Annotated in this window: 58 protein-coding genes, 1 tRNA gene, 2 pseudogenes and 1 riboswitch (2 of these 62 only partly in view); of the genes and pseudogenes, 28 read left to right on the forward strand and 33 right to left on the reverse strand. The window is 55.7% G+C overall.

From position 1 onward, the window contains the following. The 5 genes in view from parE to nudF are tightly spaced (at most 28 nt apart) and all read right to left on the reverse strand, a layout consistent with a single transcriptional unit that may run on beyond the window. Nucleotides 1–1,748: the 5' portion of a DNA topoisomerase IV subunit B gene (parE, locus tag AAER43_RS19425; RefSeq protein WP_050861931.1), read on the reverse strand. Its footprint begins 145 nt before the window's first position; the window shows 1,748 of its 1,893 coding nt (coding positions 1–1,748); its start codon is at nt 1,746–1,748; the stop codon falls past the left edge of the window. A 28-nt stretch (nt 1,749–1,776) separates the two neighbouring features. Further along, nucleotides 1,777–2,358, reverse strand: coding sequence for an esterase YqiA (gene yqiA, locus AAER43_RS19430; RefSeq protein ID WP_023331317.1), 582 nt, complete (start codon nt 2,356–2,358; stop codon nt 1,777–1,779). Next, nucleotides 2,358–3,185, reverse strand: coding sequence for a 3',5'-cyclic-AMP phosphodiesterase (gene cpdA, locus AAER43_RS19435; protein WP_014885258.1), 828 nt, complete (start codon nt 3,183–3,185; stop codon nt 2,358–2,360). The genes yqiA and cpdA overlap by 1 nt, the downstream gene beginning before the upstream one ends. Nucleotides 3,186–3,212: 27 nt before the next feature. Beyond that, the gene (locus AAER43_RS19440; protein WP_003862516.1) at nt 3,213–3,635 is read right to left on the reverse strand and encodes a DUF1249 family protein; all 423 of its coding nucleotides are present in this window, start codon (nt 3,633–3,635) and stop codon (nt 3,213–3,215) included. Then, nucleotides 3,632–4,264, reverse strand: coding sequence for an ADP-ribose diphosphatase (gene nudF, locus AAER43_RS19445; protein ID WP_008502974.1), 633 nt, complete (start codon nt 4,262–4,264; stop codon nt 3,632–3,634). The genes AAER43_RS19440 and nudF overlap by 4 nt, the downstream gene beginning before the upstream one ends. 198 nt (nt 4,265–4,462) lie before the next feature. Between nudF and tolC the strand changes: the two genes are divergently transcribed. The 3 genes from tolC (at nt 4,463) to AAER43_RS19460 (ending at nt 7,970) form a co-directional block, all read left to right on the forward strand. After that, the gene (tolC, locus tag AAER43_RS19450; RefSeq protein WP_086527700.1) at nt 4,463–5,947 is read left to right on the forward strand and encodes an outer membrane channel protein TolC; all 1,485 of its coding nucleotides are present in this window, start codon (nt 4,463–4,465) and stop codon (nt 5,945–5,947) included. Between the two features lie 194 nt (nt 5,948–6,141). After that, nucleotides 6,142–6,807 (forward strand): DUF1190 family protein, encoded by a 666-nt coding sequence (locus AAER43_RS19455; protein ID WP_047027878.1) that lies wholly within the window; start codon nt 6,142–6,144, stop codon nt 6,805–6,807. A 2-nt stretch (nt 6,808–6,809) separates the two neighbouring features. Continuing rightward, a complete protein-coding gene (locus AAER43_RS19460) occupies nt 6,810–7,970 on the forward strand; it encodes a glutathionylspermidine synthase family protein (protein ID WP_023337808.1) in 1,161 nt (386 codons plus the stop codon). A 79-nt stretch (nt 7,971–8,049) separates the two neighbouring features. Here the strand turns inward: AAER43_RS19460 and ygiD are convergent, their stop codons facing one another. Next, a complete protein-coding gene (gene ygiD, locus AAER43_RS19465; RefSeq protein WP_014885262.1) occupies nt 8,050–8,838 on the reverse strand; it encodes a 4,5-DOPA dioxygenase extradiol in 789 nt (262 codons plus the stop codon). A 522-nt stretch (nt 8,839–9,360) separates the two neighbouring features. Here ygiD and AAER43_RS19470 point away from each other — a divergent pair. From AAER43_RS19470 to AAER43_RS19485, 4 genes are all read left to right on the forward strand, one after another. Continuing rightward, complete coding sequence (locus AAER43_RS19470; protein WP_014885263.1) at nt 9,361–9,921, forward strand: fimbrial protein; 561 nt, start codon at nt 9,361–9,363, stop codon at nt 9,919–9,921. 75 nt (nt 9,922–9,996) lie between these two features. After that, on the forward strand, nt 9,997–12,435 hold the full coding sequence (locus AAER43_RS19475; RefSeq protein WP_050861930.1) for a fimbria/pilus outer membrane usher protein: 2,439 nt from the start codon (nt 9,997–9,999) through the stop codon (nt 12,433–12,435). 6 nt (nt 12,436–12,441) lie between these two features. After that, complete coding sequence (locus AAER43_RS19480) at nt 12,442–13,203, forward strand: molecular chaperone (protein ID WP_050861929.1); 762 nt, start codon at nt 12,442–12,444, stop codon at nt 13,201–13,203. Then, nucleotides 13,187–14,248, forward strand: coding sequence for a type 1 fimbrial protein (locus AAER43_RS19485; protein WP_014885266.1), 1,062 nt, complete (start codon nt 13,187–13,189; stop codon nt 14,246–14,248). The genes AAER43_RS19480 and AAER43_RS19485 overlap by 17 nt, the downstream gene beginning before the upstream one ends. 44 nt (nt 14,249–14,292) lie before the next feature. Here the strand turns inward: AAER43_RS19485 and ribB are convergent, their stop codons facing one another. Next, entirely contained in the window at nt 14,293–14,946 is a 654-nt protein-coding gene (gene ribB / locus AAER43_RS19490) for a 3,4-dihydroxy-2-butanone-4-phosphate synthase (RefSeq protein WP_014885267.1), read from the reverse strand. Nucleotides 14,947–15,052: 106 nt separating this feature from the next. Then, nucleotides 15,053–15,203, reverse strand: a riboswitch (FMN riboswitch). A 119-nt stretch (nt 15,204–15,322) separates the two neighbouring features. Here ribB and ubiK point away from each other — a divergent pair. Then, nucleotides 15,323–15,619, forward strand: coding sequence for a ubiquinone biosynthesis accessory factor UbiK (gene ubiK / locus AAER43_RS19495; RefSeq protein WP_014885268.1), 297 nt, complete (start codon nt 15,323–15,325; stop codon nt 15,617–15,619). A gap of 102 nt (nt 15,620–15,721) precedes the next feature. Here ubiK and hldE read toward each other — a convergent pair whose 3' ends face one another. The 3 genes from hldE to AAER43_RS19510 are packed head-to-tail and all read right to left on the reverse strand — an operon-like array spanning nt 15,722 to nt 21,371. Continuing rightward, nucleotides 15,722–17,152 carry a bifunctional D-glycero-beta-D-manno-heptose-7-phosphate kinase/D-glycero-beta-D-manno-heptose 1-phosphate adenylyltransferase HldE gene (gene hldE / locus AAER43_RS19500; RefSeq protein WP_023337812.1) on the reverse strand — a complete coding sequence of 477 codons (1,431 nt, stop codon included), beginning with the start codon at nt 17,150–17,152 and terminating at the stop codon, nt 15,722–15,724. A 40-nt stretch (nt 17,153–17,192) separates the two neighbouring features. Then, nucleotides 17,193–20,048: a bifunctional [glutamate--ammonia ligase]-adenylyl-L-tyrosine phosphorylase/[glutamate--ammonia-ligase] adenylyltransferase gene (glnE, locus tag AAER43_RS19505; RefSeq protein ID WP_047027402.1), complete on the reverse strand. Its 2,856-nt coding sequence runs from the start codon at nt 20,046–20,048 to the stop codon at nt 17,193–17,195. 21 nt (nt 20,049–20,069) lie between these two features. Further along, on the reverse strand, nt 20,070–21,371 hold the full coding sequence (locus AAER43_RS19510) for an inorganic triphosphatase (protein WP_045268646.1): 1,302 nt from the start codon (nt 21,369–21,371) through the stop codon (nt 20,070–20,072). 229 nt (nt 21,372–21,600) lie between these two features. On the opposite strand from AAER43_RS19510, the gene AAER43_RS19515 reads away from it, so the two are divergent. Together AAER43_RS19515 and AAER43_RS19520 are read left to right on the forward strand one after the other, a co-directional pair. Then, nucleotides 21,601–22,221, forward strand: a complete 621-nt coding sequence (locus AAER43_RS19515) for a TIGR04211 family SH3 domain-containing protein (protein WP_014885272.1) — start codon at nt 21,601–21,603, stop codon at nt 22,219–22,221. A 60-nt stretch (nt 22,222–22,281) separates the two neighbouring features. Beyond that, nucleotides 22,282–23,523 carry a multifunctional CCA addition/repair protein gene (locus tag AAER43_RS19520; RefSeq protein ID WP_050861953.1) on the forward strand — a complete coding sequence of 414 codons (1,242 nt, stop codon included), beginning with the start codon at nt 22,282–22,284 and terminating at the stop codon, nt 23,521–23,523. Between the two features lie 13 nt (nt 23,524–23,536). On the opposite strand, the gene bacA is transcribed toward AAER43_RS19520, so the two are convergent. Both bacA and folB read right to left on the reverse strand, forming a co-directional pair. Then, nucleotides 23,537–24,358: an undecaprenyl-diphosphate phosphatase gene (gene bacA, locus AAER43_RS19525; protein WP_014885274.1), complete on the reverse strand. Its 822-nt coding sequence runs from the start codon at nt 24,356–24,358 to the stop codon at nt 23,537–23,539. Between the two features lie 105 nt (nt 24,359–24,463). Continuing rightward, nucleotides 24,464–24,832 (reverse strand): bifunctional dihydroneopterin aldolase/7,8-dihydroneopterin epimerase, encoded by a 369-nt coding sequence (gene folB, locus AAER43_RS19530; RefSeq protein WP_014885275.1) that lies wholly within the window; start codon nt 24,830–24,832, stop codon nt 24,464–24,466. Nucleotides 24,833–24,939: 107 nt separating this feature from the next. Here folB and plsY point away from each other — a divergent pair, with 107 nt between their 5' ends. From plsY to ureG, 9 genes are all read left to right on the forward strand, one after another. Further along, nucleotides 24,940–25,554: a glycerol-3-phosphate 1-O-acyltransferase PlsY gene (gene plsY / locus AAER43_RS19535; protein ID WP_014833311.1), complete on the forward strand. Its 615-nt coding sequence runs from the start codon at nt 24,940–24,942 to the stop codon at nt 25,552–25,554. Nucleotides 25,555–25,665: 111 nt separating this feature from the next. Further along, entirely contained in the window at nt 25,666–26,493 is an 828-nt protein-coding gene (locus AAER43_RS19540) for an urease accessory protein UreD (protein ID WP_023338794.1), read from the forward strand. Nucleotides 26,494–26,503: 10 nt separating this feature from the next. Continuing rightward, nucleotides 26,504–26,806: an urease subunit gamma gene (locus AAER43_RS19545; protein WP_003862556.1), complete on the forward strand. Its 303-nt coding sequence runs from the start codon at nt 26,504–26,506 to the stop codon at nt 26,804–26,806. Nucleotides 26,807–26,816: 10 nt separating this feature from the next. Next, nucleotides 26,817–27,131 carry an urease subunit beta gene (locus tag AAER43_RS19550; protein WP_014885277.1) on the forward strand — a complete coding sequence of 105 codons (315 nt, stop codon included), beginning with the start codon at nt 26,817–26,819 and terminating at the stop codon, nt 27,129–27,131. Continuing rightward, nucleotides 27,124–28,827: an urease subunit alpha gene (ureC, locus tag AAER43_RS19555; protein WP_014885278.1), complete on the forward strand. Its 1,704-nt coding sequence runs from the start codon at nt 27,124–27,126 to the stop codon at nt 28,825–28,827. Before AAER43_RS19550 ends, ureC begins: the two co-directional genes overlap by 8 nt. Before the next feature lie 9 nt (nt 28,828–28,836). Beyond that, nucleotides 28,837–29,301 (forward strand): urease accessory protein UreE, encoded by a 465-nt coding sequence (gene ureE, locus AAER43_RS19560; RefSeq protein WP_014885279.1) that lies wholly within the window; start codon nt 28,837–28,839, stop codon nt 29,299–29,301. A 9-nt stretch (nt 29,302–29,310) separates the two neighbouring features. Further along, nucleotides 29,311–29,850 (forward strand): HupE/UreJ family protein, encoded by a 540-nt coding sequence (locus AAER43_RS19565; RefSeq protein ID WP_014885280.1) that lies wholly within the window; start codon nt 29,311–29,313, stop codon nt 29,848–29,850. Continuing rightward, on the forward strand, nt 29,850–30,524 hold the full coding sequence (locus AAER43_RS19570) for an urease accessory protein UreF (RefSeq protein WP_014885281.1): 675 nt from the start codon (nt 29,850–29,852) through the stop codon (nt 30,522–30,524). The genes AAER43_RS19565 and AAER43_RS19570 overlap by 1 nt, the downstream gene beginning before the upstream one ends. 9 nt (nt 30,525–30,533) lie before the next feature. Continuing rightward, entirely contained in the window at nt 30,534–31,151 is a 618-nt protein-coding gene (gene ureG, locus AAER43_RS19575; RefSeq protein WP_014885282.1) for an urease accessory protein UreG, read from the forward strand. An 87-nt stretch (nt 31,152–31,238) separates the two neighbouring features. Here the strand turns inward: ureG and tsaD are convergent, their stop codons facing one another. Further along, the gene (gene tsaD, locus AAER43_RS19580; protein WP_014885283.1) at nt 31,239–32,252 is read right to left on the reverse strand and encodes a tRNA (adenosine(37)-N6)-threonylcarbamoyltransferase complex transferase subunit TsaD; all 1,014 of its coding nucleotides are present in this window, start codon (nt 32,250–32,252) and stop codon (nt 31,239–31,241) included. A 236-nt stretch (nt 32,253–32,488) separates the two neighbouring features. Between tsaD and rpsU the strand changes: the two genes are divergently transcribed. From rpsU to rpoD, 3 genes and pseudogenes are all read left to right on the forward strand, one after another. Continuing rightward, on the forward strand, nt 32,489–32,704 hold the full coding sequence (gene rpsU, locus AAER43_RS19585) for a 30S ribosomal protein S21 (RefSeq protein ID WP_001144069.1): 216 nt from the start codon (nt 32,489–32,491) through the stop codon (nt 32,702–32,704). A 115-nt stretch (nt 32,705–32,819) separates the two neighbouring features. Then, nucleotides 32,820–34,624, forward strand: a pseudogene (gene dnaG / locus AAER43_RS19590) (DNA primase). Between the two features lie 95 nt (nt 34,625–34,719). After that, nucleotides 34,720–36,564 carry an RNA polymerase sigma factor RpoD gene (gene rpoD / locus AAER43_RS19595; RefSeq protein WP_014885285.1) on the forward strand — a complete coding sequence of 615 codons (1,845 nt, stop codon included), beginning with the start codon at nt 34,720–34,722 and terminating at the stop codon, nt 36,562–36,564. A gap of 526 nt (nt 36,565–37,090) precedes the next feature. Here rpoD and mug read toward each other — a convergent pair. Continuing rightward, nucleotides 37,091–37,597: a G/U mismatch-specific DNA glycosylase gene (gene mug, locus AAER43_RS19600; protein WP_050861928.1), complete on the reverse strand. Its 507-nt coding sequence runs from the start codon at nt 37,595–37,597 to the stop codon at nt 37,091–37,093. A 125-nt stretch (nt 37,598–37,722) separates the two neighbouring features. Here mug and AAER43_RS19605 point away from each other — a divergent pair. Continuing rightward, nucleotides 37,723–37,798: transfer RNA gene (locus AAER43_RS19605), tRNA-Ile, on the forward strand. An 83-nt stretch (nt 37,799–37,881) separates the two neighbouring features. Here the strand turns inward: AAER43_RS19605 and AAER43_RS19610 are convergent. From AAER43_RS19610 to AAER43_RS19700, 19 genes are all read right to left on the reverse strand, one after another. Beyond that, the gene (locus tag AAER43_RS19610) at nt 37,882–38,082 is read right to left on the reverse strand and encodes an ogr/Delta-like zinc finger family protein (protein ID WP_032635529.1); all 201 of its coding nucleotides are present in this window, start codon (nt 38,080–38,082) and stop codon (nt 37,882–37,884) included. Nucleotides 38,083–38,149: 67 nt separating this feature from the next. After that, nucleotides 38,150–39,304: a phage late control D family protein gene (locus tag AAER43_RS19615; RefSeq protein WP_050861927.1), complete on the reverse strand. Its 1,155-nt coding sequence runs from the start codon at nt 39,302–39,304 to the stop codon at nt 38,150–38,152. Beyond that, nucleotides 39,301–39,765, reverse strand: coding sequence for a phage tail protein (locus AAER43_RS19620; RefSeq protein ID WP_050861926.1), 465 nt, complete (start codon nt 39,763–39,765; stop codon nt 39,301–39,303). The genes AAER43_RS19615 and AAER43_RS19620 overlap by 4 nt, the downstream gene beginning before the upstream one ends. An 11-nt stretch (nt 39,766–39,776) precedes the next feature. Beyond that, nucleotides 39,777–42,056 (reverse strand): phage tail tape measure protein, encoded by a 2,280-nt coding sequence (locus tag AAER43_RS19625; protein ID WP_050861925.1) that lies wholly within the window; start codon nt 42,054–42,056, stop codon nt 39,777–39,779. Next, entirely contained in the window at nt 42,049–42,168 is a 120-nt protein-coding gene (locus tag AAER43_RS19630; protein WP_023616176.1) for a GpE family phage tail protein, read from the reverse strand. Before AAER43_RS19630 ends, AAER43_RS19625 begins: the two co-directional genes overlap by 8 nt. 32 nt (nt 42,169–42,200) lie before the next feature. Next, nucleotides 42,201–42,509 carry a phage tail assembly protein gene (locus tag AAER43_RS19635; protein ID WP_032635522.1) on the reverse strand — a complete coding sequence of 103 codons (309 nt, stop codon included), beginning with the start codon at nt 42,507–42,509 and terminating at the stop codon, nt 42,201–42,203. 55 nt (nt 42,510–42,564) lie between these two features. Further along, nucleotides 42,565–43,083, reverse strand: coding sequence for a phage major tail tube protein (locus tag AAER43_RS19640; protein ID WP_050861924.1), 519 nt, complete (start codon nt 43,081–43,083; stop codon nt 42,565–42,567). Nucleotides 43,084–43,094: 11 nt separating this feature from the next. Continuing rightward, nucleotides 43,095–44,282 (reverse strand): phage tail sheath protein, encoded by a 1,188-nt coding sequence (locus AAER43_RS19645; protein WP_047027406.1) that lies wholly within the window; start codon nt 44,280–44,282, stop codon nt 43,095–43,097. A gap of 305 nt (nt 44,283–44,587) precedes the next feature. Continuing rightward, complete coding sequence (locus AAER43_RS19650) at nt 44,588–45,019, reverse strand: tail fiber assembly protein (protein ID WP_050861923.1); 432 nt, start codon at nt 45,017–45,019, stop codon at nt 44,588–44,590. 1 nt (nt 45,020) lies between these two features. After that, complete coding sequence (locus AAER43_RS19655; protein ID WP_050861922.1) at nt 45,021–47,111, reverse strand: phage tail protein; 2,091 nt, start codon at nt 47,109–47,111, stop codon at nt 45,021–45,023. Nucleotides 47,112–47,122: 11 nt separating this feature from the next. Further along, a complete protein-coding gene (locus AAER43_RS19660; RefSeq protein WP_050861921.1) occupies nt 47,123–47,653 on the reverse strand; it encodes a phage tail protein I in 531 nt (176 codons plus the stop codon). Further along, complete coding sequence (locus AAER43_RS19665; RefSeq protein WP_050861920.1) at nt 47,646–48,554, reverse strand: baseplate assembly protein; 909 nt, start codon at nt 48,552–48,554, stop codon at nt 47,646–47,648. The genes AAER43_RS19660 and AAER43_RS19665 overlap by 8 nt, the downstream gene beginning before the upstream one ends. Nucleotides 48,555–48,559: 5 nt before the next feature. Beyond that, the gene (locus tag AAER43_RS19670; RefSeq protein ID WP_032635513.1) at nt 48,560–48,910 is read right to left on the reverse strand and encodes a GPW/gp25 family protein; all 351 of its coding nucleotides are present in this window, start codon (nt 48,908–48,910) and stop codon (nt 48,560–48,562) included. Continuing rightward, entirely contained in the window at nt 48,907–49,548 is a 642-nt protein-coding gene (locus AAER43_RS19675) for a phage baseplate assembly protein V (RefSeq protein ID WP_032635510.1), read from the reverse strand. Before AAER43_RS19675 ends, AAER43_RS19670 begins: the two co-directional genes overlap by 4 nt. Nucleotides 49,549–49,646: 98 nt before the next feature. After that, a complete protein-coding gene (locus AAER43_RS19680; protein ID WP_231069962.1) occupies nt 49,647–50,084 on the reverse strand; it encodes a DinI-like family protein in 438 nt (145 codons plus the stop codon). Nucleotides 50,085–50,193: 109 nt separating this feature from the next. Then, nucleotides 50,194–52,383: a replication endonuclease gene (locus AAER43_RS19685; protein ID WP_071978120.1), complete on the reverse strand. Its 2,190-nt coding sequence runs from the start codon at nt 52,381–52,383 to the stop codon at nt 50,194–50,196. Nucleotide 52,384: 1 nt separating this feature from the next. Continuing rightward, entirely contained in the window at nt 52,385–52,606 is a 222-nt protein-coding gene (locus AAER43_RS19690; protein ID WP_047344543.1) for a TraR/DksA family transcriptional regulator, read from the reverse strand. Beyond that, nucleotides 52,606–52,833, reverse strand: a complete 228-nt coding sequence (locus AAER43_RS19695; protein ID WP_029741400.1) for a DUF2732 family protein — start codon at nt 52,831–52,833, stop codon at nt 52,606–52,608. Before AAER43_RS19695 ends, AAER43_RS19690 begins: the two co-directional genes overlap by 1 nt. Before the next feature lie 68 nt (nt 52,834–52,901). Further along, complete coding sequence (locus AAER43_RS19700; protein ID WP_032635496.1) at nt 52,902–53,240, reverse strand: DUF5347 domain-containing protein; 339 nt, start codon at nt 53,238–53,240, stop codon at nt 52,902–52,904. Nucleotides 53,241–53,467: 227 nt separating this feature from the next. On the opposite strand from AAER43_RS19700, the gene AAER43_RS19705 reads away from it, so the two are divergent. The 5 genes and pseudogenes from AAER43_RS19705 to AAER43_RS19725 form a co-directional block, all read left to right on the forward strand. Beyond that, nucleotides 53,468–54,043 (forward strand): phage repressor protein CI, encoded by a 576-nt coding sequence (locus AAER43_RS19705; protein ID WP_050861449.1) that lies wholly within the window; start codon nt 53,468–53,470, stop codon nt 54,041–54,043. 45 nt (nt 54,044–54,088) lie between these two features. After that, nucleotides 54,089–54,280, forward strand: a pseudogene (locus AAER43_RS19710) (hypothetical protein); the annotation flags it as partial. A 245-nt stretch (nt 54,281–54,525) separates the two neighbouring features. Next, entirely contained in the window at nt 54,526–55,017 is a 492-nt protein-coding gene (locus AAER43_RS19715; protein ID WP_050861452.1) for an Hcp family type VI secretion system effector, read from the forward strand. Nucleotides 55,018–55,028: 11 nt separating this feature from the next. Then, entirely contained in the window at nt 55,029–55,499 is a 471-nt protein-coding gene (locus AAER43_RS19720) for a L,D-transpeptidase family protein (RefSeq protein ID WP_071978121.1), read from the forward strand. After that, nucleotides 55,496–55,625: the beginning of a hypothetical protein gene (locus tag AAER43_RS19725; protein WP_050861453.1), read on the forward strand. It continues 305 nt past the right edge of the window; only the first 130 of its 435 coding nucleotides appear in the window; its start codon is at nt 55,496–55,498; its stop codon lies beyond the right edge, outside the window. Before AAER43_RS19720 ends, AAER43_RS19725 begins: the two co-directional genes overlap by 4 nt.

A 55,625-nucleotide genomic window follows, 5' to 3' on the forward strand; every position in this document is an offset into this window, starting at 1 on the left:
GTATTCGGATCCAGCGTCGTTTCACGCAGCTGCATCGGGTTCATCTCACCCAGCCCTTTAAAGCGCTGGACGTTAGGCTTGCCCTTCTTACGCTTCAGCTGTTCCAGCACGCCCGCCTTCTCTTCTTCCGTCAGTGCGTAATAAACCTCTTTGCCGAGGTCGATACGGTACAGCGGCGGCAGCGCGACGTGGACGTGACCGTTTTTCACCAGCGTGCGGAAGTGCTTCACGAAAAGCGCGCACAGCAGCGTGGCAATGTGCAGACCATCGGAGTCCGCATCCGCGAGGATACAGATCTTGCCGTAACGCAGCTGGCTCAGATCGTCGCTGTCAGGATCGATACCGATCGCTACGGAAATATCATGCACTTCCTGCGAAGCCAGCACTTCATCTGAAGAGACTTCCCAGGTGTTCAGGATCTTACCCTTAAGCGGCATGATCGCCTGATATTCACGATCGCGCGCCTGCTTGGCCGACCCGCCCGCCGAGTCCCCTTCCACGAGGAACAGCTCGGTACGGTTGAGGTCCTGTGCGGTACAGTCCGCCAGCTTGCCCGGCAGCGCAGGGCCGCTGGTCAGCTTTTTACGTACCACTTTCTTCGCCGCACGCAGACGGCGCTGGGCGCTGGAAATCGCCATTTCTGCCAGCATCTCTGCCGCCTGAACGTTCTGGTTCAGCCACAGGGTAAAGGCATCTTTCACCACGCCGGAGACGAATGCCGCACACTGACGTGACGACAGACGCTCTTTGGTCTGGCCGGCAAACTGCGGATCCTGCATCTTCACGGAGAGCACGTAGGCGCAGCGATCCCAGATATCTTCCGCCGACAGCTTCACGCCGCGCGGCAGAATGTTGCGGTATTCGCAGAACTCGCGCATCGCATCCAGCAGGCCCTGACGCAGGCCGTTGACGTGCGTACCGCCGAGCATGGTGGGAATCAGGTTGACGTAGCTTTCCGTCAGCAGCTCGCCGCCTTCCGGCAGCCACAGCAGCGCCCAGTCCACCGCTTCGGTGTCACCGCTAAAGTTACCGACGAACGGTTTTTCCGGCAGCGTCGGCAGGCCGTTTACCGCTTCGCACAGATAGTCATTAAGACCATCGGCGTAGCACCAGCTCTGCTCGGTATTGTTGACGTGATCGGTAAAGGTGATTTCTACGCCGGGACACAGCACCGCTTTCGCTTTCAGCAGGTGCGTCAGGCGAGAAACGGAAAAACGCGGGCTGTCGAAGAAGCTTTCGTCTGGCCAGAAGTGGACGCTGGTACCGGTGTTGCGTTTGCCGCATGTGCCGACAACCTGCAAATCCTGCACCTTTTCGCCGTTTTCAAACGCGATGTTATAGACCTGACCGTCGCGACGGACGTTCACTTCCACCCGTTTGGACAGGGCGTTAACCACGGAGATCCCCACGCCGTGCAAACCGCCGGAGAACTGGTAGTTTTTGTTGGAGAACTTACCGCCCGCGTGCAGACGACACAGGATCAGCTCAACGGCAGGCACGCCCTCTTCCGGGTGGATGTCCACCGGCATGCCGCGCCCGTCGTCGATAACTTCCAGCGACTGATCGGCATGCAGGATGACGTCAACGCGTTTGGCATGACCCGCCAGCGCTTCGTCCACACTGTTATCAATAACTTCCTGGCCCAGGTGGTTTGGGCGCGTTGTATCGGTGTACATCCCCGGGCGGCGGCGAACCGGCTCAAGCCCGGTGAGGACCTCAATGGCATCAGCGTTATAGGTTTGCGTCATGATTTAAACTAGCAATTCGCATTGATTGTCAGTGGCTGTGCAGTCCAAGAAAATCGACAATCTGGGTGAAATGATTCTCAAAGCCCGTGAAAGCATGGTTTCCGCCTTCTTCTATAGTCTGGCGGCAGGATGCGTAATACGCCACTGCCTGGCGGTAATCCAGCACTTCATCACCCGTCTGTTGCAGCAGCCAGATGAGATCCGGCGCTTCAAGCGGGTCGACCTGCATAACTTTGAGATCGTAAATATGGCGTGACTCTAGCACATATTGCTGCCCGGTGTAGGGGTTCTCGTTTTCACCAAGAAAGTCCCTCAGCAGCTCAAATGGCCGTACCGCCGGATTCACCACAACGGCCGGCAGCATAAAGCATTGCGAGAGCCAGGTGGCGTAGTACCCGCCCAGCGATGAGCCGACCACACCAAACGATTCACCGCCGTGTTCAAGCACGATGGATTCGAGCATTTCCGCCGCCTCCGCCGGATAAGGCGGCAGCTGCGGGATAATCATCTCAACATGGGGGTGATGCTCGCTCAGCCACTGGCGAAACTGTGTCGCTTTTGCGGAGCGCGGCGAGCTGTTGAATCCGTGCAGATAAAGGAGCGTAGACATCAATAGCCTTCTGAAGCGGTATCTGGTCGGAATTGTGCGCCTGCCAGACGGCAGACTTCCGTGGTCAGCGTGCCGTCGGCATGCAGTTCCAGCCAGCGCCAGCCTGGCGCGATAGTATCCAGCGTAAAGTTGGCACAGTGCGGTTTAAACTGCACGCAGGTCGACGGCGTCGCCAGCATGCGGCGCCCGTTCCAGTCGAGATCCTGTTCCTGATGAATGTGTCCGCACAGCAGATGTTTCACGCGGGGGAACTTCGTCAGCACGCGATCCAGCGCGGCGGAGTTACGCAGGCTGTGTTGATCGAGCCAGCTGCAGCCCGCCGGGAGCGGATGATGATGCAGCAACAGCAGGGTATGACGTTCAGGTTCGGCAGCCAGTTTGGTCTCCAGCCAGTCGAGTTGAAACTCGCTTAACTCACCGTGCGGGACGCCAAATACCTGGCTGTCCAGCAGCAGGATCTGCCACTTTTCACCCGCAAAAACACACTTCGCCGGAGAAATCCCCGCGTCCTGGAGCGAGCTGTACATCGCGGGCTGGAAATCGTGGTTTCCCGGCAGCCAGACGCAAGGCACGCTAAAGCTCGCGATGCCTTCAGCAAAATGCTGGTAGGCCGCGGAGGATTGGTCCTGCGCCAGATCGCCTGTTGCAACTATCAGATCGCAGTCGCGATGTTCAGCGTGAATGGCGCTAAGTACTGCCTGATAGCTCTCCCAGGTATTCACCCCGAGCAGCGTCTCATGCTTTTCGGCAAAAAGGTGGGTATCGGTGATTTGTAATATCCTGACTGGCGCCCCACCAGCAACAGTCAGGTTCAACAGGCTTTCCAAATGGTGTCCTTAGGTAGGTTTATGACGCTAACAAACCGGAATCGCCATTGCTCCATGTGCTAAACAATATCTTAGCCAGTCGGCTAAAAACTGGTTAATTTGATGCTTTTCGTCGCGTTGATGCAACTTTTTATTCGGGTAATCATACCGCGCCTTGAAGCGAAAGATCTGCTGACTCGAACACACTTCAGCGACCATCGCATCATGATAGAGGCGCACCGTCATTGACGGCAGGCTCCAGTAGCTAATGCTGGGCGCCGTTTGTTCAATTTCGACCAGCGTAGTGTAGCGCGTTGATTCTGTTATCGTTAACCGATACTGCGCATTGCTCACCTGATAGCTTACCGTTTCGCCGGGTGCGTCATTTCTCGGCAGCAGGCGGCGCAATTGTGCGAAATTGGTTTCGCACAGGCGCATCATTTCTGGGAAGTCAGGTGTATAGCGCTTCATTTTTTCCACTCGTTTCGTAATGTCTGATAATGCAGTTGCAGCCATTGCAGGGCAATGACAGACGCTGCGTTGTCGATTTTCCCCTCTTCTACCCACTGATAAGCCTGTTCCCGGCTCACCACATGAACCCGAATATCTTCGTTTTCATCAGCCAGACCGTGGATCCCTTCCGCCGTCGTGGCGTCCACTTCGCCCACCATGATGGACAAGCGCTCGCTGGTGCCCCCCGGGCTCGCCAGATAACTCAACACCGGTTTTGTACGACCAACCACCAGTCCGGCCTCTTCCAGCGCCTCGCGGCGGGCGACGTCTTCAACCGTCTCGCCCTCTTCGATCATCCCGGCCACCATCTCCAGCAGCCACGGGCTCTCACTGACGTCATACGCGGCGATGCGGATCTGCTCCACCAGCACAACTTCGTCACGCACTGGGTCAAAGGGTAGCAAGACAGCCGCATGCCCGCGCTCAAAAATTTCGCGTCTGATTTCGCCGCTCATTTCACCGTTAAACAGGCGATGCCTGAAACGGTAAAGATCCATTGAAAAAAAACCGCTATAAAGCGTTTCTCGTGCAATAATTTCTACATCGTTTTTGGCGAATGTCACGGGCAACTTTTCTGGTTTTTGCATGAGTCGAGTCCTGGTAGCAATGGTGATGAAATTGTGAATTTCAAGGCTGTTTGGCTGCCGTTTGTAAGGCTATATGGTAGATTGGTGCAAATTACCGCCAGATGGCACGTAACGCCAACCTTTTGGTGTGGATGATTCTGTTAGAATCGGCAATTATTTTTTAATTAGATCAGCGCTAATACTGCTTCACAACAAGGAATGCAAATGAAGAAATTGCTCCCCATCCTTATCGGCCTGAGCCTGACGGGCTTCAGTGCAATGAGCCAGGCGGAAAACCTGTTACAGGTCTACCAGCAGGCACGTCTGGGCAACCCTGATTTACGTAAATCAGCGGCCGATCGTGATGCTGCGTTTGAAAAGATTAACGAAGCGCGTAGCCCACTGCTGCCGCAGTTAGGTTTAGGTGCAGATTATACCTACAGCAACGGTTTCCGCGACGCTAACGGCGTTAACTCCAATGCTACCAGCGCCTCACTGCAATTAACACAGACGCTGTTTGATATGTCCAAATGGCGTGCCCTGACCCTGCAGGAAAAGAGCGCGGGTATTCAGGACGTCACCTATCAGACCGATCAGCAGACGCTGATCCTGAACACGGCCACCGCGTATTTCAACGTGCTGAGCGCCATCGACGCGCTCTCCTACACTGAAGCGCAGAAACAGGCGATTTACCGTCAGTTGGATCAAACCACCCAGCGCTTCAACGTGGGTCTGGTGGCGATCACCGACGTACAGAACGCCCGTTCACAGTACGACACCGTGCTGGCTAACGAAGTGACCGCGCGTAACAACCTCGACAACGCGCTGGAAGCGCTGCGTCAGGTCACCGGCAATTACTATCCTGAGCTGGCCTCTCTGAACGTGGACAGCTTTAAGACGGATAAACCGCAGGCGGTTAACGCGCTGCTGAAAGAGGCGGAAAACCGCAACCTGAGCTTGCTGCAGGCGCGTCTGAGCCAGGATCTGGCCCGCGAGCAAATTCGTCAGGCGCAGGACGGTCACCTGCCAACCCTGAGCCTGAGCGCGTCTACCGGCGTCTCTGATACCAGCTACAGCGGCTCTAAAACCAATACGTCACAGTATGACGACAGCAATATGGGCCAGAACAAAGTGGGCCTGAGCTTCTCCCTGCCGCTGTACCAGGGTGGTCAGGTTAACTCGCAGGTGAAACAGGCGCAGTACAACTTTGTTGGCGCGAGCGAGCAGCTGGAAAGCGCGCACCGCAACGTGGTGCAGACCGTTCGCTCTTCCTTCAACAACGTGAACGCCTCTATCAGCAGCATCAATGCCTATAAACAGGCCGTGGTGTCTGCACAGAGCTCCCTGGACGCGATGGAAGCCGGTTACTCCGTGGGTACACGTACGATTGTTGACGTGCTCGACGCGACCACCACGTTGTACAACGCGAAACAGCAGCTCTCCAGCGCACGTTACCAGTACCTGATTAACCAGCTGAACATCAAACAGGCTCTGGGTACGCTGAACGAGCAGGATCTGCAGATGCTGAACAGCACGTTGGGCAAACCGGTTTCAACGTCGCCAGAAAGCGTCGCGCCTGAGAACCCGGATCAGGTTGCCGCCGTTGATAACTTCAACGCTAACGGTAGCACCCCTGCGGCACAGCCAGCCGCCGCGCGTAGCACGGCCCCCGCAAGCAGCGGTTCTAACCCGTTCCGTCATTAAGCATTGCCAGATGGCGCTTCGCTTATCGGGCCTACTTAATCGTAGGCCGGGTAAGCGAAGCGCCACCCGGCGCAAAATCACACCCGAACGTAAGCCAACGTAAAGATCCCCCTGATTCCGCCCCTCTTCGCTTCATTTTCAACCACTCATCCTCTATCCTGAGCGTTATTACCACTGGGTCCTGGAAGACAAATATGAAACGGACAAAAACGATTAATCACGCGTCGTTCCGCAAAAGCTGGAATGCGCGCCACCTCACGCCCGTTGCGCTGGCGGTTACGGCTGTCTTTATGCTGGCAGGCTGTGAGAAAAACGACGAAACGGTTTCGCTGTATCAAAACGCAGATGACTGTTCCGCTGCAACCGGTCAGGCCGCAGAATGTAAGACGGCGTACACCAACGCGCTGAAAGAAGCGGAACGCACTGCGCCGAAGTATGCCTCACGTGAAGACTGTGTGGCGGAGTTTGGTGAAGGCCAGTGCCAGCAGACGCCAGCTCAGGCAGGTATGGCGCCGGAAAATCAGGCGCAGGCGCAGTCCAGCGGCAGCTTCTGGATGCCATTAATGGCAGGTTACATGATGGGCCGCCTGATGGGTGGCGGCGCGGGTTACCAGCAGCAGCCGCTGTTTAGCTCGAAAAACCCGTCCAGCCCGGCCTATGGTCAATATACCGATGCCAGCGGCAAAGGCTACGGCGCAGCAACCCCGGGCCGTACCGTGACCGTTCCGAAAACCGCAATGGCGCCGAAACCTGCGACCACCAACACCATCACTCGCGGTGGGTTTGGTGAGTCTGTGGCGAAACAGACCAGCATGCAGCGCAGTGCGTCAGGCACCTCTAGTCGCTCAATGGGCGGCTGATCATGGAACGAGTCAGTATTACCGAACGCCCGGACTGGCGCGAAAAAGCGACCGAGTACGGGTTTAACTTCCACACCATGTACGGGGAACCGTACTGGTGTGAAGATGCTTACTACAAGCTCACGCTCGCTCAGGTGGAAAAGCTTGAAGACGTGACCGCAGAACTGCACCAGATGTGCCTGAAAGTGGTGGAGAAAGTCATCGACAGCGACGAGCTGATGACCAAATTCCGCATTCCAAAGCACACCTGGAGCTTTGTTCGTCAGTCATGGAAAACAAATCAGCCTTCGCTCTACTCTCGCCTCGATCTGGCATGGGACGGCGTGGGCGAGCCTAAGCTTCTGGAAAACAACGCGGATACGCCAACCTCTCTGTACGAGGCGGCATTCTTCCAGTGGATTTGGCTGGAAGATCAGATGAACGCCGGAAACCTGCCGGCAGGCAGCGACCAGTTCAACAGCCTGCAGGAGAAGCTTATCGCGCGTTTCGCCGAGCTGCGCGAGCAGTTTGGCTTCAACCTGCTGCACCTCGCCTGCTGCCGCGACACGGAAGAAGACCGTGGAACGGTGCAGTATCTGCAGGACTGTGCCGCCGAAGCCGACGTGGCGACTGAATTCCTTTATATCGAAGATATCGGTTTGGGAGAAAAAGGTCAGTTTACGGATATGCAGGATCAGGTGATCAGCAACCTCTTCAAGCTCTATCCGTGGGAATACATGCTGCGCGAAATGTTCTCCACCAAGCTGGAAGATGCGGGCGTGCGCTGGCTGGAGCCGGCATGGAAAAGCATTATCTCTAACAAAGCTCTGCTGCCGATGCTGTGGGAAATGTTCCCGAACCACCCAAACCTGCTGCCAGCGTATTTTGCAGAAGATGATTTCCCGCCGATGGAGAAATACGTCGTTAAGCCGATTTTCTCCCGCGAAGGCGCGAACGTGTCGATTATCGAAAACGGCAAAACGGTGGAAGCGGTTGAAGGACCGTACGGCGAAGAAGGGATGATCGTCCAGGCATTCTATCAACTGCCGAAGTTTGGCGACAGCTATACGCTGATTGGCAGCTGGCTGATTAACGACCAGCCCGCCGGGATTGGCATTCGCGAAGATCGCGCGCTGATCACGCAGGATCTGTCACGGTTCTATCCGCATATTTTTGTGGAGTAAGATCTGCCGGGTGGCGGCTTCGCCTGACCCGGCCTACGGTTTTGTAGGCCCGGTAAGCGTAGCGCCACCGGGCATGTTTTCACCCTACCTGCACCGACAGCATACTCAAACTACCCATCTCAATACCATCGACCGGGAGTGTCACCGGCTCCTGACCATCCCACGCGCCAAGAACGTACAGCAGCGGCAGGAAGTGTTCCGGCGTCGGGTTAGAGAGCGAACCGCCTTCGTGATCCAGATAGTTCACTAACGGGTGCTCTTCACCCGGTCCCTGCCAGGTCAGATTGGCTTTCACGTAATCGTTGAAAGCAGTAGCCCACGGGTACGGCGTATTTTCACCGTGCCAGCGTGCCGTGCGCAGGTTATGCACCACGTTGCCGCTCGCCACCAGCATGATGCCTTCGTCACGCAGCGTCGCCAGCTTACGCCCCATTTCCAGATGCCAGGCTGCCGGTTTGGTGCTGTCGATGCTGAGCTGCACCATCGGGATATCCGCATCAGGATACATTTTAATCAGCACGCCCCACGAGCCGTGGTCAAAACCCCAGGCCTCTTTATCCAGCGCTACAGGAACAGGCGCCAGCAGTTCGACCAGACGTTCTGCCAGTGCAGGCGAGCCCGGTGCCGGATAGTGCGTGTCATAAAGGGCCTGCGGGAAGCCGCCAAAATCATGTATGGTTTTTGGCGTTTCCATGGCGGTCACGCCCGTTCCCCGGGTGAACCAGTGTGCAGATACCACCACAATCGCTTTCGGCCGCGGCAACGTCTCCCCCAGCTGACGCCAGGCGCGGGTATAGACGTTGTCTTCGAGAACATTCATTGGGCTTCCGTGGCCTATAAACAGGGCGGGCATACGGGAAGAAGTCATGATGATATCCTTACAGAAGGTGTTAATTTAATGGTGCTACATTACGCGCAATCTGGCGCAGATGAACGCAGATAAGCATGAAGATCATCATCAGGAAATTTGAACATCCGGAACAACATCAGAAAAAATGAATGTCAGTGATGAGATTGAACCTGATTCAGCGCCAGGCAGCAGGCATCGGCGGTGGCAAACATACTAAAAATTAATAAATTCAATGAAAAAATAGTACTCACTGATAGTCTCTTTTTTTTACACGTATTTTTACATTTATTTATTTCCTGAAAGTCAAATTTTAAATAAGACATTATTATCGCTAATATGACCATTGTTTCACGCGACTGAAAATCCATTTTTCGCTGTTAATCCGATACTAAAGATCACTTCAGATTATATTTTAATGTTGACTACATTTATTTTTAAGAGCAATTAATCGCACTCACTCTTTTTTCACAGGTATAATCTCATGGTAATTTTCTGAAAATTAATATTCAGAGTATGAATTCATTGGAAAAGGATATTTTCATGCATGCAGGTAAAAAAGCACTGTTAGCCGTTGCGATGGCAACAATTGTCTCTGGTTCAGCATTTGCCGCCGATCAGGGCTCCGGGAAAATTAAATTTAAAGGCGTTGTTATTGACGCGCCTTGCAGCATTGCACCAGACAGCGTTGATAAAGAGGTGGATCTCGGTGAAGTGACCACCGCCGTCATCAATGCAAACAAGAAGTCCACCCCCGTTGCGGTAGATATTAACCTGCAGAACTGCGTTCTGTCAGATCCCGACGATGAGACGGCGACGCCAATAACCAAAGTGGAAGTGACGTTCAGCAGCACCGCCACCTACGCATCAGATACCAGCCTTCTGAGCAACACCTATGCAAGCGGTGCTGAAAACGTCGGTGTCCGTCTGCTGGACAACGACGAAGCAAACATCACCCTTGGCTCGGCAAAAACGGTGGATCTGCTGCCTAATTCAGACACCCAGACGCTGCACTTTAAAGCGCGCATGGAAGTGCCAACAGGTACCACTGCCACCGCGGGCCAGGTTGAAGCTAACGCCAACTATGTGCTGATGTATAAATAACGATTAAACATGATCCGTTATACCGACTGGTGATGTTTACCAGTCGGATTTTTTATTTATTCGAGTAACAGAATGATGAAAAATAAATCACAATCGATAATCATCATTACTGCCATCTTGCTTGCGCACGCCGCCTCTGCCACTGAATTTAATATTAATGCTATCGATAGAGATTTACGGTCGGGCATTGATCTTTCTCGCTTTAAAGAAGAGACGTCCGTTACGCCAGGACGTTATTTTGTCACCGTCGCGATCAACGATATTCCACTGGCAAACGGCTGGGAACTGACCTGGAAAGAGGTTGATAACAAAGCCGAAGTCTGTATTCCCGCAGAACTGGCAGACACCTTTGGCCTTCAGGACACTGTTCGTCAGACCCTAACGCTTAAACAGGGCTGCGTGGATTTTACCCCGCAGGCGGATATTAAATTCCGCTTCGAGCAATCAACCCAAACGCTGCACGTCACCGTACCTCAGGCCATGATGCAATTTCGTCCGAACGACTGGATGCCCCCCTCCACCTGGGACAACGGCGTGGCCGGCGTGCTGCTGGACTATAACCTCTTTGCCAGCCATTATCAGCCGCAGGAAGGTAGCAGCACGGATAACGCGAACGCCTACGGAACCGCAGGTGCCAACCTGGGTGCATGGCGTCTACGTAGCGATTATCAGTACAATCAAACGCATGCCGAGAGAGGGTCAACCCATAACGGCCGCTTCTCACGCGTCTATATGTTCCGTCCTTTGCCGACGCTTGGCGCGAAACTGACGCTGGGTGAGACAGACTTTCAGTCCGCTATCTTTGATGCCTTTACCTATACCGGGGCGTCGCTGATCAGCGATGAACGCATGCTACCCTGGTCTCTTCGCGGCTATGCACCGCAAATCGCCGGGATTGCGCAAACTAATGCTACCGTCACGGTGAGTCTCGCTGACCGCGTGATTTATCAAACTAAGGTGCCACCCGGCCCGTTTGTCATTCAGGATTTGAACCAATCCGTCCAGGGCACGCTGGACGTTAAAATTACCGAAGACGACGGCCGCGTGAGCACGTTTCAGGTGTCCGCCGCCTCCGTGCCCTTCCTGACGCGCAAGGGCCAGGTTCGCTACAAATTTGCCGTGGGCAAACCCCGCGAAGATGCATCGCATGCCCTTGAAGACAGTGCCTTTATGAGCGGCGAGTACTCGTGGGGCCTGTTCTCCAACACCTCACTGTACGGCGGCACGCTCGCCGATGGCGATAACTATCGCTCCATCGCAGCGGGCATCGGGCAAAACCTCGCGCTGATCGGGGCCCTCTCCTTCGATGTGACCCAGGCGACCAGCCAGCTCCCGAACAAGCCCTCTCAGACGGGTTACAGCTATCGCTTCAACTACAGCAAACGCTTTGATACCACGGGAAGCCAGCTTACCCTGGCCAGCTACCGCTACTCCGACCCGCAGTTCCTCAGCTACGCACGCTTCCTGGACAGCGAAAATAATGACAGCCAGTCGGAAAAACAGACGTTTAGCATCACGGCCAGCCAGTACATTCCCGCGCTGTCACTCAATCTCTACCTTAGCCTGCTCCGGCAAACCTGGTGGGACGAAGCGCCATCAAATACGGGCAGCCTGACCGCGGGGTATAACTTCGATCTGGGCCGCTGGAAAAACCTTGGCGTTTCGGCATCGTTCAGCAAAACCCACTATCAAGATCGCGAGGACGACAATCAGTTCTACCTGTCTCTCAGCGTGCCGCTGGATCCTGACCATCGCCTCAGCTATGACCTGCGCAACAGCGACAACCTGAGCCAGACCGTCTCGTGGTACGACACCTCTGACAAGAACAACACCTGGGGCGTTTCTGCCGGTACCGAAAGTCAGCAGACCGATGCAGGCGCGCAGTTCAGCGGAAACTACCAGCACTACTCCCCGCTCGGCGATCTCAACGTTTCCGGAAGTTATAAGGCGAATGACTACAGCTCCCTCAGCGCCAGCTGGAATGGGTCCTTCACCGGTACGGCAAAAGGCATGGCCCTGCACCGCCGCAGCTACGGCAACGAACCGCGTGTCATGGTGAGCACGGACGGCATCAGCAATATTCCGCTCAACATGTCGCGGGACCAGACCAACGCCTTCGGGATCGGGGTGCTTCCTTCGTTCTCCAGCTACTCACCGTCGAGCGTGCAGGTCAACCTGAACGATCTCCCCGAAGGCGTAGACGTGGATAACCGCGTCATGACCTCGACCTGGACAGAAGGGGCCATCGGCTATCGCCAGATCGCCACCCGGGCGGGAAATGATGTTCTGGGCATCCTGCGAACCGCATCAGGCATGCCGCCGCTGGGCGCGCGCGTCCAGATGGCGGATAGCGGTAAAGACGTGGGTATCGTCGCCGACGAGGGCCATGTCTGGCTGGGTGCCGTACAGCCCGAGCAGCAATTCCTGGTAACCTGGGGCGACGCCAGCCAGTGTCGCTTCACGCTACCTTCACACCTCACTAACCTTTCGCAGCTTATGCTGCCGTGTCAGTAAATTATGATGAAACTCACTCCACTGAAAAGCCTGTGCCTGATGTTGATCGGTACAGCATTCGCCAGCCAGGCGGCCATTAATCTGGATCGTACCCGCATCGTCTTTCCCGAAACCGACAAGGCCAGCAGCCTGAAGGTCGATAACCAGAGCAAAACGCTCCCCTATCTTGCGCTCTCCTGGATCGAAGACGAAAACGGTCGTAAGGAAGACAGCCACTTTATGGCGCTTCCTCCGATCCAGCGCATTGAGCCCGGATCGTCATCCCAGGTCAGGATCGTGAAGCAGGCGGCCACCAGCGCGCTGCCAAAAGATCGGGAATCGCTCTTCTACTTCAACCTGCGCGAAGTGCCACCAAAAAGCGCCAGCCTCGACGATGATCGCAGCGTCATGCAGGTCGCCATGCAGAGCCGTATCAAGCTGTTCTGGCGCCCGAGGGCTATCGTGAAAAAAGCAGGCGATCGTTCTGAAATGCGCATGGAGGTGACGGCAACGGCAAAAGGGCTGACAATTCATAACCCTACACCTTATTACCTCACCCTCGCCTGGCTAAGCAAAAAGGGTAAAGCCATGCTGTCCGGCTTTGACAGCCTGATGCTGGCACCCTTTACTAGCGCCTCTGTCACCACCGGTGGCTATCACGGCAGCTATTACAGCATTGGTTATATCGACGATTACGGCGCACTGCGAAAGCTTGACGCGACCTGTCAGGGGACGTCGACCTGCCAACTTAAGGATGCGAAGGCCACAAGCGATGCGAAAGCTCACTAATGTTTTGATCGCGATGCTGCTGGCGCTGCTGCCCTTAAAAGCCGCGCTGGCGCTCGATTGCTATCTGGGCGCTCAGGGCGGCCCGGTGGAAGAGACAAAAACGATCAGTCCGTTCGCGATCCCCAGCAATGCACAGGTGGGGCAAAAGATCTGGGAATCTGACGACATTAAAATCCCGGTCACCTGTAACCACGATGTGGCCGGCAGCTTCGAAAAAGAGGACGTCTATGCCTGGGTCAACCCCTATCCAGCCGCTTCCGACCCTTACTACGAGCTGGGGGTTACCTATGAAGGCATGGATTATGACGCGACGGGGCAGCCAAACGGCGTAGATACCCGCCAGTGCCTTGATAATAACAACATCACCATGTACACCCCGGAACAAATTAAGCAAATGGGGTGGGAGAACCGGCTATGCTCAGGCAATGCCAATGATATTCACACCACGCGCACGTTCATTGCCCGACTGCGCCTTTACGTTCGTATAAAGGCCGTTCCGCCGCACGGCTACAAAAGTTCGCTGGGGGACTACGTCGTGGTGCAGTTTGACGGAAAAGGCGGGGTTAACCAGATGGCCGATGCAAAAAACCTCAAGTACCACATTAACGGGTTAGAAAACATTACCGTCCTCGACTGCGGCGCAACCTTCAGTATTTATCCTGAGAACCAGGAGATTGATTTCGGTACCTTCAGTGCGCGCGACATCGTGAATCAGCAAACGCGCAACCGCACCTTTACGGTTAAAACCACGAAAGTGCAGGACGCCCAGTGTTCAGATGGCTTTAAAATGGACTCATCGTTTTACACGACGGAGTCGCTCTCCGAAAACGACACTGCCCTGTTGATTGGAAATGGCTTAAAGCTACGTATCCTCAATGGAACCCAGCCTTATACCTTCAACCACTACGAAGAGTATGCGGATTTCACCGGGAGTACGTTGAACTATGAACAAACCTATACCGCGGAGCTCTCCCCCGACGCGGGAAAAGCCATTCAGTCAGGTCCGTTCGAAACGGTGGTGCTGTTTAAAATTAACTACCACTAGCCACAAAAAAGCCGGGTTTCCCCGGCTTTTTCACATCAGCGGTTTCAGCTGGCTTTGCGCTCGTGCGCCTGGCGGTACTCCACCAGATCTTCAATCGTGACTACCGGCATGTTGTGCAGACGCGCAAAGGTAATGCACTCCGGCGCGCGCGCCATGGTGCCATCATCGTTGGTCAATTCACACAGCACGCCAGCAGGTTTAAAGCCTGCCAGGGTCACCAGATCGATAGTTGCTTCGGTATGACCACCACGGGTCAGCACGCCGCCCGGCTGCGCACGCAGCGGGAAGACGTGGCCAGGACGGTGCAGATCGGAGGGTTTCGCCCCATCCGCAATGGCTGCACGCACGGTGGTCAAACGGTCAGCCGCCGACACACCAGTGGTCACGCCATGTGCAGCTTCAATGGTCACGGTAAAACCGGTCCCGAAGGCGCTGGTGTTGTTTTCAACCATCATTGGCAGATCAAGCTGCTGGCGGCGTTCTTCGTTGATACACAGGCATACGATGCCGCTACCGTGACGGATGGTCAGCGCCATCTGCTCAACGGTCATGTTTTCGGCAGCGAAAATCATGTCGCCTTCGTTTTCACGGTTTTCATCGTCAAGCACCATCACACCGCGGCCTTCGCGCAGTGCATCCAGTGCATGTTCAACACGTTGAATTGAAGTGCCAAAAGAGGAAAGTAGCGTCTGATTCATGGTAAAAAAACCTCATTAACATTATGGTTACCAGAATCAGGGCAGTCTTAGGAGCGCCGAACAAGCGGCAAAAAGATAACGTGAGCGGGCCCATGCCCGACTGGATCGTTACTCTCTCCCATCCGGACTCTAACCGTCGGCCCCGGAATTACACCGGATCTGCTGACCTTTGAGTAGTCACCCAAAGCGCTCGCGGGCTTTCAGCGTGAAGCTGATTTACCGCCGGTGGGGAATTTCGCCCCGCCCTGAGAATAAGCGAGATAACTATAACGCTATTGATTATGCTGGGCAATGCATAAGCATCAAACAATTTTGTTTACCCCGGGCATGACGCGCTACAATGGACACTGACACCTTTCCATCAAGGGAAACGACAATGATTGACCCAAAGAAAATTGAGCAAATTGCGCGTCAGGTTCATGAATCCATGCCAAAAGGCATTCGTGAATTTGGTGATGACGTTGAGAAGAAAATCCGCCAGACGCTGCAGGCGCAGTTGGTTCGCCTTGATTTAGTTAGCCGCGAAGAGTTCGACGTGCAGACGCAGGTTCTGCTGCGCACCCGCGAGAAGCTGGCGCTGCTGGAACAGCGTCTGAGCGAGCTGGAAAACCGTCATGCACCGGAAGAAGTGAAGCCGGCACCGGCGATTCCACCGGTGGATGATCAGGCATAAGTGCGGCCTGTTGTGCCCGGTGGCGCTTCGCTTACCGGGCCTACATGATCGCGGCGCAGCCGCCACGCGACAGTAAAAAAACGGGCCAACTGGCCCGTTTTTTTACTGACTGTCTTTCTGGATCTTCCTGATGATGTTGGTGGTTGAACATCCGTCCTCAAAGTTGAGCACCATCACTTCGCCACCGTTGGCCCAGACCTCTTCGCTACCTGCGATTTGCTCCGGCTTGTAATCACCGCCTTTGACCAGCAGGTCCGGCAGAATGCCAGCAATCAGGCGCTGCGGGGTATCTTCTTCAAACGACACCACCCAGTCCACCGCTTCCAGCGCGCCGAGCACAATCATGCGCTGCTCCAGCGGGTTCACCGGACGTGTTTCGCCTTTCAGACGTTTGGTCGACGCATCGCTGTTGACCGCCACAATCAGACGATCGCCCAGCTTGCGCGCATTCGCCAGATAAGAGACGTGACCCGCATGAAGAATGTCGAACACGCCGTTGGTCATCACCACTTTCTCGCCGCGTTTACGCGCAGCGGCAACAGCCACTTTCAGCTCGTCTTCGGTCATGACGCCAAAACCGGTGTCGGCACGCCCGCGCACCGCGTTTTCCAGCTCGATAGGGGAAACGGTTGAGGTCCCGAGTTTGCCGACGACCACACCCGCCGCAGCGTTCGCGAAGTAGCAGGCCTCTTCCAGGGAGTTACCCGCTGCCAGCGTCGCCGCCAGCACGCCGATCACCGTATCACCGGCACCGGTCACGTCGTACACTTCCTGCGCCTGGGTTGGCATATGTAGCGGCGCTTTGCCCGGCTGCAGCAGCGTCATCCCCTGCTCGGAGCGGGTCACCAGCAGCGCAGACAGCTCGAAGTCAGCAATGATCTTCATGCCGCGTTCAACCAGTTCTTCTTCGGTTTTGCACTTGCCCGCCACCGCTTCGAACTCAGAGAGGTTTGGCGTCAGCAGCGTCGCGCCGCGATAGCGCTCAAAATCGGTGCCTTTCGGGTCAATCAGCACCGGCACGTTAGCCTTACGCGCCAGCTGAATCATCGTCTGCACGCTCGCCAGCGCACCTTTAGCGTAGTCGGAAAGCACCAGCGCACCGATATTACCCAGCGCCTGGTTAATGCGCTCGTGCAGCGGCTCAGGATCAACGCCTTCAAACCCTTCTTCAAAGTCGAGGCGGATCAGCTGCTGGTTGCGCGACAGCACGCGCAGCTTGGTAATCGTTGGGTGGGTCGGAACAGAAACGAAGTCGCACTTCACGTTCACGTCCGCCAGCGACTTGCTCAGCGCACGCGCCGCATCGTCGATGCCGGTCAGGCCAACCAGACGCGACTGTGCTCCCAGGGAGGCAATGTTCATCGCCACGTTTGCCGCGCCGCCGGGACGCTCTTCAATGGTATCGACCTTAACCACCGGTACCGGTGCTTCCGGAGAGATACGGCTGGTTGGTCCATACCAGTAGCGATCCAGCATCACATCCCCGACAACCATTACTCCAGCACGTTCAAACTCTGGCAGTGTTACTTTCATTCCTGACTCCAGAAAGATTCACAATTTGCGCGCGATAATATCACACTTGATTTGTTACGCACGGCTCCACCAGCCATTTCTGCCAGCTTGCCGTCACCTGGGCGCGCTCTGCGGCAAAACAGTCCAGCGCGACATGCCCCGGCTGCTCCTGCAACGCCAGGTGATGAAGTTCATCGCGCAGCGTGGTGTAGGCGCGGGTTAAGGCCTGCGCCTCTTGCTCGTCCATAATGTCGTTTTGCGCCAGCAGTTCCAGAATACGCACGTTATCCGACCAGCGCGTCAGCTTCGGCTTATCGTGTGCGTGCAGCAGCACCAGATACTGAGTGATAAATTCAATATCGGTAATACCACCCTCGTCGGCTTTAATATCAAAGCGATCGCGATGCTTATTGCCCAGATGCGCGCGCATTTTCTCGCGCATCTCGCGCACCTCAGTCTGCAACGTACTGCCCTCGCGCGGGGTGGTCATGACCGCCTTGCGAATCGCATCGAACTGCGCGTGCAGCTGCGGATCGCCATAGACCACGCGGGCGCGCACCAGCGCCTGATGCTCCCACGTCCAGGCTTCGTTTTTCTGATAATCGGCGAAGGATTCCGTTGAGGTCACCAGCATGCCCGCCGCGCCGGACGGGCGCAGGCGCGCATCCACTTCATACAGAATGCCGGACGAAGTGCGGGTGCTGAACAGGTGCATAATGCGCTGGGCCAGGCGCAGATAGAACTGACGCCCGTCGATTTCGCGCTCGCCGTCGGTCATCACGTCCACCGGGCAATCATGCAGGAAGATCAAATCCAGATCGGAACTGTATCCCAGCTCCCAGCCGCCGAGCTTGCCGTAACCCACCACCGCGAAGCCGCGCCCTTCTCGATCGGCCAGATGTTTTGGCTGACCGTAGCGGGCTACCATCTGCCCCCACGCCTGATGGACAACCGCGTCAATAATCGCTTCCGCAAGCCAGGTTAAGTGATCGCTCACTTTCATCACCGGCAGCGTTCCGGCAATATCGGCCGCCGCCACGCGCAGCATCTGTGCCTGTTTAAACTGGCGCAGCGCCTCCAGCTGTTGCTCTTCGTCCTCTTCAGGCACGCGCAGCAAATACTGGCGCAGCTCGTCACGATACGCATCCGTCGCCGTCGGCTGATAGAGCGTGTTCGGGTCGAGCAGTTCGTCCAGCAGCAGCGGGTAACGCGCCAGCTTGTTCGCCACCATCGGCGACGCGGCGCAGAGCGTTATCAGGTGCTTCAGCGCGCCCGGAAACTCGCTCAGTAGCTCAAGATAGGTGGTACGCGTGATAATCCCGCTCAGCAGCGGCATCATGCGCGACAGCGGCACCGGCGCGTCTTCTCGCGAGCAGACCTCGCTCAGCAGGTGCGGCATCAGATGATCCAGCACCTGACGACCGCGCGGCCCGATGGCGCGTTTGTTCAGTTCGAGACGGAAATCGGCAATTAAGGCCACCACACGATGGCGGGCATCATCGCTTAAGTGCGTCAGCACCGGCGTGGTGTCATCTTCCTGGAGCGCATCCTGCCACAGCTCGCGCCAGTGCTCGGAGAGCGCATCATCCGGGGATTCACTTTCATCGTCGCCAATCAGATCGTTAAAGATGCGGCGCACGCCTGCCATGTGTGCGTCCAGCGTTTCGGTCAGTGCCGCCCAGTCGTCCGCCCCCATACCCCAGGCCAGACGCGCCCGGTTCAGCTCATCGCCCGGCAATGTCTGCGTCTGCTCGTCATTGATGCTTTGCAGCAAATTTTCCAGACGGCGCAGGAAAAGATAGGCTTCGCGCAGGGTTTGCGCGTCGCCGTCCGGCAGCAGGTGCAGTTGCTCAATGGCGCTCAGCGTCGGCAGAAGCGAGCGCGACTGCAGCGACGGCTCTCGCCCGCCGCGAATGAGCTGGAAGACCTGAACGATAAATTCAATTTCACGAATGCCGCCCGCGCCGAGCTTAATATTGTCCTTCAGCCCACGGCGGCGGACCTCGCGGGCAATCATCCCTTTCATATTACGCAGGGACTGGATCACGCTAAAATCAATGTAGCGGCGGAAAACGAACGGGCGCAGCATGGCGCGAAGTTCGTTAGCATAAGCGTCGTCGCTGTCGCCCATGATCCGCGCTTTGACCATTGCGTAACGCTCCCAGTCGCGCCCCTGTTCCTGGTAATAATCCTCCAGCGCGGCAAAGCTCAGCACCAGTGGACCGCTGTCGCCAAACGGGCGCAGGCGCATGTCCACGCGGTAGACAAAGCCGTCCTGCGTCGGCTGGTCCAGTGCCTTGATCAGACGCTGGCCGAGGCGGGTAAAGAACTGGGCGTTGTCCAGCTCGCGGCGCCCGCCGCGCGTCGAGCCGTTTTCCGGCCAGGCAAAAATCAGGTCGATATCTGAGGAGAAGTTCAGCTCGCAACCGCCCAGCTTCCCCATCCCCAGAATCAACAGCGGCTGCGGAACCCCTTCTTCACTGCACGGCGTGCCCCACTCTTTACAGCAGGCGGCGTAGAGCCAGTCTCGCGCGGCGATGATCAGCGTTTGCGCCAGCTCGCTCAACTGCTGCAACGTACTCTCTTCGCTCACCAGCGCCAGCGACTGCGCCCAGGCAATGCGTACCATCACCCGGCGGCGGAACTGACGCAGAACGCGCATCAGCGTCGCTTCATCAGCCACATCTGCCAGCGCGGCTTGCAGCCAGCTGGCATACTGCCGCCACTCGTTCGCCTGCGGCGGTGCGCTCTCCAGCTCTGCCAGCCAGTCCGGGTTGGCACTCACACTTTCCTGAACAAAATCACTGAACGTGAGCACGCTTTTGGCCTGCTCACTTAACGATGACGCCGGTAAAGACTCGGGCAGACGCTCGCAAACGGTCTGCCAGTGCTGCTGTAACTGCGAAGAAAGCGGCATATCAGGGGTTCCTTGCCAGAATTAACGTTTTCCGCTGTGCAGCCAGTACGGATCCTGCGAAATGGCCTCGTTGCGGAAATGCTCGATCTCAATCTGCTGACGGGTTTCAATGGCATGCTTGAGCCCCTGCCAGTTTTCCAGCCAGGCCTGCGCCTTCACGCCCTCATACGCCCCCGACAGCAGCAACATGCTGTCGATATTACGCGCCAGACGGGGAAGCTGATCGCCGTACTGGTCACCCAGCGGATGTGCGAAGGTCGTTCTCAGTTCGGCAGCGTGACGGGAAAGATGGATATCCGCGAAGCGTTTAAAATTATCCGCGATTTTGGTCTGCGCTTTTGCATCCAGGAAGCTGCGCCAGCCGCGCGTCACCAGAAACTCGGTCAGCGCCAGTTTTGCCGCGGCGTTTTGCGGGCTGTAGATCACCGTTTGCGCGGAGACATCGGAATGCATCAGCGTTTCAGTTTGGGTCAGCAGGTCACGTAAGTGAGCACTTGCTTTACGCGGTACGATACCGCCAAACAGTGCCAGGGCATGACGCACCAGCCCAATGGCGGCCAGCACCTGTTTGCTGGCATTTTTCACGTTACGCGCCCAGAGTTCCTCATGGTACTGCCATTGAGAGAGGGCCAGCTCCAGCGCCGCTTCCATGCCCTGTTCAATGCTGGCCTTCGGAACAACACGCAGAATCGGGGTCTCTTTCAGCAGGCGTGGCGCATTCCCGGCCGCCAAATGGTAACCGCGCGCCGCTTTACTCAGGCTGCCCTGACGTAAACCCGGCTGGCTCACCAGCTTGCGCGCCAGTTTCAGCACGTCGCTGGCATCCCCTTCCAGCAGTTCCAGCTCCAGCTCGCAAATAGGCTCCTGGCACTCACCCGCCTTCACTTCGCCTAAATCCAGCGCGATTTCAATGCGGCTCTTACCTTCCGTCACCAGCCATTTCTCACGGCAAAAATCGGTGCTGAACAGCGGCTGTACCTGCTCTGCCAGCGTGGCAGGCCGTTCACCTTCCGGCCAGACCTCCGCCGGGAAACGATCCAGCTCAAGTTCTGGCTTACTGATGTCGATATTGTATTCCGGGCGCTGGTGCAAACCGCCGACCACGCGGCCGGCGATTTTCATCGTCATCTCGTAGCGCCCGTTTGCGCCGCGGATGCGCAGCCCCATATCGTGGCTACGCAGCCAGTTATCCGGCGTTTCGTAGTAGATGTTGAGCAACTGTACGGGTTCATGGTGCTCGCCGGAGAGCGTATGCAGATGCTGGCGGAGCGCGTCAACGCTGTCTTTTTCGACGATAAATTTTAATTCGATTTCCTGAGCCATAGCCTTGTACTTTTGCGGGCGTCACAGACGCGTCAATGAGGGCGAACTTCCTCGCCATTTGTTTGTCAGTACATAGTATTTTGCGCCAAATTGCCATGCAATGAGCAATTTGACGGGCGTAAATGTGTAGAGTCGTGACACAGATGATTCTGATTGCTGACGAATGCTTTGCGTAGAGACACTGTTGCCACTACTATCGTTCCACTATTTATGAAAATAACGACTAATGATGCTTAAATTACGCCTGATTGGACTTACTTTACTCGCTTTTAGCGCCGCAACCGCAGTGCACGCTGAAGAGAAGCGTTACGTTTCTGACGAACTGAACACCTGGGTACGCAGTGGCCCCGGAGATAATTATCGCCTCGTGGGCACGGTGAATGCCGGCGAGGAAGTCACCCTGTTACAGACCAACGCGGACACCAACTATGGTCAGGTTCGCGACAGTACCGGTCGTACTTCCTGGATCCCGCTGAAAGAGCTGAGCACCGTACCAAGCCTGCGCACGCGCGTTCCGGATCTGGAAAACCAGGTGAAGACCCTGACCGACAAGCTGAACAACATCGACGGTACCTGGAACCAGCGCACCGCAGAGATGCAGCAGAAAGTGGCACAGAGCGACAGCGTGATTAACGGTCTGAAAGAAGAGAATCAAAAACTCAAAAATGAGCTGATCGTCGCGCAAAAAAAGGTAAACGCCGCGAATCTGCAGCTTGATGACAAGCAGCGCACCATCATCATGCAGTGGTTTATGTATGGCGGCGGCGTGCTGGGCGTGGGTCTGGTGCTGGGTCTGGTCCTGCCGCATCTTATCCCAAGCCGCAAGCGTAAAGACCGCTGGATGAACTAATTCGTCTTCTCTGCCAGACTTACGTATCATTCTGGAAAAGAGAAAACGGGAGAGTTGGGCGTGAAGAGTTATCTGGTCGGTGGTGCGGTACGTGATGCGTTGTTAGGTCTGCCGGTCAAAGATAAAGACTGGGTCGTCGTTGGCGCCACCCCGGAAGAGATGCTCGACGCGGGCTACCAGCAGGTAGGCCGCGATTTTCCCGTGTTTCTTCATCCGCAAAGCCGCGAAGAGTACGCTCTGGCGCGTACCGAACGGAAATCCGGCTCCGGCTATACGGGTTTCACCTGCTACGCCGCGCCGGACGTGACGCTGGAGCAGGATTTGCTGCGCCGCGATCTCACCATTAACGCCCTGGCACAGGACGAAAACGGCCAAATCATCGATGCCTACGGCGGGCGGGATGACCTGCGCAACCGTCTTTTACGTCACGTCTCCCCGGCATTTTCTGAAGATCCGCTCCGCGTTCTGCGCGTGGCGCGCTTTGCCGCGCGTTACGCCCATCTGAGCTTCCGCATTGCGGATGAGACGATGGCGCTGATGACGGCCATGACCGAGGCGGGCGAATTAGAACACCTGACGCCGGAGCGCGTCTGGAAAGAGACGGAAAATGCCCTGACCACCCGCAACCCACAGGTCTTTTTCCAGGTCCTGCGTGACTGCGGCGCACTAAAGGTGCTGTTCCCTGAAATCGACGCGCTGTTTGGCGTACCCGCGCCGGCAAAATGGCATCCGGAAATTGATACCGGTGTGCACACGCTGATGACGCTGAGCATGGCGGCCATGCTCAGTCCTGAAGTAGACGTGCGTTTTTCCACCCTCTGCCACGATCTCGGCAAAGGCTTAACGCCGAAAGAATTCTGGCCACGGCATCATGGTCACGGCCCGGCAGGCGTAAAGCTGGTAGAAGGGCTTTGTCAGCGCCTGCGCGTGCCGAATGAGATCCGTGACCTGGCAAAACTGGTCGCTGAATTCCACGACCTGATCCACACCTTCCCGATCCTGAAACCCGCCACTATCGTGAAGCTGTTCGATAATATCGACGCCTGGCGCAAGCCGCAGCGCGTGGAGCAGATCGCACTCACCAGCGAAGCCGACGTTCGCGGCCGCACCGGGTTTGAAGCATCCGATTACCCTCAGGGGCGACTGCTGCGCGAAGCGTGGATTGTGGCAAAAGCGGTGCCGACGAAAGACGTTGTCGAGGCAGGATTTAAAGGCCCGGAAATTCGTGAAGAGCTGACGAAACGGCGAATTGAGGCCGTAACGGCGTGGAAGGAAAAACGTTGCCCTCAGCCGAAAGACTGAGGGCAGTGGGTCATCAGAAGAAGACCACGTAAACGGCAGCCGCGACAATAAAGCGGTAGATCGCGAACGGAATGAACGAGATACGCTTAATCAGCTGCAAGAAGGTTTTGATGGCAATCAGCGCCACGATAAAGGCGGTGACAAAGCCCACGGCAAACATCGGAATGTCACCCGTGGTCAGGAAGCCAATGCTTTTGTAGAGATCCAGCGCGGTGGCGCCCATCATCATTGGCACCGCCAGCAGGAACGAGAACTCCGACGCCGCGTAACGGCTCACGCCCATCAACATCCCGCCGGAAATCGTTGCCCCAGAACGGGAGAAGCCCGGCCACAGCGCCAGACACTGGAAGCAACCAATGATAAATGCCTGACGATACGTCATATCGTCCAGCCCTTCCGCACGCGGGGTTTTAGGCTTCAGCACTTCGGCAGCAATCAGCAGGAAGCCACCGACCACCAGCGCGTACATCACGTTAATAGGGTTAAACAGCGATTTGATGGCATCGTGGAAAACCAGGCCCAGCACCACTGCGGGGATCATCCCGAGCAGAATATGAATGAGCGTCAGGCGCCCCGAGCCTTCGCCTTCACGCTGCGGCAGACGGCCAAAGTGGATGCCGATCAGGCCAAACAGGCGACGCCAGAACATCACGACCACCGCCAGAATAGAACCGAGCTGAATGACGACTTCAAACGTCTTTGCGGTATCGCCTTCAAAGCCCAGCAGATGGCCAACGATAATCATATGGCCCGTACTGGAAACTGGCAAAAACTCCGTCAATCCTTCGACCACACCCAGTATTGCCGCCACCAGCAGCGAGTGCATATCGCTCATCTATAAACCCCTAAAAAGATATAAAAAAACGGTCGCCCCAACGGCTCCCGTGAAAGATACAGCTATAAGACCGATATAACCTAAAATGGTTTAGCAATTATGACGTTAAATCTTACCTTTCAGATTTGTGCCACGCTCGATAATCACGCCCACATTGGCCGCACGCGCTACCGCTCCCGGCTTGCTCAGCTTGATGCGCACCCACGGTGAGTTGAATTTGGTCAGCAGCAGTTCCGCCACCTCTTCCGCCACACGTTCCACCAGCGCAAAACGCTGTCCTTCCACATGGCCGATGACCGTTTCACTGATGTCGGCGTAGCTCAGACAGTCATTCACATCATCGCTTTTTGCTGACTTGCGGTTGTCCCAGCCCATTTCGATATCGAACACTAACTTCTGCTCGATGGTCTGTTCCCAGTCGTAAACACCAATTGTGGTGATTACCGAAAGTTGCTCTATAAATACAATATCCATCACGACCTGCCTGCTTTTTGGCTAAACCGGATACCACTTCCGGCGAATTATGCGTATTATCCACAGATGCTGAGAATACAGATACATTTTCAAAACGGAACAGCGTTATGAGTGCAATCGCGCCTGGAATGATCCTCCTCGCCTATCTTTGCGGCTCAATCTCCAGCGCCATTCTGGTCTGCCGCATTGCCGGGTTACCTGACCCGCGTGAAAGTGGTTCCGGGAATCCGGGAGCGACCAACGTACTTAGAATTGGCGGCAAGGGAGCAGCCGTAGCGGTTTTGATTTTTGATGTTCTGAAAGGGATGCTACCCGTCTGGGGCGCTTATGCGCTGGGCGTCACGCCGTTCTGGCTGGGGCTCATTGCGATTGCGGCCTGCGTCGGCCACATCTGGCCCGTTTTCTTCGGTTTTAAAGGTGGTAAAGGCGTTGCAACCGCCTTTGGCGCTATCGCCCCTATCGGCTGGGATCTTACCGGCGTAATGGCGGGCACCTGGCTGCTCACCATCTTGCTGAGCGGTTATTCCTCGCTCGGCGCCATCGTCAGCGCGCTCATTGCCCCGTTTTACGTCTGGTGGTTCAAACCCCAGTTCACCTTCCCGGTGTCAATGCTCTCCTGCCTGATCCTGCTGCGTCATCACGATAATATTCAGCGTCTGTGGCGTCGTCAGGAGACCAAAATCTGGACGAAGCTCAAGCGAAAGAAAAAAGATCCGGAGTAAAACGCGCAACGCCGGCAGCAGAAAACGTATCCATAAGCGACTCATATGACAGCCTTCATTTCCGCCAGGGCATACTGAAACGTATCCCGATGGTGTGGAAATGGATGCAGCATGTTAGCAGCTCAGGTCACTGATAATACGTATAAAGGCTGGCAGGCATCGCTTGCCCTGCTGTTTTGTCACACCCCTGAGAAAACCCTCCTGCACGCCGCCCACCACGTCGGGCCGCTCACCGTTCAACGCCCGTTTTATCCCGAAGGGGAAACCTGTCACCTCTATTTACTGCATCCGCCCGGCGGCATTGTGGGCGGCGATACGCTGGACATTTCCGTTCGGCTGGACGCCAAAAGCCACGCGCTTATCACCATGCCCGGCGCCAGTAAGTTCTATCGCAGCAGCGGCCCGCAGGCCTGTCTGAATCAACACTTTTATCTCGATGATGGATCCACGCTGGAGTGGCTGCCGCAAGATACCATCCTCTTTCCCGGTGCCAATGCCGCACTGCGCTCCGTCTTCCACCTGAAGGCCTCCAGCACGCTGCTGGCGTGGGAGTTGTATTGCCTGGGTCGCCCGGTAATCGGTGAAACCTTCAGCCACGGCACGCTGGAGAGCCGCCTTGAGGTCTGGGTAGACGATGAACCGCGCCTGATTGAGCGTCAGCACCTGAGCGACGGCGATCTTGCGCCCGTTGCCGGACATCCGTGGCTCGGCACGCTGCTGTTCTATCCGGCCGGGGAAACGCATCTTGATACGGTCCGCGAGCGCCTCGCACCGCTGGGAAATTATGCAGGTGCAACGCTTACCGACGATCTGCTGTCGGTGCGTTTCCTCTCCCACGATAACCTGATTTGCCAGCGGGTGATGCGCGACATCTGGCAGTCGCTTCGCCCGCTTCTCACCCCTAAAAATGCCTGTTCGCCGCGTATCTGGCAGACATAAGAGAAACGTTATGGAACTGACCCCCAGAGAAAAAGACAAGCTGTTGCTGTTCACCGCCGCGCTGGTTGCCGAACGCCGCCTTGCGCGCGGGGTTAAGCTCAATTATCCAGAATCGGTCGCGCTGATCAGCGCCTTTATTATGGAAGGCGCGCGCGATGGCGAAACCGTCGCCTCGCTGATGGAAGCGGGTCGTCACGTTCTGACGCGCGACCAGGTAATGGAGGGCGTACCGGAGATGATCCCGGATATTCAGGTGGAGGCCACCTTCCCGGACGGCTCCAAGCTCGTCACAGTCCACAATCCGATCGTCTAAGGAGCACGTCATGATCCCTGGCGAATACCAGATCCAGCCCGGCACGGTTGCCCTCAACGTCGGGCGTGAAACCCAACAAGTGATTGTTGAAAACCACGGCGACAGGCCGATACAGGTCGGATCGCACTATCACTTTTACGAGGTCAACCCGGCGCTGAAGTTCGACCGGGAAGCCACCAGAGGCTACCGGCTGAATATTCCGGCAGGCACCGCCGTGCGTTTCGAGCCCGGCCAGAAGCGGGAAGTCACGCTGGTACAGGTGACGGGCGCGCAGCGTATTTTCGGGTTTCGCGGCGAGGTGATGGGGGAGGTGAAAAATGGCTGACATTTCACGCCGGGCGTATGCCGATATGTTCGGCCCCACCACCGGCGATAAAGTGCGGCTGGCCGACAGCGAGCTATGGATCGAAGTGGAAGACGATCTCACGGTCTACGGTGAAGAGGTCAAATTCGGCGGCGGAAAGGTGATCCGCGACGGTATGGGCCAGGGGCAGATGACCGCCGACGACTGCGTGGATCTGGTGCTCACCAACGCGTTGATCGTCGATCACTGGGGGATCGTGAAAGCCGATATCGGCGTCAAGAACGGGCGGATCTTTGCCGTCGGTAAAGCCGGTAACCCGGATATTCAGCCCGGCGTGACGATCCCAATCGGCGCCGCAACGGAAGTGATTGCCGCCGAAGGGAAGATCGTGACCGCGGGCGGGATCGACACCCATATTCACTGGATCTGCCCGCAGCAGGCGGAAGAGGCGCTGGTTTCCGGCGTGACCACCATGATCGGCGGCGGCACCGGCCCTGCGGCGGGCACCAACGCCACCACCTGCACGCCAGGGCCGTGGTACATCGCGCGTATGCTGCAGGCAGCCGATACGCTACCAGTGAATATCGGCCTCCTCGGCAAAGGTAATGGCTCTAACCCGGACGCCCTGCGCGAGCAGGTCGCGGCTGGCGCTATTGGGCTGAAGATCCACGAAGACTGGGGCGCAACGCCCGCGGCGATCAACTGCTCGCTGGAGGTTGCCGAAGAGATGGATATTCAGGTGGCGCTGCACAGCGACACGCTGAACGAGTCCGGGTTTGTCGAGGACACGCTGGCCGCGATTGGTGGGCGCACCATCCACACCTTCCATACCGAAGGCGCGGGTGGCGGCCATGCGCCGGATATTATCACCGCCTGCGCGCATCCGAATATTCTGCCCTCCTCCACCAACCCGACGCTGCCCTACACGGTGAACACCATCGACGAGCATCTCGACATGCTGATGGTCTGCCACCACCTCGACCCGGATATTGCCGAGGACGTGGCGTTTGCCGAGTCGCGCATTCGCCGGGAGACCATCGCCGCTGAAGACGTGCTGCACGATATCGGCGCGTTCTCGCTCACTTCGTCAGATTCACAGGCCATGGGCCGCGTGGGAGAAGTGATTATCCGTACCTGGCAGGTTGCGCACCGCATGAAGGTCCAGCGCGGCGCCCTGCCGGAAGAGACCGGCGATAACGACAACTTCCGCGTGAAGCGCTATGTCGCTAAGTACACCATCAACCCGGCGCTGACCCACGGCATCGCCCATGAGGTCGGTTCCATTGAGGCGGGCAAGCTGGCGGATCTGGTGGTCTGGTCACCGGCGTTCTTCGGCGTCAAACCTGCCACCATCGTCAAAGGCGGAATGATCGCCTGCGCGCCGATGGGCGATATTAACGCCTCGATCCCCACGCCGCAGCCGGTGCATTACCGCCCGATGTTTGGCGCGCTGGGTGCCGCGCGCCACGCCACCCGGCTGACGTTTATCTCCCAGGCCGCCAGCGCGAACGGCGTCCCGCAGCAGCTCAATCTGCAAAGCGCCACGGCGGTGGTGAAAGGCTGCCGGACGGTGAAGAAGACCGACATGATCCACAACGGTTTACTGCCCAATATTACCGTCGATTCGCAAACCTACGAGGTGCGCGTCGACGGTGAACTGATAACCAGCGAACCGGCCGACGTTCTGCCGATGGCGCAACGCTATTTCCTGTTCTGAGGAGTGATGATGATCTATTTAACCCAACGCCTGGACCACGCGCACCCGATTACCGCCAGCGTCACGCTGCCGATTGACGTGCGGGTGAAAAGCCGCGCCCGCGTGGCGCTGAACGACGGCCGCGAAGCAGGGCTGATGTTGCCGCGCGGCCTGCTGCTGCGCGGGGGGGACCTGCTGACGACAGACGACGGTAGTGAGGTCATCGAAGTGATCGCAGCGGCAGAGTCGGTCTCCGTGGTGCGCTGCGCCGACCCGTTCCTGCTCGCCCGCGCCTGCTACCACCTGGGCAATCGCCACGTGCCGCTGCAGATCATGCCCGGCGAACTGCGCTATCACCACGATCACGTTCTCGACGACATGCTGCGCCCGTTCGGGCTGGAGGTGACCTTCGACTCCCTGCCGTTTGAACCGGAAGCGGGCGCCTATGCCAGCGATGCCCACAGCCATAGCCACTCTCACGCTCATTCACATTAAGGATTAATTATGCGCAAGCTCCTACCCCTGTTACTGCTGGCCTTTTCCGTTCCGGCGCTCGCCCATCCAGGCCACGGTGCCGACAGCTTCCAGGCCGGTTTTTTCCATCCCCTGACCGGGCTCGATCACCTGCTGATGCTTACCGGCGCGGGCGTGCTCTCGGCGCTGAGTGGCCGCAAACTCCTGCTACCGTTTGCCACTCTCGGGATGATGCTCGTTGGCGCTGTTGCAGGCAGTCTGCTCGGCGGATTTAGCGGCATGGAGATGCTGATTATCGCCTCGCTGGCGGTCTGCGGCGTGATGATGTTTAAAACTGAAAACCGTCTGCTGCTGGCGGTACCTGCTCTGGCGATGTTCCACGGCTGGGCACACGGTGTGGAGATGTCCGGCCACAGCTTCTGGCTCTTCACCAGCGGGTTTATGTTCGCCAGCGCCACGGTGCTGTGCGCCAGCTTCGCGGCAGGTTTACTGCTGCGCCGTCATGACGGCCTGCGTAAAACGTTCGGCGGTGGGTTGATTGTCTCTGCCCTGCTGGCGTTGATGAGCTGATGGAGCACGCCCGCCAGTGGCTGCGCCTGATGCAGCTCTCCAGCAGTAGCCTGCCGGTTGGGTCGTTTACCTGGTCGCAGGGGCTGGAGTGGGCGGTAGAGGCAGGCTGGGTCACGAATGCCGACGCCTTTAAACGCTGGCAAATCCAGCAGATGGAGCAGAGCTTTTACTGCGTCGATCTGCCGCTCTTTACTCGCCTGTATCTCGCCTGCGAACAACAGGATTGGGTGGCGGCAAAACGCTGGACGGCATACCTGCTCGCCTGCCGGGAAACGCGCGAGCTGCGCGATGAGGAGCGCAACCGTGGCGCGGCCTTTACGCGCCTGATTAAAAGCTGGGAGCCTGACTGCCCGACTGAATGGCTGACACTGTGTATGCAGAGCCAGCTCTGCGGCATGGCGTGGCTCGGCGTGCGCTGGGGCATTGGCGCGCGCGAACTGGCGCTCAGTCTCGGCTACAGCTGGATTGAGAGCGCGGTGATGGCGGGCGTTAAGCTGGTGCCGTTTGGGCAGCAGGCGGCGCAGCAGTTGATTATCGACCTGAGCGACCACTTCGCCGCCGGGTTCGAAGAGGCATTTTTACGTGACGACGACGCACTGGGCGCAGCCACGCCGCTGTCTGCCATCGCCTCCGCGCGCCACGAAACACAATATTCACGACTATTCCGTTCCTGAGGAGCCAACATGGCTGATTACAAACATCCCCTGCGCGTCGGCGTCGGCGGCCCGGTAGGGTCGGGTAAAACCGCCCTGCTGGAAGCGCTCTGCAAGGCAATGCGCGATACATATCATCTTGCGGTAGTCACTAACGATATCTACACCAAAGAGGATCAGCGCATCCTGACCGAGGCGGGCGCACTGGAGCCAGAGCGCATTGTTGGCGTGGAGACCGGCGGCTGCCCGCATACCGCCATCCGCGAAGATGCCTCGATGAACCTGGCGGCGGTGGAAGCGTTAAGCGAGAAATTCGGCAATCTGGACCTGATCTTCGTCGAAAGCGGCGGGGATAACCTGAGCGCGACGTTCAGCCCGGAACTGGCGGATCTCACTATCTACGTGATAGACGTGGCCGAAGGGGAAAAAATCCCGCGTAAGGGCGGGCCGGGGATCACCAAATCTGACTTTCTGGTGATCAACAAAACCGATCTCGCGCCCTACGTGGGTGCGTCGCTCGACGTGATGGCGCGCGATACCAACCGCATGCGTGGCGAACGTCCGTGGACGTTTACCAATCTGAAAGCGGGTGACGGTCTGGCGACGATTATCGCGTTTCTGGAAGAAAAAGGGATGTTGCGGGTGTAATGCGGTTTATCGCCGGGTGGCGGCTTCGCCTGACCCGGCCTACGGTTTTTGTAGGCCCAGTAAGCGCAGCGCCACCGGGCAAAAAACTCACGCCTCAGGCAGTTCCGCCAGCGGCCAGCGCGGACGCACGGACACGCTCAGGTCAGACGTTGCCCCCGCGTTAAGACGCACCATCCCGGCGTAAGCGATCATCGCGCCGTTATCGGTACAGAACTCTGGACGGGCATAAAACACTTCCCCGCGACGCTTTTGCATCATCTCAGCCAGCTTCGCGCGCAGCGTGCGGTTGGCGCTGACGCCGCCCGCCATCACCAGACGCTTAAAGCCGGTCTGATCCAGCGCGCGCTTGCACTTGATCATCAGCGTATCGACCACCGCATCTTCGAACGCGCGGGCGATATCGGCACGGGTCTGTTCGCTGTCGTCGTTATTACGAATCGTATTCGCCGCGAAAGTTTTCAGCCCGGAGAAGCTGAAGTCCAGCCCTGGACGGTCGGTCATCGGACGCGGGAAGACAAAGCGCCCTTCCGTTCCCTGCGACGCCATTTTCGAGAGCATCGGGCCGCCAGGATAATCCAGCCCCAGCAGCTTGGCGGTTTTGTCGAACGCTTCACCGGCGGCGTCGTCGATCGACTCGCCCAACAGCGCGTATTTGCCAATGCCCGTTACGCTAATCAGCTGCGTATGACCGCCGGAAACCAGCAGCGCAACAAAGGGGAACTCAGGCGGATTCTCTTCCAGCATCGGCGCCAGAAGGTGACCTTCCATATGGTGAACCGGAATGGCCGGCACGTCCCACGCGAACGCCAGCGAACGGCCTACCGTCGCGCCAACCAGCAGCGCGCCCACCAGACCCGGACCCGCGGTATAGGCCACGGCATCAATATCAGTTGAACGTAACCCGGCCTCTTTCAGCGCCGCCTGAATCAGGGGAACCGTTTTACGCACGTGGTCACGAGAGGCCAGTTCCGGCACGACGCCGCCGTAGTCAGCGTGCAATTTCACCTGACTATACAGTTGGTTGGCCAGAAGGCCTTTTTCGTCGTCGTAAATGGCGATGCCGGTTTCATCGCAGGATGTTTCAATACCCAGTACACGCATGACTTGTTTTACCTCGTTTCACTACCGCGCAGTGTAGAGCCTGGGCGGGGTGATGTAAAACTTTGTTCGCCCCAGGAAGAAGGCTCGTGTATACTCCTCACCCTTATTAAAGTCCCTTTCAAAATCGCATCGGTGCTTTACAAAGCAGCAGCATTTGCAGTAAAATTCCGCACCATTTTGAAATAAGCTGGCGTTGATGCCAGCGGCAAACCGAATTTATTAAAGGTGAGAGTTACATGCCGGTAATTAAAGTACGTGAAAACGAGCCGTTCGACGTAGCACTGCGTCGCTTCAAACGTTCATGCGAGAAAGCAGGTGTTCTGGCTGAAGTTCGTCGTCGTGAGTTTTATGAAAAACCAACGACCGAACGTAAGCGCGCTAAAGCTTCCGCTGTGAAACGTCACGCGAAGAAACTGGCTCGCGAAAACGCACGCCGTACTCGTCTGTACTAATCGCTTGAGGGCTTCAGTCCTCAATTGACAGACAGAGTAGTAGTCGTAAGGCCGTGCTTCCGGAAGGAATGCGCGGCTTGTTTTCGTTTATAAGTCGCTTAAATTTTTGGGGCATATGGCCGGAAGAATCCCACGCGTTTTCATCAACGATCTGCTTGCCAGAACCGACATCGTCGATCTCATCGACGCGCGGGTAAAGCTGAAAAAGCAGGGCAAGAACTACCATGCGTGCTGTCCGTTCCATAACGAAAAAACCCCCTCTTTCACCGTTAACGGTGAAAAGCAGTTCTACCATTGCTTTGGCTGTGGCGCACACGGTAATGCCGTCGATTTTTTGATGAACTACGACAAGCTCGAGTTCGTTGAAACCGTCGAAGAGCTGGCGGCGATGCATAACCTTGAAGTGCCGTATGAAGCAGGCAGTGGGCCAAGTCAGATCGAGCGCCATCAACGGCAAACGCTGTATCAACTGATGGATGGCCTGAATTCGTTTTACCAACAGTCTCTTAAGCACTCTGCGGCTGAGCCTGCGCGTCAATACCTGACAAAGCGCGGACTGAGCGACGATGTGATTGCGCGCTTCGCTATTGGTTACGCCCCGCCCGGCTGGGACAACGTGTTAAAACGTTTTGGCGGCAATAGCGAAGATCGTAAGTCTCTCATCGACGCAGGCATGCTGGTCACCAACGACCAGGGACGAAGCTACGACCGCTTCCGTGAACGGGTGATGTTCCCGATCCGCGATAAGCGTGGCCGGGTGATTGGTTTTGGTGGTCGCGTGCTGGGTGATGCCCTGCCGAAATACCTCAACTCCCCGGAAACCGATATTTTCCATAAGGGCCGCCAGCTTTACGGTCTTTATGAGGCGCAGCAGGATAACGCGGAACCTCCGCGTCTTCTGGTCGTCGAAGGCTATATGGACGTTGTCGCGCTGGCGCAGTACGACATTAACTACGCGGTGGCGTCATTAGGAACGTCCACGACGGCAGACCATATCCAGCTGCTGTTTCGCGTCACCAACAACGTGATTTGCTGTTACGACGGTGACCGCGCAGGACGCGATGCCGCCTGGCGTGCGCTGGAAACGGCGCTACCGTATATGACCGACGGGCGTCAGCTACGCTTTATGTTCCTGCCGGATGGCGAAGATCCGGATACGCTGGTGCGTAAAGAGGGCAAAGCGGCGTTTGAAGCGCGGATGGATCAGGCTCAGCCGCTCTCCACGTTTCTGTTTAACAGCCTGATGCCGCAGGTGGATTTAAGTACCCCTGACGGGCGCGCGCAGCTCAGTACGCTGGCGCTGCCGTTAATCAGCCAGGTGCCCGGCGAAACGCTGCGTATCTATCTGCGTCAGGAGTTAGGCAACAAGCTCGGCATTCTGGATGACAGCCAGCTTGAACGTTTAATGCCTAAACAGGCTGAAAACGGCACGGTTCGCCCCGCGCCTCAGCTAAAACGCACAACCATGCGTATACTGATAGGGTTACTGGTACAAAACCCCGAACTTGCTCCGCAAGTGCCATCGCTGGCGGGTTTGAACCACGAAAAATTGCCCGGACTTGGCTTATTTTCAGAACTGGTCAACACGTGTTTGTCTCAGCCAGGTCTGACCACCGGACAACTTTTAGAACATTATCGCGGCACAAAAGAGGCCGCTACCCTTGAAAAATTGTCGATGTGGGACGATATAGCAGATAAGGACATTGCAGAAAAAACGTTCACCGACTCGCTCAACCATATGTTTGATTCGATGCTTGAGTTGCGCCAGGAAGAGTTGATAGCTCGCGAGCGCACGCACGGCTTAAGCAGCGAAGAACGCCGGGAACTCTGGATGATTAACCAGGAACTGGCGAAGAAATAAAAAAATTTAACGGCTTAAGTGCCGAATATCGATCGGGAAGCCCCCGGCAGCCGCACTGAGAGGCAGCGGCAAAAATATAAGTACGCCCTCGCTTTAAAGGTTGGCAGCCCCATCGCCGACACCAATCAAACGAATTAAGTGTGGATACCGTCTTATGGAGCAAAACCCGCAGTCACAGCTGAAACTTCTTGTCCAACGCGGTAAGGAGCAAGGCTATCTGACCTATGCCGAGGTCAATGACCATCTGCCGGAAGATATCGTCGATTCAGATCAGATCGAAGACATCATCCAAATGATCAATGACATGGGCATTCAGGTGATGGAAGAAGCACCGGATGCCGATGATCTGTTGCTGGCTGAAACCTCCAACAATACCGACGAAGATGCGGAAGAAGCTGCCGCACAGGTACTGTCCAGCGTTGAATCTGAAATCGGGCGTACCACTGACCCGGTCCGCATGTACATGCGTGAAATGGGTACCGTTGAACTGTTGACCCGCGAAGGCGAAATTGACATCGCAAAACGCATCGAAGACGGGATCAACCAGGTTCAGTGTTCTGTTGCCGAATACCCTGAAGCGATCACCTATCTGCTGGAGCAGTACGATCGCGTTGAAGCGGAAGAAGCGCGCCTGTCTGACCTGATCACCGGTTTTGTTGACCCGAACGCGGAAGAAGATCTGGCGCCTACCGCGACTCACGTTGGTTCCGAACTGTCTCAGGAAGAGATGGATGACGACGAAGACGAAGATGAGGAAGAAGACGACGACAGCGCGGACGATGACAACAGCATCGACCCGGAACTGGCGCGTGAGAAGTTTGCCGAGCTGCGTACCCAGTACGAAGTCACGCGTGACACCATCAAAGCGAAAGGCCGCAGCCATGCCGCCGCGCAGGAAGAGATCCTGAAACTGTCTGAAGTATTCAAACAGTTCCGCCTGGTGCCAAAACAGTTCGACTACCTGGTAAACAGCATGCGGGTGATGATGGATCGCGTACGCACCCAGGAACGCATCATCATGAAGCTGTGCGTTGAGCAGTGCAAAATGCCGAAGAAGAACTTTATCACCCTCTTCACCGGCAACGAAACCAGCGAAACCTGGTTCAACGCCGCTATCGCGATGAACAAGCCGTGGTCTGAAAAACTGCACGACGTGAAGGACGATGTCTATCGTGGTCTGCAGAAGCTGCATCAGATTGAAGAAGAGACCGGCCTGACCATCGAGCAGGTCAAGGACATCAACCGTCGTATGTCTATCGGTGAAGCGAAAGCCCGCCGTGCGAAGAAAGAGATGGTTGAGGCGAACTTGCGTCTGGTTATCTCTATCGCCAAGAAATACACCAACCGTGGCCTGCAGTTCCTGGATCTGATCCAGGAAGGCAACATCGGTCTGATGAAAGCGGTAGATAAGTTCGAATACCGTCGTGGTTACAAGTTCTCCACCTACGCTACCTGGTGGATCCGTCAGGCTATCACCCGCTCTATCGCGGATCAGGCGCGCACCATCCGTATTCCGGTGCATATGATTGAGACCATCAACAAACTCAATCGTATCTCCCGCCAGATGCTGCAGGAGATGGGCCGTGAGCCAACGCCGGAAGAGCTGGCTGAGCGCATGCTGATGCCGGAAGACAAGATCCGTAAAGTGCTGAAGATCGCCAAAGAGCCAATCTCCATGGAAACACCAATTGGTGATGATGAAGATTCGCATCTGGGTGATTTCATCGAGGACACCACCCTCGAGCTGCCGCTGGACTCTGCCACCACCGAGAGCCTGCGCGCAGCGACGCACGACGTTCTGGCCGGCCTGACCGCCCGTGAAGCAAAAGTGCTGCGTATGCGTTTCGGTATCGACATGAACACCGACCACACGCTGGAAGAAGTGGGTAAACAGTTCGACGTGACCCGCGAACGTATCCGTCAGATCGAAGCGAAGGCGCTGCGTAAGCTGCGTCATCCAAGCCGCTCTGAAGTGCTGCGTAGCTTCCTGGACGACTAACCTGTCCTGACAGTGAAAAAGCTCCCAATCGGGAGCTTTTTTTTTGTGTATTCCATCTTCCTGTGGGTTGTGGGATCCCAGTAATTTATAAGCAGAAGCAATAACGTTGTTTCAGAGCGAATGCAGGCTCTCAGCGATGCTCTGATCCGGCTGTAAATCGCTGAGGCGTTTTCTGCAGGCCGGGGCGAGGCGCATGGATGCGCCGAGAGGGCGGGCTTTACAGGGACGTTACCTCCGCCCGTCCCCGATAAGCCGGAAGGAATAAGCCGAGGGCACCGCGAAGCGGCGATTTACCGCCGGGAGCCCGGGTCGCCAGGGTGGTGGCGCCTGAGCCACCCTGGCACGTTCACAGGTCATGTCGTGACAGAGTAGCAAGGAACATAAAGTGAACGGAATGATCACCACAGCCGTATATTCCCCTCACCCTAACCCTCTCCCCGGAGGGGCGAGGGAACTGTTCCGTGCTGCTATAACGTTGTGGGGATCCCTTAGTCATGTGAGGTGAGGGCGTCAGGCCGCAGAGCCCCTAAAGCCCTCGCACCATTAGCGCCTCATCCAGCTCCCGATACGCCTCCACCAGCTTATCCAGCGTTGCCCTGTTAAGCCTGCTTGGATTCGGCAGCACCCACACCTGCGTCACGCCGATGGTAATGCTCTGCTTACCCCATTTAGCGCCGCGCTGGCTGAACGCCTGCTCGTAGGCCTGCTTGCCGAGGATCGCCAGCGCTGCGGGCTGATAGTCCTCTATCTTTTTGACCAACTCCCGTCCGCCGCTGCGGAGCTCATGCAGATTGACCTCGCTCGCCTGCACCGTCGGGCGCTCGACAAGCATAGTAATGCCGCAGCGCGTATCCAGCAGGTGCTGTTCCTCTTCGGGCCTGAGTAATCTGTCGGTAAACCCGGCCTGGTGGATCACTTTCCAGAAGCGATTGCCCGGATGGGCGAAGTGAAAGCCGGTGTGCGCCGAGGACTTACCCGGGTTGATTCCGCAGAACACCACCCGCAGGCCAGGGGCCAGAATATCGTTGATCATTTTTACTCCCGATCAATCCATCGTAAGGGAAGTATAAAGGATTGATTATGCATTGTTTATAAAAACAGCAGGCAGGTGTGAATGGCTGGATTGCTGTAGAGAGTTACTTTATAATTCACCGCCACGGCCCCTTAGCTCAGTGGTTAGAGCAGGCGACTCATAATCGCTTGGTCGCTGGTTCAAGTCCAGCAGGGGCCACCAAATTTTAGCTTTAAAATCAAAAATTTAAGCCACTCAAATGAGTGGCTTTTTTTATTGATTATTTTGAGCAGGTGGCGTAGCCGCTAACTGCGCGCCAGTGAAGCCGTTCGGACACTCTCAGAGGCGCCAGGCGTCGCAATCAGACGCTCCACGGACTCCATCGTCACGAACGTACAGCTGCAGTCCACATTGGTACACTGGTGGTAGCGCTCTTTGGTATTTTCACTGAGATAGCGACTGGTACGCGCATGCGCTGAATGCTTGCACTTAGGACAATGAAACATGTACCCCTCCACTTGATTCACATTTTGTGAATCAATAATACCCAAAATAAAACCAATAGCAACTACATTACTCACTATCAACAGTAAATTTTTCGTCGCTGACGTTCAGCTCAAGCTTAAGCTGCGTGGTAAATCCGCTATCGTTGAGGGTATGCACCACCTCGCTGATGATCCACGCCTGCTCGTCAATGACGCGTTTAAAACCGTTTACCAGCACCGGCGTTTCGGGGAACAGATCGGCGCGTCCCAGCGCAAGCTGGATGGAAAACTCCACGGTTCCCCGCTGAAGCGCGCGCCACTTCGCCTCTGCAGCCCTGAGCGCCTGTTCTTCAGAGGCATAAACCGTGGTGAGCTCAAATACGTTCTCCGCCGATCCCACCAGCCTCTCTTGCGGTTTCTGCTCCTTGCCTGCTGCTCCCGCTACCGGTGCGGCGGCATCCGGGTGCTGCAGTGCTTCTGTCTGCTGCCCTCCGGACTGACGATTAATACTCAATTGAGGATTTTGTTGTTTGGGGTCACGCGTTTGCAGCCATTTGGCCGTTACGCCGGAATAATTTTCACGGTCAGTTATGGAAAAAAGGTGCTTATCGCCATCCCCACGTTCAATCATCATTAAGGAAAGCGGAGTGCCGCTGGCCGTCACGGCCTGGCCCGCTTTCATAAAGATAATCTTCCCGGCTTTGATTGAAACAAATGCTCCATTACGTTCAGCAAGGCGGGAGAGGAAGGCCGCGTCTGTCTCCTGAGACTGGTCAATATGAGAGATGGCGATGGATGCAAGCCCCGACGCGACGCTGGCGGTCAACTGGTTACGCTGAGCGATGGTATCGACTATCGCGCCAATCGTCATGTCATGCCACGACTGTTCGCGCCGCACGTTTAGCTTTCCACGAAAATCTGCGCTGAATCCCTGGATGGTCAGCGTGTCCGGCGCGCCCCGGAAATGAATCGCATCAATCGTAAAGTCCCCTTTCTCCTCGAGCGGGGTTCCCTCCCATCCCAGCCATAAGGACAGCCTTGCCCCCCGGGCAGGCAAGTCCAGCAGCCCGTCGGAATCATCCAGCAGAATATCCAGCTGATCGGCTTCCAGCCCCCGTTTGTCGGTCATGGTCAGGCTGATAAGACGATGGCTGAAATTTTGCGTGATATCACGATCGTCAAGCTTAAGCATAAAATCAGGGGCGATTTTTCCACCCGCCCGGATATTCATTTCGGTGATCATCCCACCAGCCCTCCAATGCTATTCCGTGCGCTTTCCACCAGCTCTGAGGCCTGCGTTCGCAGGTCGCCAAACGTCGTCATCAGCGATTCGTCCACGCGTTTTAGCGACAGGGTAAACTCAATTTTTCGGGCGGTACCGTCACTGTAAAAATCCGAATGCGTGTGCGTGACTTTCTCAATGACAAACATGCCGTGAATGATGCCGGTACCGTCTATCAACGGCCATGCCCGTCCTTCATTCGCCATCAGCTCAACCGCCTTGAGAGAAAGTCGCCCTCCCGTGAGTTCCGGGTAAAGTAACCCGGTGAGGGTAAAAGATGTCTCGCCTTCGCCAAGATACTGCCAGGCTTTGGGTTTCCCGATGCGATCGTTGGACGCCCAACGGTAGTCCTTTGTAAACTGCATTGTCTGATACGGTAAGGTTCGTCGTTCAAAGACAAACAGCCCCAGCACCATTAACATTTTCTCTCTCCTCAACCATATATATAGCTGGATTGCTGCCGTCTCATTTTTTCACGTTCACTATTCTCTATGGCCTCACGAATTTGACGAGTCAGATCCGTTCCGGAAGAGATGTCACCCTGCAGCGTGATGTTATATTCGCTTTTACTCTGATCGACGTAAGAACGACCTGCAGCAGCAACGGTTGGCTGATACCCCAGGCTGCCGCCATAGAACCCCGCGCCTGGAACAGACGAACTGCCTACTGGAGGAGATGCCGCTTCTGCTTTTGCCGCTGCGGTGTCGAGATTATCCGACTCACTTTTGATAATACCGAGCTTCTCCAGCAGCCAGCTGGCCTTGCCACTCAGGCTGTTAAAGAGATTCAGCGGTGCCATTAGCGCCTCTCCCAGCGCCTGCCCAAAAATCACGCCTGCATTTTTACAGCCATCCAGCGTTTCCTGCGTCGCCTTAATCGGCGAGATCAGGTCAGTGAACCACTGCCAGATACCGCCCACCTTCTCCGAGATAGCATCAAATACCGTCATCAGCGGTGAGAACAACTCGCCTAACGGTGCGAAGGCCGCCGAAAGCCCCTCCATCACGCCGCCAAAGAAGGCGCTGATGGGCTCCCAGTATTTGAAAATGAGTAATGCACCTGCGGCAATCGCTGCACCAAGGGCGATAACCGGCCAGCTAAGGGCTCCCAGTACCGTCATGATGGCCCCGCCCACCACGCTGAATACCGTTCCCAACATCCCGGCTGCGGTAATGACCATATTGACGCCCGTCAGAACCGGGCCGATAGCCATACCAACTCCCCCCAGTACGCCTGAAAACGCCTGCGCGCCGACAACGATGCTGGCGAGGGTCTGCGTTAACGCGGGGTTGGCATTCACCCAAAGGGAGGCCGTGCTAAGCCAGCCGGTTGCGGTTGTTATCAGTTTACGCAGAGCACCATCCGCTTTATCGAACACGTCAATCTTCAACCCGCTCCACGCGGCCTGGAATCGGTTGATATCGCCGTCAAGATTATCGGTCTGCACGGACGCCGCAATCGCGGTACTGCCTTTTGCCCCCTGCAACTGCTGGCGTTTTTCATCAAGCGATCCATCACCCGCAGCGGAAGCCAGCGCCCCCGCGGCTTTTATGGCATCCGGCGTCTGAACGTGACGCAACATCGCGCTGAGCGCGTCCCCGGCGGCGGCGCCTTTCATCCCTTTTTCCGCCAGAACGCCCAGCAGCGCGGTGGTCTCTTCAAGCCCCATACCGGATGCATCCGCAGCGGGCGCAGCGGAGGTGACGGCCGCCACCATCTCAGCGAGGCTGGTATTTGAAGAGGTAGAACCGCGCGTAAGCACATCTGCGATGCGTCCCGCGTCCGTATCGGCCAGGCTATACGCGGCCTGCGTGCTGGCGATCATATCGGCCGCTTTAGCCGCGTCGACACTCCCCGCCAGGCTGAGGTTGACCGTTGGCGCGGTGGCCGCAAGCAGCCCATCGGCGTCATAGCCTGAACGAGTCAGTTCGGTTTGTGCCCGAAGGACCGTATCTGCAGGTACTCCGGTCCTGGCGCTGACCTCCCGCGCCTGCTGGCGAATCGCCTCAAGCCGGGAATCCCCCTTCGCCAGGCCAAGGTTTGCCTGAATGGCCGACATCTGCTTTTCAAAGCTGATGCCAGGCGCCATAAACCGGGACGTCTGGTCAAAGCCCGCTTTTGCCATGCCCACCCCCGCAGTCGCCAGCTGGTTCACCCGCGCGACAACGCGTTTGCCTGACTCGTAGCGGTTCTGAACGGTACTCAGTCTCTCCTGCTGCTGATTGACGCGAGCCAGCGCATCCCGCTGTCGGTTAAGCTGCTGCGTTTTTTCACTGATATGGGTTCGTAAACGACGCTCATCCGACGAGAGCGTGCGCGTGTTTATGCCTGCCTGTGTGAGTTCAGCGCGCTGACGCTGAACCGAGTAGCGCAGGTTGTTGTACTCAAGCTTAAGGTCGGCTGCCGATTTTCGGGCTGCGGACAATGCATCAGCCTCTGCCTGGGTGGGGTTTTGCGTGTTTTTAAACTGCACCGCCAGCGCCGCGGCCTGCTGTTTCGCCCGGGCAACAGACTGCTCAGTCATGGCGAGCCGGGCGTTTGCTTTCCTGAAGCCATCAATCCGCCCCGCCTGCTCATCGAGCACCCCCAGCGCCGTCTGTGAATCACGGATATCGCTTGCGAGGGTGCGGCTCGCGTTATGGAGAGCGTTAAGCGGTCGGGTTGCCCGGTCGACTGCCTTAAGCAGCTCCTGAAGTCTGACATTATTACTCATGGTGGTTTCCGCTTCGCTGCAGCGCTTTTTCGCGCCATAAGAGGAGTTCGGTCACGCTCAGGGAGTACAGCTCTGACGGCGGCCAGTGAAAGATCACCGCGATATCCGCCATCAGATCGTCGACCGACAGGTTTTCGGGAAATTTCAGCGAGCCGAAGCCGGTGACAAAAAACCGATCACCTTACCTGCAAAAGAGAGCAGATCGCAGGCATCCAGGCGCGCGACCTCATGCTCGGTCAGTGCTGGTGAGGTCATTCGCGGCAGCACCTTGATCAACGCATCGACATCGGATTGCGCCAGCGACGCCAGCGATACCCCACGCAGGGTTCCCGCATTGGGTTTTGCAACGGTCACTTTTTCAATTTTTTGCTCGCCGCGCAAAACGGGGCTATCAAGCGTGACGATGTGTGGGTTTTCACTTTCGTTCATGGTGGTCTCGTTGATATTTTCCATTTCGATACTCTTAGAAAGTTAACTTACCGGCCGGCGATCCCGGCCGGTTAAAGGGTTACAGGCCGATGGCCTTACGGTGTTCCGCCAGGCGATCAACGCCATCGACTTTCAGCACCATGTTGATGATGTCGATTTCAATGATCTCTTTGCCATCGATGGTCAGCTGGTAGTACGCGCACTCGGTGGACATCTTGGTGGTGCCGCTCTCGCCCTGCTTGTTTTCACCGCCATCAAACTCTTTGTGACGGCCGCGCATGACGATTTCGACGGCGGAGATTTCGCCGGTATCATCGCGCTGATAAGAGCCGGTAAAGCGCAGAGGCACGCTGTCCGCGCCCGGAGAGGCATACTGTGCCCACAGCGCGGCGTCCGGCAGACCGCCAACGGTCCACTCCAGCGCCAGGGCATCATCGTCCAGGCCAAGGTCAACAGAGACCGAGCCCGGCATGCCGCCACCGCGATACTTCTCCAGCTTGCGGGTAAGTTTGGGTAAGGTGACAGACTCAACAACGCTCATATAGCTCAGGCCATCGTTGAACATATTCAGATATTTCAGTTTGCGTGGTAACGCCATGCTTCAGCTCCTTAGCTATTAACCGAATCTGACAGGTCAGCCAGATAGGTATCGGTGATGCGCTGGCGCAAGGTCAGATTTTCCAGCGGCGGGACAGGGGTGTAGTCGTAATCGATATACAATTTCCCCGCTTTCAGGGTGGATGCATCGTTCGATTCAGGGTCATACCAGCAGGAGCCGTCAACGATATAGCCGTTGGTTTTGAGCTCGCGGAACTTGGCATTGATACCGGACACGATGTCGCGGATAAGCGTAGGGGTAATGGGTTTATCCATCGCCCATGCATGCGCTTCGGCCATGGTATCGGCCAGCACCTGTGCGGTACGGGTGTAGTTTTCAAAGACGAATAACGGATCGTCTGAACAGGTACGGTTGCCCCAGAATTTGAAGCCATCGTTACGAATCAACGTGGTGACACCGGCCTGGTTAAGCAGGTTGGCATCGGTCGCTTGCTCCTGCAGATCCCAGGAAACAGAGGCGCTTACGCCCGTGACGCCGTTGACGCCCACGTTCGACAAGGTTTTATGCCAGCCCATTGTCTGGTCGATTTTGGCGCGCAGGCCAAGGGCGCGAGCGGTCGCCCATGCCATCGTCGTCGCATTCGTGGTGGTATCCCATGCCAGAAAATCAGGGTGGATAACCATCAGCTCGCGCTGGCTGAAGTTTTTGCGGTACTCGATCGCGTCAGAAATGGTTTTACAACCCCATGCGCTGACATAGCCGAACGCGCGCAGGCTCTGGCACATTGCGGCCAGTGCGGTTGCCACTTCCTGAGAGTCCAGCCCCGGTACGCCGAGAATACGCGGCTTAACGCCGGTGACCGTTTTCGCGGTCAGAAGCGCCTTCAGGCCGGTGTATTTGCCGTTTTCATCAGTGGTGCCAATGATGTTGGAAATTGTCTGCTGGCGTGCCTCTTCCGGCGTTTCTGCGGTGCCTTCGGCCACGCGAACAACAACGACAACCGGTTTACACTGGTCAGCAATCGCCTGCAAAGAAGCGGACAGCGTCCCCGCCTTACCGGCTTTCGCAATTGCATTTTGCACGTTGGTAATGAGCACTGGTTCGTTAAGAGGGAATGCCTTGTCGTCAGCATCGCTGGCCGTGCAGACCATGCCGATGATTGCCGTCGAGACGGTGGAAATAGTGCGGGTGCCATCGTTGATTTCAATGACTTCCACGCCGTGGTGATAGTCGCCCATCCGTTTAACACCGTGGTTTAGTGGAGCAACCATTTTGTGATGAATTCGAAATGTTAGAAATGAAATGCCGTTGGTGAAGTTACAGCACAACGCATAATCGCAGGATATAGTTTTTCCTAGATAAAAATATTGACGATAGTGCGAAAAAAAATGAAGTGATTATCAAATGCAATCATAAATGAAATTTTTTATTTCATTTCACTAATGAATAGAGATGTAACAATATCGATTACAAGTGGGATTGTAGAGTGCATAATAATGAAAGGATATTTAAACTAAAGCCCGCAACTCACGCGGGCTTAGTGTTAACTGTTAGGCGGCGTTTCAGGCCAGATAATATCCGGAGCGTTGTTAGTATCAATGCGACTAAGAATAACCCGATATCTCTTCCACTGCTGCAGAGAGGCGATCTCCGCGTCCGTCGCCATAGATAAATCAACAGCATCCTGTAGGGGAGAGATCGCCTGTGTCGCTATAGACAATAACCTCTCCTTAGTTGACCTGGCTATCGATATACACTCTTCTTGTGATGGCGGAGCGATATCAATCCACTCCATGCAATTTCTATCAATATTGTAATGAGGTGTCTTTCTGTCAGGTGACACCATGAAAGATTCATATTCCAGGTCTGAAATCTCCCTCAAATCCAGAGGAACAAAAATACCTTGAGCTTCGTAAACCTGAATCGTATCTTCAAGATAAAAACTGCTATCTGCGTTGCTAAAAAATTTTCTCATTTCAATAGCCTGCCACAATTAATGAAAATGTACCGTTACAGTTATGTGTTTCGATTTTCACCTGATTCTTTCCAACTGGCGTGCAAAGATAAAATGAATCTGAGTTATTACCACCACTACCAAAATAACTTACGCCGGTGCCCAAAATACCATTAGGGAATGACGTTGGCAGAGTAACTGTCACGGCAGTGTTATTACCGACCACAACACTTCTAACTGCCTGCATAAAGACAGTACCATTACCGTGTGTGTAATAAGCATTATTGTTGCCCGTTGTGGTTCTTCCTATACCATAGCGAGCATCCGATTCAGCTTTAGTGTAAGCCTGACCAGCAGGTGTGTAACTACCTTTTGCCTGAAATCTCGAATCGCTTTCAGCTTTGGTGTAATAGCGCCCATCAAAGTTAGAATAATTGGTGGGTATTATCTGACCTGAAAATGAAAATGTGGTGGTATTCCAATAACCGAACATCTTATTATTAGCCCAAAGATCAACCTGACCGTCTTTTGAGCTACGTAATCCAGAATCATTATCACCAATATTTAAAATTGCATTGCCAACACCACCAATCTGGACGGGACCATTTGCAATTACAGATTTCCCTTGCACAGGATTTAGCGTCACTGAACCGTCAGTTTTTAACTGAACGTTATTGTTTCCGCCTTTATAGTTATTAAAAACAGTGTCTGCGTTGTTGGTAGAACCTGCTCCAACATACCAGTGGTTAGCACCTGACGAATCACGGGAAATAATATAACTTGGCGCACCCGCTGTTTTTGGCCTTAACAGGATTGTTTCACCATCAATGTTCATGGTGAGTTTACCTGTCATCGCATCACCCGCTTTTGCTACCGCACCCACATCCCCGGCAGTAGGTTTATTGGCCGCGTCATACTGCTTAACCCATCCAGACCACGTCCCGCTGTAAAGTGTACGGATGTATGAGAGGGAGCTGTTATAAATCCGGTAAATCTGCGTGATACCCGCATGCTTATAGACTACCAGCGAGCCGGCATTCGATTCAGGATAGTTTTTACCGGTCTGTGCCTGGGCATTCGCTGGCTGGTAATACAGCCCGGGGGTGGTATAGGCATTCAGATCCTCTGCATTACCAATCCCCACAGCCTGACCGTTAAAGATATCCTGTGCAGTAACATTAATGTCGCCTGTTAACGCACGGCCATTAACCTTACGCCCAGACGGTACTCTCCCATTGGCATTATCATTGGCTGCCTTAACCGATTTTGCTGTTGCCGCTAGCGTCTCAGACGCGCTATCGGTTGCACTGCTAAGCTGAACGATGCCCTTTTGCGTCGTCGTTGCATCTGCAGCCGTATACTTTCCTTTCGCCAAATCATACGCTGCCTTCACCGCCTTTGGCGTCGCCGCCAGCACCTCAGAGACACTATCAATAGCGCTGCTTAGCTGGACAATTCCTTTGCGCGCAGTTGTCGCATCCACCGCCGTGTACTTAGCGTTTGCCAAATCGTAAACCGCCTTCACCGCTTTCGGCGTTGCAGCGAGCACCTCGGAGGCGCTGTCGATTGCGCTGCTGAGTTGTGTAAAACCCTTAGCGGCAAGGGTCGCGTCCGGATGGCGCCGCGACTGTTCATGCTCCGCGAGCTTACCGTCTACATAATCCTGCGTCGCCATCACCGTTGAGGTGTCAATCATCAACTCAACCGAAGAGATATCGCTCACCATAATGACCATACGTACAGTCTGTGCGCGTCCCGAGCCCTCTTCCAGCTTGGGCTTGTAACTTTCTGCCATATTCCCGACCGCAATCAGCGTCCCGGTATCGTCATACAGCCCCATCTCGCGCATCCAGAAACCGCCAACCTCAGGAGGAATCAGCAGCTCCGCCACGACATAGTTTTTATTCTTTTTGTCCTGGCTAATTTTATTCAGCGCATGCCGCCAGACTTCATTGACGAGTTTCGTCTGGTTTGCGTTTGGCGCTGGCAATGTACCGCCACCGTCACCTACGGCCATCGCCGTAAAGTTCACTTTCTTGCCGTTCGGGATGGTCGCGGCAGCCAGTTTTTCGGCACCGGCTTTGGTGATAACCGTTTTATATTTCACTGTCATTGTGCTCTCACTTATCCGGGATAAACCGTGATGATGTCGCCGTCATAGCTCAGGGCACCGGTGTAGAGATATCCCGGTATGTCCTGGATGATATTCAGGCCAATAAGGTGGCGGCTGGCAGGCTTTGCATCAGCAATAAGCCTCTCCATTTCGTAATACATTTCCTCGGTGATGCCCGTGTCTAAGACGCCGATATCAAGGCGAAAGGTGCCGGGCGGATCGTTGGTTTGCCACCATTCGGTGACGTTGATCAGATAGCCAAGCGGTTCCACCACACGACGCACGGCGCCAATCGTCCCCTTGTGGGCATGAATAAACCACGCCGCGCGAATCACATCCCGCCTGGTGGCTTCCGGCCAGTTCTCATCCCAGCGATCAACCGAAAACGCCCATGCCAGCCAGGGCAGCAGATTCGCCGGGCAAGTGTCCGCACTCCAGAGATGCCGCAGCGGAACAGGCGTATTTTCAATGTCTGCACAGGCGCGCGCGGCCGCCACCTCAAGAAATGACGAACCAACCGGTAAAAGGCGGGTATTACTCATCGTTCCCCCCCACGGTTACGCTGTAGTGGCTGCACCATGAAGCCTGAGTTTCATCAAGTACAATGTCAGCCGCGGGCGCGGTCAGCTCTACGCGTTGCACCCCTTCAACATGCAGTGCCGCGTAAATGGCGGACTTGCGAATATCGCGTCCAAGCCGATGTTGAGCCGTGATATAGGCCTGTAACCGGGCTCTTGCCGCGCTGAGTACAGGTTCACTTTCAGGGCCGGGAAAAAGGAAAAGCGATGCCTCAATTCGGTAGTCAACAATGTAGGCCGACTGGACGGTCACACGGTCGGCAACGGGCCTGACGTCCTCATCGTTCAGCGCATTGCGAACAACGGCGAGCAGTTCCTCAGAAGCCACGCCGTTATTCTCCCGGGAGAGCACAGAGACCGTGACGTTCGCCGGCTGTGGACTGATAACGGAGATATCCGCCACCCGGCCATCTGCACTGCGACCGTGGAACTGATAAGCGCCCGTCGAACCGGCCACGCTCAGCCCTTCCGGCGCTTGCTGGATGCGCAAACGAAAGTCGGTATCAGACTCCATCACAGCTGGCGTGGGCGGAAACGTCGTATCGTCGGCGGGGGTAATGACCAGACGCGCAAGGTTAGCGTTAGCCCCAAGCTGGTCGAGATCGCGGCCGGCAGCGTAGGCCAGCATGACCGCACGCGCGGCCTCGTTCACGCGCTGGCGCCACATGACCTCCCGATAGGCGTTCTCCTGCAGCAGCTTCACAATCGGCTCTGATTCCAGCGTCAACGTACGTGCAATCGCCTCTCGCTCCTCTTCCGGATAGAGCGAGACAAAGGTGGCCTTTCGTTCTGCCAACAGCGTTTCATAATCCACCTCCTCCACGACATCAGGCGCGGCGAGCTGGCTCAGATCAACAATAGCCATAGCGTTTAACTCAGTGAAATGGTGATAGAAAAAGATTGTCCGGAAGTCGGGCGCGTGCCGGTGATATCGACATACAACGTCCCGTCATTCTCCGAACGCTCGAAAGTGATGGCCGTCAGGCTGATCCGTGGTTCCCATTTCTGGATAGCGGAATAACATGCCGCCATGATTTGCAGACGCAGCGCAGGGCTCTGTGGCCTGTCGATCATCGCCGCCAGCAGCGAGCCGTAATCACGGCGCATAACCCGCGAGCCGACAGGCGTCACCAGAATATCGCGCACGCTCTGCCGGATGTGTTCTGCCTCTGAAATGCTGAGCCCGGTCTGCCTGTTCATCCCCCTGTAACGCACCGTCATTGTGTCCCCTTAGTCCAGCTTCCGCCGCTTTGCACACTGCCGTGCGCGTGGTTGTCCACCTGCACCCCGTTGGAGGTGAATTGACCGCCGGAATGCGCAATATTCCCGGCCATTACCCCGCCCTTCTGCACCTCAAGCGAGGCGGTAATTAACTTGTTGGTACACACCACCTCAGGCGTATCCAGCGTGATGCGGGACGTTGACGTCACCCGCACCTCCGGCACGGTGGCGGTCAGCGATTCAGAGGCGGTAATGTCGGCTGTTTTAATACCTGAAACCGTCAGCGCCCCGCGTTCGGGTTCGTACTCGATCACCGCGCCGTCAGGAAACGAGACGTGGAACGCATCAGGCGAACCGGACGGCGCCGGATGGTCGTCCGAGAAAATACCCGGTAGCACAAAGGCGGTATCGAGCTCGCCGCCGATGGCCAGCAACAGTACCTGTTCTCCCTCGGAAGGGGCCCACCACACGCGAGAACGTCCCGCACGACAGGTTAGCCAGTTCAGCCAGGTGGTTTTCATCCCGCCGGTCTGCACACGACAAAGCCCTCTGTTGAGGTCAACATCGGTTACAACACCGATACGAATAAGATTGCGGATCGCGCGAGCGATGCCGTTCATGGAAGTTAGCGTATTCATAAGAAGAGAATGCCGTTCAGAAAGAACGGCAGCAACGAGACGGGGTTTGGTGCGGGATGAGACAACAAGCTGGCAAGACAACAGACCGCAGGCGGCCCTCAGCGCGGGGAAATTACGCCTCCCACTCGCTGACCAGCTCCCCGTTGATGTATAGGGCCTTCGGACGCGTGACGGGCTCCGGCAGCGGCGGTTACCGACCCTATTTTCACGGTTACCCGCGATGAGGGAAACAAGGCTCCTATCCTGCGGGTCAATTCACACTGAAATGCCTCGACGATGGACTGGCCAATCAGCTGATCTTTATCGAGCGTGATGTTCACCCGAACATTGCTCTCTTTTTTGATTCGTTCCGGAACAGGCGATGCCGAGAAAACAACGGTGAACGCGTTGTTCTTGATTAAATTTCCCCGCGCAATCTCAGCAATTAAATTCAGGGCAATTTCACGATCTCTCTCCTGACACGTTCCTTCTGTCGTCAGTCGCGCAATCATCTCGACTCGTTCAATCATGACTTGCTCGTTCAACTCTCTGTCCACACAACCTCCACCACGAGATACTGTATAAACATACAGTATCACGTATTCATAAAAAGAGTGAAGCGAAAAATCAGAACACTTTACGGTATGTACATGATATCGATGGAGATTAGCATGCTCGCTGGGTTAACAGATCCGTTAAATGCCCAATACGTTCAAGGATTTTCCGCCTCTTTTCCTGATAAGAACACGCTGCCGGAAATAGCGCTCCGTCAGCTGCGCCTCGACACCATTTGGTGTGAAAGCGGCTGACGCCGCCCGCCATAAGATGCAGCGCCTCGGCACGGCTAATGACGATCCCGGTGGCGAGGCGTATCTCGTCAATCACCCTCTCAGGTATCCCGTTCTGTGGATCCCGCTCATAGACAACGGGGGTTCTCGCGCCGGGCCGAACGCGTTTGATGCGTTCGGTTAATGCCCGTCTCGCACGCCGGTTAAGGGGTTGTGAGAGATCGTTCACCGTACAGTTATTGACAGAACTCCGAGAGAGCACGGGAACATCCCGATTATCCACGGTCCGCTTCGGCACAATTTTCCACTGCATGAGCCGGGTTAAAATCGGGCTGCCCGCGCCGACGGCGGAGTCGTACACGCCGCGGATGCAGACCGTTTCCTCGCCGTACTGGTTAAACCCGACGCGCGGCGCATACAGCGTGCGTACCTGTAAATCATCGCGACGGACAAATGGCCCGCCCTGCGCGGTGACGTAACCCGCCCAGTCCCCAGCGTCGGCAGCTTCATGGACGGCGGCAAACTCCACGCTCAAACCGCGCACGGCCTCGTTATCAGCCAGACGGCGCAGCTCGCGATAGACCGTGACCGGTGCCCCGCCGATAAACTGAAACTGGCGAATGTGCCAGCGTCCCGCCCAGGCTGAAACAGCAGAAGCCATCTCCTTCAACAGCCTACCGCTTTCATAATCGGTCTCACCATCGAGCGCAAAGCCGTCGATATTCTTTGAGATGTATTTGGCAACATAGCCGGTCGCGCTGCCCTTCAGGGGATCGATCGCCTCCGCGTGAAAACGTGCCTTTCTGGCACTTTCGCTACACAGTTCTGTGGCCTCTTCCTGGCAGGCATAATCATTCATAATTTGGCGAACGTGCCCGACATCTTCCGGCAGCATAAACATCAGCATGTGCCAGTGAGGCGTGCCGTCGTGATGAGGTTCCGCAACGCGGATACCAAAAATTCGGCGCCCCTCACGGTGCAGCTTTGCGCGGATGCGCGCCCACAGACGGGTGAAGTAGTTTTGCGTATCCGCCGGGCTGGCCCCGTTCCACTTCGCGTTGGGGTAGCCTGATTTCACCGTCGCGTGATATGCCGAAGGCGCGGTTAAGGTATAGAACTCGCCCACATAGCCCAGTGCCTGGCAGATATTTTCAAACCCGCGAATGCGGGTCATCAGTTCACAGCGACGTATCGCCGGGTTAGCGACCGAGGTATCGATTTTTTCGATCAGGCTGATGCGGTTGCCCTCTTCATCTTCGAGTTCCATGCCCTTAAGAAATTCACGGGTGCGGCGCTTCTGCTCGCGCCATTCGGTCACGCAGCGCTTGCTCGCATACGCCGTTCTCATTTTGCTGACGTTGCCAAGGGCAATCTGTAAATGCTCGCGCCAGGCAGCCGCAATCCGACGCAATCGCCCGCGCCACCATGTCTCTGAAAACAGGCGGATCACCGCTGCGGCAACATCGTCTTTGTTGAAAAACGTCTTCGACACCCGTTCCCAGTGTGGAGGTGACACCTTAAACTGCCGGGCGATCAGGCCGGCGCGCTGATACCAGACGTAAAGCGTCTGGTATTCACCCAGGTCAGCATCATTTATATTCGCCAGCTCACCGCGAATAAAGCTGGCGATATCTGCGGCCAGCAGGTCGATATCCGCGCGGGACATATCCGCAAGTCGGTTAAAGCGTGCAACCAGATCAACCATGCGGGAGGCAAGATATTGCTGAAGCGGAGTGTCAAAATGGCCGTCAAGCACGGCCCTGGAGACCGTGTCATGCAGGCCTGCGCAGGCATAGCGTTCAGAGACCAGCCGCAGACGGGGTAACATCCTGTTGCAGAAGCGGACCAAAAAGGCATTGGCCTGCGGGCTGCCCTGACGCTGTTCAAGGTCATCAACCGTGCGCCAGACGTCGAAACGCACGCAGTCAGGTTGCAGGGAGAGGGCAATCCTTGCCTCCCGTATCGCCGCGAAAAAACGATCGCGGCGCTGCTGTTGGGCATGGGAAAGGTAAGGGCTGGCAATGGCCGACCGTGGAGCATTCCACGGATACGCAAATGACGTAGCCAACTCACCCTCCCCGGATATGTTTATTTTTCATCTCCGCAATCTCCTGGCAGGTGATGCACAAGGCCACACCAGGCACCGCCATTCGGCGCGCCTCCGGTATCGGGGCCTCGCAGTCCTCGCAAAGGAAACGCGAGGGCGTTGCGGGCCGTCTGCGGGCGCTATTAATGTGCCGCTCTCTGTCTTCCTGCTCGCGCGCTTGCGCAAGATCGATAAAATCGGCCATCAGTGCAGCTCCTGGGATTCACGTTCGTAGCGAGCCGCCTCGTGGCACAGCAGTTCGGCAACGTCTTCTCCGCTCATGCCGGTTTTATAGATATGGCTTGCCAGCGCCTCCAGGCGCAGGGAGACCGCGAGGGCTCGCGCGCAGCGTTCCTCTGTTTTTGCCTCCGCCAGCAGGCGTTTCAGTTCCTCACTTCCGGTCGGATAAGGGCGGTTTTCACTGTTTCGCATCACGCGTTCTCCTTAAATTCAGGCAATAGAATGCCCGGCGGGTTTACGCCATTAGGTTTGTGGTTGGGTTATATCGGCATGGTCAGCCGTTCAGGAAATAAACTCACGACAGCACGAAAATGGTTCATGGCATTAATCAGCGCCTTTTTCTCCTCTGTCGTCAGCTCACTGATATCGCACTCATGACGGGCGACGGGTAATCTCGCCAGGAAAAAGATGGCGGCCAGCGCCCTGCCGTTCTCCTCAAAACAGGGATCGCGCTTATCGCGCATCTCTGCCATAAACCGTGCCAGCTCTTTTCCGCTATCGTTCCCGTATCGGGCACGCAGTTCTGCGATGTGGTTAAGCCCGTTAAGACGAGCCCCCACGCTGAGTGGAACGCTTGCACGGGCAGCCTCTATCGCCATATCTCCCCTCGCGTAAATTCACGCACGCCAGTGCGCTGAAAACGGGCAGAGCACGGTTTTTTCCGCCGTTTGATGATTGCGATTTCAGATGCCATGCTGCATGATTCCCATTTTGATAATGTCTGCAATCAATAGCCTCTGTTTGCCAACGTCTGCTGCTGATTGCCCGAATTTGCAATGATATTAATACCCAGATGAGTATTAGTAAACACTCAAAGGAATATATTTTGATATTAGATTCTCAAGTGAATAATGAAGAGTTACTCGATAGAATCTGTCAGGTATATGGTTTCACGCAGAAAATTCAGCTGGCACGCCACTTTAATATCGCCGCCAGTTCGCTTCAGAACCGCTACGCACGCGGTACCATCTCTTACGACTTTGCGGTTCAGTGCGTGCTGGATACCGGCGCCAGCCTTCGCTGGCTGATGACCGGACAAGGTGCGCAATTTGAAGGTAACCCCGCGCCGGGCGATCCTGTGTCAGTCTCCACATTCACACTCAGTGATGGAAGACTGGAAGAAAATACCACTTTGAGTATTGATTCTACTTTCTTTAGTAAACCACTGGCGCGCGGCATCGCCGTCCGGGCGGAAGGTAAGCTGCACTTTATCGAGAAAGAGGCATCGTTAACCGACGGCGTGTGGCTGGTTGAGATTGAAGGCACCGCCAGCATCCGCGACTTAACGCTGCTTCCGGGTAAAAAACTCCACGTGGCGGGCGGCAAAGTGCCCTTTGAATGCGGTATCGACGAGATAAAAACGGTGGGTCGCGTGGTGGGGATTTACAGCGAGGTTAATTGAGGGGGGGTCGTGAGAATCCTCCTATGCTCAAACTGGACTGACCCCATGCCTGTTAAAATTCGGGTCATGAAGGATTGCATTGTCATCACGCCACAACATACACGTGAATTATGGGGTTGTCTTGAAGGTATGAGCGTGGCCAATATTAACAAACTGAAAGTAGCAAAATGGTTGAAGACATTCCCGGGTGCATTGAATGACTTAGGAGATGTTCCCAATATCAAGCGAGACAAATAGCGTTTTCAATAACATCCCGGCCTAATGGCCGGGTTACATATCTGCTGTTTACGATGAAAACATTAGCGAACCAGGCTTTCGTTTAACATTAACAGAGAACGCTAAATATTCGCCTTGCTAATAAAAACAACATTCCTCATGTCATAAATTAATTACCGTGTCCTAAAAAAATAAAAAAGTTACAAATTGAAAAAAGATAATAATGTAACGTATAAATAATTTACCAGCCATTTGGAAACCAACTCATGCCAATTCCAGCTCATTTATTTCTGAAAGACGACGGCGGCGCCCCCATCAAAGGGTCATCTGACGTACAAAATCGCGAAGGCAGTATTGAAGTGATCACCTTTTCGCATGGCCTGCATATCCCTGTAGACGGTAATACAGGAAAACAAACAGGAACACGTGTACACGGCGCTTTTACTATCGGGAAAGAGTTTGATAGAGCCTCGACTTATCTGTACAAAGCCGTATCTACCGGGCAACTTCTGAAATCAGCGGAAATGAAATGGTACCGTATAAACGATGCTGGTCTGGAAGAGGAATATTTCAATATGTTTTTGGAAAACGTCAAAGTCGTTTCGGTTACACCGGTAATGGCGAACTGTAAAGATCCGCACACCCAGCATCTTAACCATATGGAAATCATTGAACTACGCTACGAGAAAATCACCTGGAAATTTGTCGATGGCAATCTCATCCACTCTGATTCATGGAATGAAAGAACTACAGCCTAGCGGAGGAGTTTATGGCCAGACTGACTTTTGATGGTTGTGCCCATACGCTTTCATTGCTAGATAGTGATGGCTCTATTGTTGATACCTGGACCGCTTATAATAATGTTGATCGCAGAGCCACATTCAAACATATTAGCAACGGCACATATCAGATACAGGATAAATCAAAGCCACACTCACACCCAGGTGATAGTGAAGAGGGTTCGTATGGGACTTATGGAATCATTCGATTTAGCTATCCCGGACACCCGGGTGTAGGTGTACATTCAGGTCAGACGCATAGCCGTTATAAACCGGGGCCAGAACATCCGACAATGGGATGCATTCGAACTACTGATGAGGCGATGAAGAAAATAAAAGAGCACATGGCTAAATCCTCCCTTTCAACCATCACCGTATCAAATAACAGCGCCTGCTCGGCCATGAGTGCGACGCAGAAATTTGAAAATATCTATATCCCACCGGGAATGAACTTGATATGAAAACGATGCAGCTGTTTTTGATTATGTTAGTAATATCGCGGGTGGCTTATGCAAATGACTGTACTTCTGTTGAAGAAATGGACAAGGCAGATAACGCAGCCTCTGCCATTCAGGACTGGCAAGGCG

Source organism: Enterobacter sp. FUJ80071 (genome assembly GCF_038739915.1).
In the GTDB taxonomy this organism is placed as follows: Bacteria; Pseudomonadota; Gammaproteobacteria; order Enterobacterales; family Enterobacteriaceae; genus Enterobacter; species Enterobacter kobei.

Bases quoted from the DNA above. Each gene is read 5' to 3' on its own strand.
- glnE (WP_047027402.1), bottom strand. From the start codon at position 20,048: ATGCCGCTTTCTTCGCAGTTACAGCAGCACTGGCAGACCGTTTGCGAG.
- hldE (WP_023337812.1), bottom strand. From the start codon at position 17,152: ATGAAAGTAACACTGCCAGAGTTTGAACGTGCTGGAGTAATGGTTGTC.
- AAER43_RS19540 (WP_023338794.1), top strand. From the start codon at position 25,666: ATGTTAGCAGCTCAGGTCACTGATAATACGTATAAAGGCTGGCAGGCA.
- AAER43_RS19510 (WP_045268646.1), bottom strand. From the start codon at position 21,371: ATGGCTCAGGAAATCGAATTAAAATTTATCGTCGAAAAAGACAGCGTT.
- ribB (WP_014885267.1), bottom strand. From the start codon at position 14,946: ATGAATCAGACGCTACTTTCCTCTTTTGGCACTTCAATTCAACGTGTT.
- AAER43_RS19625 (WP_050861925.1), bottom strand. From the start codon at position 42,056: ATGAGTAATAATGTCAGACTTCAGGAGCTGCTTAAGGCAGTCGACCGG.
- rpsU (WP_001144069.1), top strand. From the start codon at position 32,489: ATGCCGGTAATTAAAGTACGTGAAAACGAGCCGTTCGACGTAGCACTG.
- AAER43_RS19715 (WP_050861452.1), top strand. From the start codon at position 54,526: ATGCCAATTCCAGCTCATTTATTTCTGAAAGACGACGGCGGCGCCCCC.
- AAER43_RS19550 (WP_014885277.1), top strand. From the start codon at position 26,817: ATGATCCCTGGCGAATACCAGATCCAGCCCGGCACGGTTGCCCTCAAC.
- AAER43_RS19545 (WP_003862556.1), top strand. From the start codon at position 26,504: ATGGAACTGACCCCCAGAGAAAAAGACAAGCTGTTGCTGTTCACCGCC.
- tolC (WP_086527700.1), top strand. From the start codon at position 4,463: ATGCAAATGAAGAAATTGCTCCCCATCCTTATCGGCCTGAGCCTGACG.
- ureE (WP_014885279.1), top strand. From the start codon at position 28,837: ATGATCTATTTAACCCAACGCCTGGACCACGCGCACCCGATTACCGCC.
- ureG (WP_014885282.1), top strand. From the start codon at position 30,534: ATGGCTGATTACAAACATCCCCTGCGCGTCGGCGTCGGCGGCCCGGTA.
- ubiK (WP_014885268.1), top strand. From the start codon at position 15,323: ATGATTGACCCAAAGAAAATTGAGCAAATTGCGCGTCAGGTTCATGAA.
- AAER43_RS19570 (WP_014885281.1), top strand. From the start codon at position 29,850: ATGGAGCACGCCCGCCAGTGGCTGCGCCTGATGCAGCTCTCCAGCAGT.
- AAER43_RS19700 (WP_032635496.1), bottom strand. From the start codon at position 53,240: ATGGCGATAGAGGCTGCCCGTGCAAGCGTTCCACTCAGCGTGGGGGCT.
- AAER43_RS19455 (WP_047027878.1), top strand. From the start codon at position 6,142: ATGAAACGGACAAAAACGATTAATCACGCGTCGTTCCGCAAAAGCTGG.
- AAER43_RS19675 (WP_032635510.1), bottom strand. From the start codon at position 49,548: ATGAATACGCTAACTTCCATGAACGGCATCGCTCGCGCGATCCGCAAT.
- AAER43_RS19655 (WP_050861922.1), bottom strand. From the start codon at position 47,111: ATGACAGTGAAATATAAAACGGTTATCACCAAAGCCGGTGCCGAAAAA.
- AAER43_RS19485 (WP_014885266.1), top strand. From the start codon at position 13,187: ATGCGAAAGCTCACTAATGTTTTGATCGCGATGCTGCTGGCGCTGCTG.
- nudF (WP_008502974.1), bottom strand. From the start codon at position 4,264: ATGCAAAAACCAGAAAAGTTGCCCGTGACATTCGCCAAAAACGATGTA.
- folB (WP_014885275.1), bottom strand. From the start codon at position 24,832: ATGGATATTGTATTTATAGAGCAACTTTCGGTAATCACCACAATTGGT.
- yqiA (WP_023331317.1), bottom strand. From the start codon at position 2,358: ATGTCTACGCTCCTTTATCTGCACGGATTCAACAGCTCGCCGCGCTCC.
- AAER43_RS19690 (WP_047344543.1), bottom strand. From the start codon at position 52,606: ATGGCCGATTTTATCGATCTTGCGCAAGCGCGCGAGCAGGAAGACAGA.
- AAER43_RS19440 (WP_003862516.1), bottom strand. From the start codon at position 3,635: ATGAAGCGCTATACACCTGACTTCCCAGAAATGATGCGCCTGTGCGAA.
- AAER43_RS19630 (WP_023616176.1), bottom strand. From the start codon at position 42,168: ATGGCGGATATCGCGGTGATCTTTCACTGGCCGCCGTCAGAGCTGTAC.
- rpoD (WP_014885285.1), top strand. From the start codon at position 34,720: ATGGAGCAAAACCCGCAGTCACAGCTGAAACTTCTTGTCCAACGCGGT.
- AAER43_RS19475 (WP_050861930.1), top strand. From the start codon at position 9,997: ATGAAAAATAAATCACAATCGATAATCATCATTACTGCCATCTTGCTT.
- tsaD (WP_014885283.1), bottom strand. From the start codon at position 32,252: ATGCGTGTACTGGGTATTGAAACATCCTGCGATGAAACCGGCATCGCC.
- bacA (WP_014885274.1), bottom strand. From the start codon at position 24,358: ATGAGCGATATGCACTCGCTGCTGGTGGCGGCAATACTGGGTGTGGTC.
- mug (WP_050861928.1), bottom strand. From the start codon at position 37,597: ATGATCAACGATATTCTGGCCCCTGGCCTGCGGGTGGTGTTCTGCGGA.
- AAER43_RS19720 (WP_071978121.1), top strand. From the start codon at position 55,029: ATGGCCAGACTGACTTTTGATGGTTGTGCCCATACGCTTTCATTGCTA.
- AAER43_RS19620 (WP_050861926.1), bottom strand. From the start codon at position 39,765: ATGTTAATGGTGCTGGGGCTGTTTGTCTTTGAACGACGAACCTTACCG.
- AAER43_RS19665 (WP_050861920.1), bottom strand. From the start codon at position 48,554: ATGGCTATTGTTGATCTGAGCCAGCTCGCCGCGCCTGATGTCGTGGAG.
- AAER43_RS19615 (WP_050861927.1), bottom strand. From the start codon at position 39,304: ATGATCACCGAAATGAATATCCGGGCGGGTGGAAAAATCGCCCCTGAT.
- AAER43_RS19640 (WP_050861924.1), bottom strand. From the start codon at position 43,083: ATGGCGTTACCACGCAAACTGAAATATCTGAATATGTTCAACGATGGC.
- ureC (WP_014885278.1), top strand. From the start codon at position 27,124: ATGGCTGACATTTCACGCCGGGCGTATGCCGATATGTTCGGCCCCACC.
- AAER43_RS19635 (WP_032635522.1), bottom strand. From the start codon at position 42,509: ATGGAAAATATCAACGAGACCACCATGAACGAAAGTGAAAACCCACAC.
- AAER43_RS19565 (WP_014885280.1), top strand. From the start codon at position 29,311: ATGCGCAAGCTCCTACCCCTGTTACTGCTGGCCTTTTCCGTTCCGGCG.
- AAER43_RS19480 (WP_050861929.1), top strand. From the start codon at position 12,442: ATGAAACTCACTCCACTGAAAAGCCTGTGCCTGATGTTGATCGGTACA.
- AAER43_RS19610 (WP_032635529.1), bottom strand. From the start codon at position 38,082: ATGTTTCATTGTCCTAAGTGCAAGCATTCAGCGCATGCGCGTACCAGT.
- ygiD (WP_014885262.1), bottom strand. From the start codon at position 8,838: ATGACTTCTTCCCGTATGCCCGCCCTGTTTATAGGCCACGGAAGCCCA.
- AAER43_RS19695 (WP_029741400.1), bottom strand. From the start codon at position 52,833: ATGCGAAACAGTGAAAACCGCCCTTATCCGACCGGAAGTGAGGAACTG.
- AAER43_RS19460 (WP_023337808.1), top strand. From the start codon at position 6,810: ATGGAACGAGTCAGTATTACCGAACGCCCGGACTGGCGCGAAAAAGCG.
- AAER43_RS19645 (WP_047027406.1), bottom strand. From the start codon at position 44,282: ATGGGCGACTATCACCACGGCGTGGAAGTCATTGAAATCAACGATGGC.
- plsY (WP_014833311.1), top strand. From the start codon at position 24,940: ATGAGTGCAATCGCGCCTGGAATGATCCTCCTCGCCTATCTTTGCGGC.
- AAER43_RS19650 (WP_050861923.1), bottom strand. From the start codon at position 45,019: ATGAGAAAATTTTTTAGCAACGCAGATAGCAGTTTTTATCTTGAAGAT.
- AAER43_RS19470 (WP_014885263.1), top strand. From the start codon at position 9,361: ATGCATGCAGGTAAAAAAGCACTGTTAGCCGTTGCGATGGCAACAATT.
- AAER43_RS19670 (WP_032635513.1), bottom strand. From the start codon at position 48,910: ATGACGGTGCGTTACAGGGGGATGAACAGGCAGACCGGGCTCAGCATT.
- AAER43_RS19660 (WP_050861921.1), bottom strand. From the start codon at position 47,653: ATGAGTAATACCCGCCTTTTACCGGTTGGTTCGTCATTTCTTGAGGTG.
- AAER43_RS19515 (WP_014885272.1), top strand. From the start codon at position 21,601: ATGCTTAAATTACGCCTGATTGGACTTACTTTACTCGCTTTTAGCGCC.